Here is a 54,203-nt window from a genome sequence, read left to right as displayed (position 1 = left end):
AACGGCGAAAACTTCGTGCTGACCGCGCGAGGCGCGCAACTGCTGAGCATGCTCGACAGCAGCATCCCCGGCAACGAGCACCCGCGTGAAGTGCTCGACGAAGCCGGCGAAGCGGCGTTGACGCCCGAGGTGTTCGACCGCCTGGCTGCCAAGGCCAATCTTAGTAAAACCAGCTAACCAGTCATCGCGCAAATAAAAACGCCGCGCCCTGTAAAGGGCGCGGCGTTTTGCTGATCCTGCGACAAGGCATCAAGCCTGGCGGATCAATCCTCGCGGTAGCGACGCAGTTTCAGCGCCTTGCCAGCAACGCGGGTATCTTTCAGCTTGCCCAGCAGACGGTCCAGACCGTCTTCCGGCAGCTCGACCAGGCTGAAGGTCTCGCGGATCTGGATACGACCGATCGCTTCGCGAGCCAGACCACCTTCGTTGAGGATGGCGCCCAGCAGGTTCTTCGCAGCGATACCGTCGCGAGTACCCAGCGCAGTGCGGCAGCGCACGCGACCTTCGGTCAGCGGTACCGGCGCACGGCGCTCGCGGTATTCGCCGCGCTCACCACCACGCTCGCCATCACGTTCACGACGCTCACGCGGAGCACCGCCAGCGCCCGGCACCAGCGGCTGCTCGCGCTCGACGGTAGCCAGATCCAGCGCCTGACCATTGGTGGCCTTCTTCAGCAGCGCAGCGGCCAAAGCGCGCGGGCTGCAACCGATGTCGGCAGTCAGACGGTCGAGCAGGTCGCCATGACTGGCTTCGGCATCGGCCACCAGCGGCGCCAGGCTGCTGGTCAGTTTCTTGATACGGGCGTCGAGCACTTGCTGGGCGTTCGGCAGCTTGACCTCACCGACCTTCTGCCCGGTGACACGCTCGATCACCTGCAGCATGCGACGCTCACGCGGGGTCACCAGCAGCAGCGCACGACCATCGCGACCGGCGCGGCCGGTACGGCCGATACGGTGCACGTAGGACTCCGGGTCGTACGGCATGTCGACGTTGAACACGTGGGTGATGCGCGGCACGTCGATACCACGAGCAGCAACGTCAGTCGCGACGACGATGTCCAGACGGCCATCCTTGAGCGACTCGATCACGCGCTCACGCTGGTTCTGCGCGATGTCGCCGTTCAGCGCAGCGGCCTTGAAGCCTTTGGCTTCCAGGGCAGCAGCCAAATCCAGAGTGGCCTGCTTGGTGCGTACGAAAGCGATCAGCGCGTCAAAATCTTCGACTTCCAGCAGACGAAGCACGGCGTTGGTCTTCTGATCGGCATGGATCATCAGGTGCGCCTGCTCGATACGCGAGACGGTCTGGGTCTTGGCAGCGATCTTGACGTGTTGCGGCTCGCGCAGGTGCTTTTCGGCGATGGCGCGGATCGAATGCGGCAACGTGGCGGAGAACAGCACGCTCTGGCGGCTTTCCGGCATGGCTTCGAAGATCACTTCGAGGTCATCCATGAAGCCCAGCTTGAGCATTTCGTCCGCTTCGTCGAGTACCAGATGCTGAATGGTCGACAGCACTTTCTCGTCACGACGCAGGTGGTCGACAAGGCGACCCGGCGTGGCAACGATGACCTGAGCGCCCTGGCGAATGGCCTTGAGCTGCGGGCCCATGGGCGCGCCGCCGTATACGGCAACGACGTTCAGGCCAGGCATCTGCTTGGAGTAGGTTTCGAAGGCGGTAGCAACCTGCAGGGCCAGCTCACGAGTCGGTGCCAGGATCAGCACCTGCGGCTCGCGCTTGGCCGGGTCGATCTTCGACAGCAGCGGCAGCGCGAAGGCTGCGGTTTTACCGGTACCGGTCTGCGCCTGACCGATCATGTCGTGGCCGGCGAGAATCACCGGAATGGCCTGCGACTGGATTGGGGACGGCTCTTCGTAACCAACGGCGGTCAGAGCGGCGAGAATATTGGGGTGAAGTCCGAGCGCGGCGAAGCCGCCGATTTCCTGGGTCATGGGTCTGCCTCAAGTGCATCCGCAAAGACCCATGTTCCAAAGCTGCGCATGCCGTGTAAGACCTTGTGGGTCACCCTGGCAGCCTGGTCGGCGGGGATTTGCGAAAACGTGATGAAAGTGAATCGTCAAGGATAGTCCGCTGGGGACTGGCTGCCGGGTTTAATTTCCCGGGCGAGTTGCGCTACCTGAACGTGGCCAGAAAATTGGCCGGCGCGCATCATACCGGAAATTCCTGACCAAGGTGCTGTTTTTTATCCTTACATGTCACCCTGCAGGGGCTTTTCTAGAGCTTTTCGCAGTTTTTACGCCGGGCGGCGTATCACGTAGCCGGGCGCAAGGCCGCGATCAGCGGCTGCAGCGAATAACCCAGACGCGGTGCCAGCTCGCCGGCACGCATCTGCAGGCGTCCCAGGTCGAGCCTCTGCTCGAGGTCGGCCGGGATCAGCAGCACCACGTTGCCCTCCTTCACCGGGCACTCCCAATAATGGCGATGGTAGAGGCCGCGCAGCAGTGCCGCGCCAAGCGGCTTGCCGTCGTTGCCTGCCCATTGATTGATGATCAGCCAGCCACCCGGGTTGAGTTTTTCGCGGCAGCGCTCGAGAAAGCGCCAGGCCAGATGCCCGGCGCCCGGCCCCTGGTCGGTGTACAGGTCGAGAAAGATCAGATCGGCGGTTTCCGCGCTGTCGAGCAGCTCGGTGGCATCACCGATGCGAATGGTCAGCCGTGGGTCGTCGTCGAGACCGAGAAACTCCATGGCCAGGCGCGGCACGTCCGGTCGTAGCTCGATGGCCTCGACATCCTCCAGCGGCAGGAACTTCAGGCAGGCCTGGGTCAGGTTGCCGGCACCCAGCCCCAGGAACAGCGCGGTTTCCGGCTCATCGTGGCACAGCGCGCCCAGCAGCATGGCGCGGGTGTAGTCGTACTCCAGCCAGCTCGGATCGCCCTGGAACACGCAGCTCTGCTCGATGGCATCGCCGAACTCGAGAAAGCGATAGGCGCCAATCTGCACCACACGGATCACCCCGAAGGCATCGCGCACTTCGGCCAGCAGAACCTCGTCCTGCAGTTGCAACTCGTCGTCCGGCGGCAACCCTGGCATCGAAACCTCCCCACAGTGACATCCCGTACCACAACAACCGGGCTAAAGGCGCCGATTGTCATTGAAGCAGCTGCCCCCGGTCACGCAATAATTCCAACACTTGCGCTGCACTCATAACAATAACGAGGTTCGCCATGTACGCCATCATAGGTGCCGGCCCCATGGGCCTGTGCACGGCACGGCAATTGAAAAAGTACGGCATCGATTTCGTCGGCTTCGTGCTGCACAGCGACGTTGGCGGGCTGTGGGATATCGATAACCCGCAAAGCAGCATGTACCAATCGGCGCACCTGATCTCCTCCAAGGGCACCACCGAATTTCGTGAATTCCCCATGCGCGCCGAGGTGGCGCCCTACCCGCACCACAGCGAAATGCGCCGCAATTTTCACGACTACGCCAGACAGTTTCGTCTCTACGAGCATTACCAGTTCGACACCCGTGTGCTGCAGGTGCAGCGCGAGCAAGATGGCTGGAAGCTGATCAGCGAGCGCAACGGCGAGCAGGGCGAATGGCAGCAGATCAACCGCCACCTGCTGCTTGGCACCCTGTTGCCCGGCACGCTCATTGGCACGTCACTCGGCTATTGGCTGCTGCCTTATCTGGACACCCAGGCGCTGAAGGTCGGCTTCGGTGCGCTGATCATCTGGTTCGCCGGCCGCGAACTATGGCGCCTGCGCCGGGCGACCGCACTACCGCAACGCCCGGCCTGGCTGACCCGTTGCATTACCCTGGCTGCCGGCCTCAGTCATGGCCTGTTCGCCTCGGGTGGCCCGCTGCTGGTCTAAGGCCTGGCCGGCTCCCAACTGGACAAGACGCGGCTGCGCGCCACCTTGGTCACTGTCTGGTTCACCCTCAACAGCCTGCTCACCCCGCCTTTCTTCTCGAAGGCCGCCTGCTGCCGGCGCTGCCTCAGGTGCTCACCTACGCCCCGCTTCTGCTGCTCGGCGTGTGGCTGGGCGAACGCCTGCATCGACGCTTCGACGCTTCGACGAGCGTCATTTCCGCCTCGCCATCTACATCCTGCTGTTGGTCACCGGCATCCTGCTGCTGGCGCCCTGGAGACTGCCATGAGCTACGACATCATCATCATCATCATCATCATCATCATCATCATCATCATCATCATCATCAACAGCGGCCTGTACTTTGATGGCACCGGCGCGCCGGGGGCAATCCGCCATATCGGTATCCGTGACGGCAAGGTCGAGGCACTCAGCCTCAGCCCACTGGACGAGGCCAGTTGCCCTGAGGTGATCGATGCCAAGGGCCAGTGGCTTACCCCCGGCTTCCTGGATATCCACTCTCACTACGATGCCGAGGTGATCGCCGCCCCCGCACTGAAGGAGTCGGTGCGCCACGGCGTCACCAGTGTGACCATCGGCTCCTGCTCCATCAGCAAGGTGCTGGCTGATGCCGAGGACTGCTCCGACCTGTTCACCCGCGTCGAGGCGGTGCCGCGCGAGTACGTGCTGCCGATTGGCGCGACGCCGCCGGCTATCGCGCCTTCTACGACCAGTTGCCGCTGGGGCCGAACGTCAATTCCTTCCTCGGCCATTCCGAACTGCGTGTGGCAGTGATCTGCCTGGAGCGCGCCACCAGCCGGGTGACTCCGAGCGACGCCGAACTTACGCGCATGGAGCAACTGCTCGAAGAAGCGCTGGACGCTGGCTGTATCGGCCTGTCGGTGATAACCACGCGGCTGGACAAGATGGACGGCGACCGCGCCTGGTCCAGCCCGCTGCCGTCGACCTTCGCCAGCTGGAAGGAATTCTCTCGCCTGTTCGCCGTGCTGCGGCGGCGCGGCGCCGTGCTGCAGGGCGCGCCAAACGCGGTGACCAAGGTCAACGGCCGCATCGCCTATCGTCGCGGCCTGGAATACCCGGATGACCTGAGCAAGGCGCAGCGCTATGGACGCTTCCTGCCAGCGCGTGATGTGTCGCCACGCACGCTACCTGAGCGGGCATTCGAACCGGCACCGGCGTCATGAGCCAATACACGTAGGGGCCGCGGGGCTTATCGGTTACCATGCGCCTCCGCCTGATCAACCGCTAGAGACGCAGCATGTCCAACGCCTGGAGCCCCGAAAGCTGGAGGGCCAAGCCCATCCAGCAGCAGCCTGAATACCCTGATGCCGCGCACCTGACCCGCGTCGAGCAAACTCTGGCCGGCTACCCGCCACTGGTGTTCGCTGGCGAGGCGCGCGAGCTACGCCGCCAGTTCGCCGAAGTTACCCAGGGCCGCGCGTTCCTGCTGCAGGGCGGCGACTGCGCCGAGAGCTTCGCCGAGTTTTCCGCCGCGAAAATCCGCGACACCTTCAAGGTGCTGCTGCAGATGGCCATCGTCATGACCTTCGCCGCCGGCTGCCCGGTGGTCAAGGTCGGTCGCATGGCTGGCCAGTTCGCCAAGCCGCGCTCGTCCGGCAGCGAAACCATCGATGGCGTCACCCTGCCCGCTTACCGCGGCGACATCGTCAACGGCATCGGTTTCGACGTCGCCAGTCGCGTACCCGATCCGGAACGCCTTATACAGGCCTACCACCAGGCCACCGCCAGCCTCAACCTGCTGCGCGCCTTCGCCCAGGGCGGCTTCGCCGACCTGCACCAGGTGCACCAGTGGAACCTCGACTTCATCGCCAACTCGGCGCTGGCCGAGAAATACCACCAGCTCGCCGGTCGCATCGACGAAACCCTGGCCTTCATGCGCGCCGTGGGCATGGACAGCGCGCCGCAACTGCGCGAAACCAGCTTCTTCACCGCCCACGAAGCGTTGCTGCTGAACTACGAAGAAGCCTTCGTCCGTCGCGACAGTCTCACCGGCCGCTGGTACGACTGCTCCGCGCACATGCTGTGGATCGGCGACCGTACCCGTCAGTTGGACGGCGCCCACGTCGAGTTCATGCGCGGCATCGAGAACCCCATCGGCGTCAAGGTCGGCCCGAGCATGGACCCGGACGAGCTGATCCGCCTGATCGACACCCTCAACCCGGACAACGATCCGGGTCGCCTCAACCTGATCGTGCGCATGGGCGCGGACAAGGTCGAAGCACACTTCCCGCGCCTGCTACGCAAGGTCAAGGAAGAGGGTCGCCAGGTGCTATGGAGCTGCGACCCCATGCACGGCAACACCATCAAGGCCAGCAGTGGCTACAAAACCCGCGATTTCGCGCAGATTCTCAGCGAAGTCCGGCAGTTCTTCGCTGTGCACCAGGCCGAAGGCACCTACGCCGGTGGCATCCATATCGAGATGACCGGGCAGAACGTCACCGAGTGCATCGGCGGCTCACGCCCGATCACTGAGGACGGCTTGTCCGACCGCTACCACACGCACTGCGACCCGCGCATGAATGCCGATCAGTCCCTGGAACTGGCCTTCATGATCGCCGAAACGCTGAAGCAGGTACGCCGCTGACCCTCAGCGCCCTGGCCACTGGCCAGGGCGCGAACCGGCTCGCACATCTTCTGTGCGCTATCCGGCATAATGCCGCCCCAACGCGAGCACCGTGCAGGTGCCAAAGATGCTACCCAGCCGGAAAGGACTCGCGGCCAACACCCCCCAACAAGGACGATGAACCATACAACTGCGCACCACCCTCTCCGCTCTCGCCCTGTCCAGCGCCGCTCTGCTGACTGGCTGCCAGAACATGCCCCCCGACGCCATGCTGCAATCGGGCCTGATGGCCGTGCAGGCCGCGACTCTCAGCGACGCCGAAGCACGCAGCATGGCCGACCAGGCCTGCGCCGAAATGGATGCCGAAGCCACTATCGCTGGCCCGAACAGCCCATACAGCAAGCGTTTGGACAAGATCGCCAACAACCTCGGCCATCAGATCAACGGCACGCCGATCACTTACAGGGTGTACCAGGCCGACGAGGTCAACGCCTGGGCCATGGCCAACGGTTGCGTACGTGTCTACAGCGGCCTGATGACCGACAACGAAGTGGAAGGCGTGCTCGGCCACGAGATTGGCCACGTCGCCCTTGGCCACAGCAAAAAGGCCATGCAGAGCGCCTACGCCACCACCGCCGCACGCAATGCTGCAGCCGCTTCGGGCAATGCCTCCGTCGCCGCCCTGTCCGCCTCGCAGCTCGGCGCCCTGGGTGAGCAGCTGGTCAACGCGCAGTTCTCACAAAGCCAGGAAAACGCCGCCGACAACTTCTCCTTCGACCTGCTGACCCAGCGCAACATCCCGCACGACGGCCTGGTCACCGCGTTCGAGAAGCTGGCCAAGCTGGGCGGCGGCGAAAGCAGCATGTTCTCCTCGCACCCGGGCTCCAGCGACCGCGCCGCCAACATGCGCACACGCCTGGCGGCCAAGTAAAGATCAGGTTCAGGGGCTGCAGTGCAGCCCCCTGTCTCATTGGAAGATTGCCATTTCGATACTGCGTAAAGGCCTCCTGCCGCTTACTCTGCTGCTGCCGCTCGGCGCCTGGGGTGACTACGACAAGCAGTACCAGGCCTGCCTGGACGCCAGTGGGATGATCAACAACGCCAGCGTCGCCGGCTGCGCCGAAGGTGTATCGGAAACGGTGAAGAAGGAGATGAACCGCGTCTACCAGCAGCTATTCCTCAAGCTGCAGGAAAGTCAGCCAGCGGACGCCGAACAGCTGGAAACGGCGCAGAAGGCCTGGTTGATCTACCGCAACGGCCAGTGCGACCTGCAGGGCAAGCACGTCGGCTCGCCGATGTACTACACCTGCCCGATGGAGCTGAATATCCAGCGCGTCGAGGAACTGAAGTTCCTGCTGGAAAACGGCGGCTAATCGAGCAAGTTCCGCAGATTGACGCTCGGCGCCAGCCACACCTCTTCCAGGCCCAGCCAATGCGCCAGCGCGCGCAGCGAATCACCCAGCGCCAGACGCGCCTCCTCACTCAACACTGCCTCCTCCAGATGCACTGCATGCACGGCCAGGCGCCCGGCCGCGCGCTCGCTGCGCAGATCCACCCGCGCCAGCAGGCGTTCATGGTGCAGAAACGGCAGCACGTAGTAGCCATACACGCGCTTGGCCTGCGGAGTGTAGATCTCCAGCCGATAGCGGAAGCCGAACAACCGCTCGGTGCGCTCGCGTTCCCAGATCAGAGAATCGAACGGCGACAGCAACGCTCTATGGCGAATACGCCGGGGAATGCGCGGCTCGCCCCTGCAATAGGCCGCCTGCCGCCACCCCTGCACTGTGACCGGCAACAGCTCGCCCGCCTCCACCAGTTCAGCGATACGGCGCTTGCTGTCACTGACGTCCAACCGGTAGTAGTCGCGCAAATCGCGCTCGGTCGCCACACCCAGGGCATCGGCCGAACGCAGCAAGAGGCGGCGCTGCGCTTCGGCCTCATCCAGGTCCGGGTGGTTCAACACCTCCACGGGAATGACCCGCTCCGGCAGGTCGTACAGCCGCTCGAAGCCACGCCGCCCAGCCACAGTCACCTCGCCTGCGGCGAACAGCCATTCCAGCGCCGTCTTTTCCGCGCTCCAGTCCCACCAGGGGCCGGCCTTCTCGGTATGCGAGGACAGGCTGCCGGCGCCCAGTGCACCGCGCTCGCGCACGGCCTGAAGCACGCTATCCAAAACGTCGCGACGCTCGACCCCGAACTTCGCCAACTCGCGGTAGATGCCCTGCCCATCTGCCGCTCGGCGCATACGCCAGCGCAGCAGCGGGTAAAGCTCAAGCGGCAACAATGACGCCTCATGCCCCCAGTACTCGAACAGACACCTGCGCCGGGCCCGGCCCCAGGCCAGTTCATCGAGGTGCTCGGCCTGGTAATGACCGAGGCGGGAAAAAACCGGCAAGTAGTGGGAGCGCACCAGGGCAATGACCGAATCGATCTGCAACACGCCCAAACGCTCGATCTGCGCCTGCAGGTGCTTGTGGCCAACGGCGCCGCGTGGCGTACGGCCGAAACCCTGGGCAGCCAGGGCCAGACGGCGCGCTTCAGCGAGAGAAAGAGAAAGGGTCATGGCGACTCAGCCTATCAGGCTGGCGCCGCGAACGCATGACGGAAGGTAAAGGCCTGCGCCGTCGCGCCATGCTCGCGCAGATGAGCCAGGCGTTCGGCAGCCTCGGTCACGCTTGGCCGATGCCCCGCCGGCACCCACCACAGCACCTGATGCGCCTGCTCGACGCGTTCGAACCATTCGCGACGGCGCTTGAGCATCTCGGTATGCGCCGATTTGTAGACGTAGTCACTGAGCGACTGCACATCCTCCCAAACCGACATGTTCACCAACACCTCGTCACCGAACGGACGAATCGCCGTGGCATCGCCCGCCTCGTCCTGCAAACGCCAGACATAGCCGGGCGAACCCTCTGCCAGCGCATTGATACGCTCCAGATTGGCGACGAAGTCAGCCATATCCGGAGACTCCAGCGGCGCCTTCATCCAGGCGATGTTCAGTTGAGCCAAGTGATAAGCGGGCAATTTCAGCCTCCTTGCGTCAGGGTTGTTGCGGCAGGCCACGCCAACCGGCCAGGCGACGGCGCAACCAGGCCTCGCTACTGACCAGGGTGATGCCCGACAGCACCAGCGCCGCGCCGATGATGAAGTTCAGAGTCAGCGGTTCGTCCAGCACCAGCACGCCGAAGGTGACGCCAAACAGCGGGGTCATGAAGGAGAAAACTGCCATGTTCGAAGCCAGGTAGCGGCGCAGCAGCCAGAACCAGGTCAGGTAGGTGAAGAACGACACCACCACACCCTGCAGCAGAATGCTGGCGAGGGCCACAGGCGTCCAACGCAGTTGGGACAGGTCCACCACCATCAGCGCATAGGCCAGCAACAGTACGAACGCCACCGCCAACTGATAGAACAGGGTCAACCCGGCCGGCGCTTCGGACAGGCGCGAACCCCGCACGACGACCGTGGTTGCACCCCAGGCCATGCCGGCGCAAAGCCCCAGCGCATCGCCCAGCAGCATACCGGCATCGACCTCAGCCCAATTGCCACCGACACCAAATGCCATCACTACCCCGCCGAAACACAAGGTGATACCCAGCCACTGCAGGCGTCGCAAGCGCTCGCTGGGCAACAGAAAGTGCAGCCCAAGCGCCGAGAAGATCGGCGCGGTATAAAGAAATACCGCCATATGCGAAGCCGTGGTGTAGCGCAGGCCAAGGGCGATGAAGAAGAACTCCAGTGCGAACAACACGCCCGCCAGCAGTCCAGCCAGCCACGTCGAGCTGACCCATTCGCGCCATCCGCGCTGCCACAGCAAGAGCAAGCCGACCAGCACGGCGGCGATGCCGGAGCGCAAGGCCACCTGCAGCATGGGCGCGATATCGTCCGCGGCCAGCTTGATCGCCACCTGCTGACTGCCCCAGATGGCGCATAACAACATCATCAGCTGGAACAGGAAAAAATCAGAACCCTTGCGCACCGCGGTCATTCAACAACTCCTGTCATGTACTACTCACTTTTTCAACGGGTCATCCCAGAACGGCCGCTCGGCCTCCTGCAACACATCAGCTCGGGACAGTCCCAGGTCCTTCAATGCAGCATCATTCAGTTGCGCCAGCTGTGCCCGCTCGCGAGCCAGTTGACGCCAGCGCCGCAGCATACGCCATACACCGCCCAGCGACGGCAACCGTTCGAAGTGGATGGCCTGAGCCAACGCATAACCTTTCTGACCTTTCATCTTTTCGCCCTCCCTGTGGGGTTGGCGTCAGTGTCGGGCTCAGCTTAAGATCAATCCAACGAATGTTTCTTATGGCATCCATCTCGAGGATTGATGAATGGCCTTCCACCCCAGTATTGATACCGAATTGCTGCGCAGCTTCGTTGCCATCGCCGACACCGGCGGTTTCACCCGCGCCGCAGAAACGGTCAATCGCACCCAGTCAGCGGTGAGCATGCAGATGAAGCGGCTGGAGGAAGACGTGGTGCAGCGCCCGTTGTTCGAGCGCGACGGCCGTCAGGTGCGGCTGACGCCAGAGGGCCAGGTGCTGCTGGGTTATGCGCGGCGCATCCTCAAGCTGCATGGCGAGGTACTCAACACCCTGCGCGAACCGCATATGGTGGGTGCCGTGCGCATCGGTACGCCGGACGACTACGTGATGCGCTTTCTGCCGGAGATTCTCTCGCGCTTCGCTCAGGCCTATCCGCTGGTGCAAGTAGAGGTGCATTGCGAGCCGTCGGGACAACTGCTGCTGCGCCAGGATCTGGACCTGACCATCGTCACCCGTCAACCCGGCAAGGAGATCGGCCAACTACTGCGCCAGGAGCGCTTTGCCTGGGCCGTGGCCCAGGGCTTCTGCCCGCACGAGCAGAATCCCATGCCGCTGGCCATGTTCAATGCCGACTGCTTCTGCCGCGAATGGGCCTGCAACGCGCTGGACACGATGGGGCGCCCCTACCGCATCGCCTATACCAGCCCGAGCCTGTCGGCGATCTTCGCCGTGGTACGCGCAGGCCTGGCCGTTACCGCACAGCTGCAGAGCCTGATCACCTCCGACCTGCGCATGCTCGGCGAGGCCGAAGGCCTGCCGCTGCTGCCACTGACCAGCATCGTGCTGCTACGCAATGAAAGTAGCCAATCCCCCGTAACCGAATGCCTGGCCGATCACATCGTCGAAGGTTTTCGCTTATAGGCTGCCGCTCGATTCCAGCGCCAACATCAGCGCACAGAGCAGCAGGAAACCGCAGAACAGGGTGCGCAGCAGGCGCTCTGGCAGCGAATGCGCCAGGCGCACTCCCCAACTGATGCTGAGCAGGCCACCGACGGCCAACGGCACGCCCATCCACCAGTTGACTTGGTGGTGCGCGGCGTAGGTGAGTAGGGTCACCCCAGTACTGGGTAGTGCCAACGACAGCGAAAGTCCCTGCGCCACCACCTGCGTGGTGCCGAACACACTGGTCAACACCGGTGTCGCCACCACGGCGCCACCCACCCCGAACAGACCGCCCATGGCACCGGACACGCCGCCCAGCACACCCAGCCATCCCCAGGGATGACGTAGCTCAGCGCTGGCTGGCACCTGAGCCATCAGCATACGCACCAGGTTGTAGGCCGCCAGAGCTAGCAGGAAGCCGACGAAGGCCCAGCGCATGGTGCGCGAATCCACCTCCACCGCATACAGTGAGGCCAGCCAGGCGCAGAAGAAACTGGTAACGCCGAGCAGCAGGGCATAGCGCAGATCGATGCGATTGCGTTGATGGTAACGCCAGATCGCCAGCATCACGTTCGGCACTACCATGACCAGTGCAGTCCCTTGAGCAAGCTGCTGATCCAGCCCGAAGACAATGCCCAGCACCGGAATGGCGATCAACCCACCACCGATGCCGAACAAGCCGCCCAATGTTCCCAGACCCAGACCCAGCAATAGATTCAGCAACAGGTCGAACAGATTCATGACACCTCCAGATAGAGGACGCATGTTAGTCAGTCACGGCTAGCGCGGAAACGCACAGCAACGCACAATGGCTTTGCTTAATACGCACAAGCAGGCTGCCATGAACCCCGATACCCTGACCGACCAACTGGAACTCTTTCTCGACGTGCTGGAGACCGGTAGCTTCTCCGCAGCCGCCAGACGTCACCCGCTCACACCCTCGGCCGTGGCACGCCGCATCGATGCCCTGGAGCGCGCCATGGGCAGCAGTCTGTTCAGTCGCACGACCCATGCAGTACGCGTCACACCGGCGGGTCTGGCGTTCGCTGAGCGCGCTAGGCGCATCCTCGCCGAGTTGCACCTGGCGCGCGCCGAAGCGGTCTCCTTGAGCAGCGCACCCGAAGGCATGATCCGTATCGATGCCCCTTCGCCTTTCGGCAGGCGTCACCTGGCCCCGGCGATTGCAGAGTTCCTGCGCGCCAACCCCGGCCTGGACGTTCAACTGCGGCTGATCGACAGCTTCATCGACCTGCAGGGCGAGCACCTGGGCGAGGTGGATATCGTCGTGCGCATCGGCCCGCTACCGGACAGCCGACTGGTCGCCACGCCCCTGGCATCAATGACCCGCATCGTCTGCGCCAGCCCGGACTACCTGCGTCGACGCGGCATCCCACGCAGCCCACTGGAGCTGGAGCAACACGACGGCCTCGACTGGGACAGCCTCGCCCCACCCTACGCGTGGCGCTTCGAAGTCGACGGCAAATTGCAGCTGTGCAAACCCAAGCGTTTGCGTCAGACCAGCAACAATGCCGAGACCTTGCTGTTCAGCGCCCTCGCTGGCCTTGGCGTGGCACACCTGCCCACCTGGATGAGCAGCGATCACCTGCAGCGCGGCGAGCTGATCCCGCTGTTCTGCGAACAGGGCTTGCCGCCCGTCGAGCCGGTGAGCATCTACGCCCTGCGCCTGGAGCGCGAAGCCAGCCCACGGACACGGCTGCTGCTGAGTTTCCTGAAGCAGCGCTTCGGCTTTCCACCACCCTGGGACCAGGCGCTAAAGGCCAGCCTGGCCATGCCGCAGCAGTAAGGCCTGTGTGGGAGCGGCTTCAGCCGCGATAGCGCCCTGAAAATCAGGCACAAAAAACCCGGCACCTAGGCCGGGTTTCTCGTGCAGCTTACGCTCAGGCCGGAGCCTGGGTGCGGCCCTTGTAGGAGCCGTCACGGGTATCGATCTCGATCCAGTCGTCGATGTCGACGAACTCGGCAACCTTGATCTCGGTACCGTTGCGCAGCTTGGCAGGCTTCATCACCTTACCGGAGGTGTCGCCACGAGCAGCGTTCTCGGTGTAGACAACCTGACGCACGATGGTGGTCGGCAGGTCAACGGAGATCACTTTGCCTTCGAAGAACACGGCTTCGCAGACGTCGCTCATGCCTTCTTCGATGAACGGCAGAACGCTTTCCAGATCTTCGGAGCGCAGCTCGTAAGAGTTGTATTCCGGGTCCATGAACACGTAGTCCTCACCGCTGATGTAGGACAGGTTCACTTCCTTGCGCTCGAGAATCACCGGCTCCATCTTGTCGTCGGCTTTGTAGACGGTCTCGGTCTTGGAACCGTTGAGCAGGTTCTTCAGCTTCATCTTGACGATGGCGCTGTTACGACCGGACTTGGTGAACTCGGCCTTCTGGATCAGCCACGGCTGGCCATCGATCAGGGCCACGCTGTTGACTCTCATTTCTTGTGCAGTTTTCATGCGGATATCCGAAATATGCGGGAGGTACAGAAATCTAGGCCGCGTATGATAGCCAATTTAAGTAAAACTGTTCCAGCGCCGTGGCAAGATCCGACCGAGCGGCCTGCTGATCGCACCACTGCTCGGCGTGTCGCTGCAGTGCCGGCCATGCCGCGAGAAGCGCAGGCCAGGCTGTTTCCATTCCATCGCCGGTGTTCCACGCACGCCAGAATTCAGCCTGAGCGGCGGCAGCTTCCGGCATCAGATCGGCGTCGTAGATCGCCAGAAACGCCTCAAGTTTGTCCCAGTGTGCCCCCTCCTCTTGCGGGTAAATGTGCCAGAGCAGCGGTCGACCGGCCCATTGCGCGCGGATGAAGGAGTCCTCACCGCGCACCGCATTCAAATCGCAGCACCACAACAGGCGGTCGTAGTCGCCCTGAGCCACGAAAGGCAGTACATGGATCAGCAGATTACCGCGCCTGCTGTGATCACCCGGCGACAACGGCCCTTCACCCAGCCAGGTCTGCAAATCGGCAAGAATCTTGCCCTGCGGCACCAGTAACTGCGTCGGCTGCGGATCGGCTGCCAGTGCATCCAGCCATCCTGCCAGGCCTGCGTTCTCATAGGCGAATAGAGAAATCAGCCGCGCCCCGGGCTTACGCACCACCCCGAGTGACTGCAGGAACGCCTGCTGCGCCTGCGCATCAGCCTGAAAGGCACGCCGCCGCGTCAGCAAATCGGCTTCGCGCAGCAAACCGCCCGTGTCCTCCACGAATCCAGGGAAGAAAAAGAACTTCTGCAAGCCTCCAGGTTGCGGCGATGGCAGGCCATGGCAGCCTGCGACCCAGTCCTCGGCACTGAGATACTCAAGATTCAGCCACAAACGGCGCTTACCGCTGAGAGTCATCGCCTCGATATAAGACGCAGGCAACTGACAGGCGAAGGCCTCGACCACCACTTGCGCGGGCTCAACCGCAGGGAACGGCTCTACCCACTGGCGCACCTCGACACCACTCCAATGCTGACATTGAGCATCAAGGCTGGCCTCGGGGCACAAGCGTACGAACGCCCCCAGCTCGTCGACCCACAGACGCACCGCATGCCCCTGCTCGGCCGCCAGTTGCCGGGCCAGCCGCCAAGTCACGCCGATATCACCGTAGTTGTCGACCACGCTGCAGAAGATGTCCCACCTGGCCACACTGCGCCCCTTCGGAAAATGATCGCCATTCTAACCGGCGAACAAGAAAAAGCCCGCCAGAGGCGGGCCAAGGGGAGCGCTGGAGCGAGCGCGGGGTAAAACAGAGAATCAGGCCAGCAGCGAATCGCCCTCACGACGAATAGCGCTGCTGAGCATCCAGACCGCCTGGCAAGCCAGCGCAGCCTCGCGGGAAGCGAAGGGACCGGCTTTCGGTTGGCCATCCACCATCACCAGCCAGCACGCCATGTGACCGTCGGAGCGGAGCTCAGCCGGCACCGCACTACCAACCAGGGAAACCACATCAATACGGGACATCATGACCTCCAATCCAACTCAAACTCTGTTGGGCTCAACATTAGGCCGATGCAGCGCTAGACAGAAATCAGTGCTCTCGATAGTGACCATGGATATTGCCAATGGCAGCAGCGCAGGCGCCGACACAGGCTGTGCCGTGCACCTGACAGGCAAGAGTGGCTACGCAAAGAACGAAGCCCTCAAGGCTGTAAAACCTTGAGGGCTCAGAAGCACGTCTAGATGCATGCGGGAACATACGGGCACAAAAAAACCGGCTAAAGAGGCCGGTTTACTTGGGTTTCAGGTCCACTAGGGAACATCTGAAATCATGTCAATGGTGCCGAAGCCGGACTCGAAGAACACCACTCAAGCGCCCAGGAAATCTGGTAGTTCCAGATCAATAATTCCTTCCATATACCCAAACGTATACCTAAAACCAAAGGTACCGGCCGGTCAGTTCCTGCTATCCCGGGCGCATCTCGTAGTGGCAGAATGCCGCGAAGATCCTGACAAGGAGGTCGCCATGCGCGCCATCCCGCTCGCCCTACTCGCTCTCGCCGCAACTGCTGCCGTGACTGGCTGCGCCACCAAGAAAGACTTCTACGCCATGGGCGGTAGTCGCGCGGATGGTACGGTAGACATGGCCTACGACTTCGCCCCATTCGAGAAGCCGGTCGTCAACAGGAGCCAAGCCCAGAGCATCGCCAAGGCGAAGTGCCAGGTCTGGGGCTATCAGGATGCCGAGTCGTTTGGCGGCCAGCAGCAGAACTGCCATCAGTTCAACGGCTATGGCTCCTGCGTTGCCGGCCAGATCGTGATCAAGTACCAGTGCATCGGCGACGGTGCTCAGAACGCCCCTGCCAGCTCATTCGCGCCCACAGCGGCCCCATCCGCCACCCCTCCGGGTGCCCTCTCCCGCGACCAATGGAAACAGCAGCAACTCCAGAAGCTCGGCCAGGAAACCGGCCTGTCCTACGAGGAATACCAGCGCCGATATCGCCAGATAATGGGGCAGTAATCTGGTCAGTTCTCGATGCGGTGAGGTGCTCCAGTGCTGCACCTTAAGGCTGAGCATCGATCCAATCGCGAACAAACATTAATAGGAGTAATGCTTTGAGTAACGGAAGCCTCTCGAGCTTGTACGAAGTCAGTATGCCTCTGGCTTTCTACTACGACACAAAATACCCCGTTCCGATACCCGTAATCGTCAAGGCACTGTCATCTCTAGATAGGCTTTCCGTTGCCCTCCCAGCATTCTTCTCGTCGCTAAGCGGTGTAGAGATAGACAGCTGTGAGATCAAGGTTTCCAAGATAGAAAGTGGTAGCCTTAAGGAGATTTTTGAGCTCGGTCTTAAATTTCTGACCGCTCAAGAGAAGAAGAAATTCGAAACTTGGCTGAAGACGACAAAAATGGGTTCAGTGACTCGAATAGCAGGGGCTGGGGCTTTTGCGGCAGCGGCTGTGCTTGTGGTTGTATCCAGTGGGCTGACACTGGTGAACCAGTTTTCAGGAACGAATGCCCCATCCATTACGGCTAATAACAGTAATGTCATAGTGGCAGGCGGTGACGTGTTCAATGCCACGCAAAAACAGATAGACGATGCCGTTGCGGCAGGAATGAAAGCGGATAAGAAGAAGATCGCCGCCGCTTCGATAGATTTTGTTAAACCAGCAGCAGGAGCGAATGGCGGTGCCATTTATGCTGGTGAGAAGGCAGTCGCAGCGACAGTTACGATATCGCAAGCCGCGGCAACAGACTCTCCAGAGAGGGTTGATTTCAGCGCAGGAGATCTCGAAGTGAATTACTCCAATGTTGACGTCGACATCAGGAAGCTCAATAGAGACTCAGATACTGGCTGGATCGCCGTCATCCCATCTATCGCCACGAAGAAGAAGCTTGCGCTTTCATTTGACCCTAGCGTAGACATGACGAAGGCGAAGCGTGACCAACATATCAAAGCCGACTTAACCGTTACTTACACACAAGACCCAAACAAGGGCTCAATGGTGCCGAAAGGTGTGCTTGTGACAAAGATTTACTGAGTACCGTTCAGCCCCGTCCTCGCGGGGCTTTCCGTTTCAGGTGCAATCGTTTGCACTGGCCCCAGCTAAAATCGACCTGCTGCTAGGGTATTCAAGCTGTCTACTCACTTCGGACCGGTTGGCTTTCCAGCCATCTCGCTACCTCAAATTTTTAAATTCGAATTTTGACGGCGCGAAAATTTGGCTCCCCCCGTCGTTCGGGCATCCAATGGCCGCGAGGTTTTACCCCGCCCTCCCCATTTGTGCTCGCAGGGCGCGCCGACGCGCTCACTGAAAAGGTTGCAGCCAGGCCGGCAGAGCATGCAGCTTGTGAGATGGCAACTTGCAATCGCGCCTCTGTGCCTCTATGAGTAGCAGCTCAACAACTCAGTAAGGAACCAGCTATGTCTCAATCAACAATCACCGCGAGCGTTCTTCATTCTTCAATCTCTGGTGGCGTTGACGATGCTGCGCGTCGTCGCGCCTATGCTGTGGCCGCAGCCCTGGAGGTGATCGCGGCCAAAGCTTCTGGTGCTGACGCCACCAGTCTGAAGGTGGAGTTCTCGAACCTGTCGACATACGCCGACCAGATCCAGGCCGCACTCGCCAAGCAGTGAGCAATCCTGGGGCGCCGAACCACCTCGCGCACCTTCCTTCACCCTCTCCCCTCAAAGTGAGGAAATCCCACTGTACAGTGGGATTTTCGGGGCAGACCTGGTTACGCAGACGATGGCGCAGATCAGCGCCATCCTGATTGATGAGATTGCCTGCGTTGCAGGAGATCATCCGCGCTGTTCTCCCTAGCGAAAACAAGAAGACCCCGCGCCAGTGTCGCTGGGCGGGGTCTGTACATACCCGGAAAAACGGGAGTGTTAGCGCAATCGAGTACTCCCGAACTTCATCCGTGCGCGCTTCAGCTCTTGCCCTAGGCTCGGCGATGGCTGCACATAGGTCTGCAGTACCTGATCGCCCAAAGCGATATCCAGTCTGCCAAAGCTCTTGAAGGCCGGTTCTGCTGCACCTGCAAGCGTGGAGGCTTCGACCAATCCCCCATCCGCAAACCGAGAAATTGGCATTCCGCGGTTGAGGAGATCGAGGAAGCCTTGGCCCAGCCGGCTCACCGCCGCGGCGCGGATAACGTACTCGCCATTCGACAGCAGGGCCGGGATGCTGTCGCTGGTGCCGGAGCCTGGGCCGCGCACCATCCCCCCGGTGGCGAACTTGTCCACCTGGGCGGGCTGTTGCGCTCCGGCGGCTCCAACTACTGGGGTAACCGGGATGACCAACTGCGCGGCGAACTGTTGCGCCAGCGCGGCGATCTGCTGCTGCGCCTGGCTCGATGCCTCCTGATCGACCTGAAGGTCAACGCTCAACGGCGGCAAGTTGGTGAAGCTGTTCTCGCCGTCCTGGCGAATGCCCTGGGGCAGCACGTCCACGGGAACAGGCGGCAGGTTGGTGAAGCTATTCGGCCCATCCTGTCGTATCCCCGTTGGCACCACCTCAACCTCGACCGGCGGCAGATTGGTGAAGCTGTTGTGGCCATCCTGCCGGATCGGCGCAGCGCTGGGCGGCGGAGTTGCTGCCCTGGGAGTGCCGGCGCGATTGCTTTCCGACGTCGCGGCCACGGCTGACGAGGCTACGGTTTCGCCCGCGGCCAGCTTGCTCAACGCCTCGATGTCCGCGCGAGCCTTGGCCAGAGCCTTCTCGTCCATCTGCACGCTGATCACGGTGGTGCTGATGCTGTCGAGCAGTTCCTTCAGGTCTATAGCCTTCTGCTGAACCTCATCGAAACTGTTCTTCGCCTTGTCGACGCTGATCTGATCGGCCTGGTCTTCGATGGCCTGCAGGCTCTTGATGAAGCCGGCAAAACCGTAGGTGTTCGCGCCCGCGTCGGCCAACTGCTGCAGCATCTCCAGGGCGGCCTGGGCGTTCGCCTTGGCGCCCTCGACGTCGCCGGCGCGCAGCGCTTGATTCGCTGCGTTCCTGAGCGACATGACGCCGATCAGCGAGGCCTCCGGGCCTGCGCCAGCATTGACCTTGGCCAGCGCGTCGCTGTAGCGCTTCTGGGTGTCCAGTTGCGCCTTTTTCGCTGCCTCCAGCTCCGTGGCTGCAGCCTTCTCGGCCCCCACCATGGCCTTGAGAGCTGCCTCTGCATTGCTGACGGCTTCGGTCTGCTTTGCCTTCAGTTGGTTGACGCTCTCGGTGTAGTCGGCAACGCGCTGCTGTTCGATCTTCTTGAGGTCGTCGGCCGCCGACTCCTGCTCAGCGACGCCGGCGCTCTTCTTGGTGAAACCGAAGGTCAGAAAACCCAGCGCTGCATCGGTCAACTCTGGCCGGCTGAGCAGCCGGAAATACTCCAGAAACTTGTCGAGCCAGCCGGGCGCTTGCGCCTGGTTGGCTTGCTTCACCACCCCTGACATCCTGTCGACGCTAGCCGTGAAAGTGTCGATCACGCCGGTGGCGTTGATGGCTTCGGCTGCCACCCCGGTCACCTGGTTGGCCAGCCCCTGGCCAGCGCCGCTGAGGTCGCGGAGCGAGCTGTTGAAGCGGCGAATGCTCTCCGTGGTTTCTTCGTCCAGAATACGCCCCAGCCGCTCGGCCTCATCGCCCAGGGCGCGCGCCGCGGCACCGTTTTGTGACAGCAGCGGGAGCAGCAGCGCGGCATCGTTGGCGATCGCCTCCAGATAGAAGGTCATCTCGCTCTGGCTGAGATTGGCCTTCTCCAGTGAGTTGACGTAGAGCTGCAGGGCATCGGGGCCAGACAGGTTCCGGAAGTTCTCCGCAGTGACGCCTACCTTCGGCGCGATGTTCTCGAAGAAGTCGGCCATCGGGCCGCCACCGGTCTGCAGAAAGTCCCCGACCTTGTCCTGCACATCCTTGAAGATGTCGCCCAGTTTGTCCTGCTCGAACCCTACCGACTTCGCGGCATAGGCCCATCGCTGGAATTGAGCGGCCGACGCCCCCGAAAGGCTAGCCAACCTCGACATCTGCTCTACTGCTGCAGCGGTATTCTTGAGGAAGTTGGCCATTACCCCAACAGAGAACGCGCCCGCCAGAGCGGAGCCGGCGGCCTTGGCTTTCCCGCTCAGGCTGGTCAGTGAGTTATCGACCTCATTGAACGCCTTGCGAGTTCTGTTCTGGCCCTCAACGATCAGTTGCGTTTTAACCTTGCTCATCCGCCGAACCCCTTCAGGATCTTCTTGAAATCTGCAGCTTTTGCATGGGCTGCCCGTGCGGCTATAAGGCTCACCCGGGCGCGCTCCATGCCTTCACGCTCAATGGCCCCGAGAAACAGCTGAAGCTGATCCAAGGTGTATCGACCAACGGCATCGGGTGGATGACCAGCCTGGATCAGCTTTTGGGCGAGGTCGCCCCAGCCAACAGCGCCGTCGCGTTGACCAGGGCTTGCTCGAAAAAACGCGAGTTCAACGCAATAACGTGCAGCATGAGTTCAACACCAACCGTGACGGGAAGCCGTGCGATACGCCATTTCGTGAGGTTGGTGCAATTGGCCAGCACGGCCTGAACAACTTCCGCACGCTTTGACCAGCTATAGATCTGCGACAAGTCGCCCTTGGCCAGGAGCGCAAGCAGTTCAGCCGAGGCGGTACCGAACTCATCGAAGGAACGGAACTCAACCGGGCGGATAGAGACCCAGCGGCGTCCGACCTTGATGCGGGTTGCTGCTGGAAAAAGGATCTGTAGCTCGTTCATATGGGAAACTCCTGAATTTCATTTTTCGCGGGTATGGAAATTTGGCTCCCCCCGTCGTTCGAGGCTGCCAAGATCGTGAGGTTTTGCCCTGCCCCCTGTCAGAAGCTGGGATCCAGGATCGGAGGATCGTTGCGCAGGCTTTCCAGCACACCCGCGGGGCTCAGCCCCTTCTCCTGTAGTTCATCAATCCGTTGATTGAGCAACGCCCGGGCACCTGCTCGATACATCAAGACGCGGCACTTCCTGAGAAGTTGGATGGTGTCCTCGATGTTGGTGTGATCGGCATCTGCTGCGACTACGCCCACCGGGGCAGTGACGGCTTCATTGGTCTCATTCATGATTCGTTTCCGCTTAAATCTGGAGATGGCCCGCCGACGGCAGGCCATGAGTGGGGTTAGCCGCCAGTGGAGTTGAGTTCGACCAGCAGGTTCGCGGTGGGGGCATACACAGCCAGGCCGGCACGCAGCTCTGCCAGGATCGTCACCAGGTTGCGGCGGAAGTTGCTGCCGTCGTGGCGGCTGGCTTCTACGGTCACCTCCTGGCGATCGAGAAGGGCGAGCGTTGCGGTATCCAGCACTAGGGCTTGACCATCAGGCATCGCAACAGTCACCACAACCGGCACACCCCACAGGCTGGGCGGAGAAGGGTCGCGTGGACTGCCCAGGACATACTGGCCGTTGCCGGTCTCCGCTCGCTCACTGGCGATCTGGAACCAGTCCGCCGGATTCATGATCACTGCGCTCGGCGCCCAGCCGCGCGCCTTCAGGCTGGTAATGGCTTCGCCGATGCGGTCGGCTGCATGTGGCATGGTGGAGACGAGCGGCAGCGCCTGGCTGATCAGCCCCTCGATCTCTCCCGGGCCGCCGGCGCCAGCAATCAGCTCGCGCTCGAGCTTTTGGCGTACGCCAGTGCTCATCAGCATGCCGATCTGGTTTTCCAGTTCGCTGTTGTCGTCCAGCACCTGCTTACTGGCAGGAAGCCAAGCGGCAATGGTCGCAATTTCCGCGCGCTTCAAGGCGGTTGGCAATTCGCCTTCGGCCTTCTCATCGCCCTCTTTCTCCTGATAGTCAGCGCCACTCAGGAAGTCATCCAGGTGGACATACTCATAGGTCGAGCTCTCCACCGGAAGGATTGGCAGAACATCCAGCAGGGTCAGAGCCGGAGTCGGCACACCGACAATGCCAGGAGCACGCTGTGGCGCAGTGGGAAAGGAGTTGCTATCGGTATTGCCGCGACCTGGGTTGGTGAGCGCTGCTTTCACGCCTTCTTGCTGAGTGATGCGGCCGCTGGTTTTTTGCCCTGCCTTGACTGCGGCAATGCCTTCAGAGCCAGCGACGTGCGCAGCGATGACACTGTTGGTTTCGGCGGATCCGCGGGTAGCGGAAGCGAAGCCGCTACCGACCGCTTTTTGCTCCAGTTCCAGCAGGCGCGCCTGCAGCTCAAGCTGCTTCTCGCCATAATTTTTCAGACCTTCCTGATGGTTAGCCAGGGTGTCGTTGTGGGCTTTCATAACGGCGGCCATTTGGCCAATGTCGTTATCCATTTCGGTCATTTCCTCGGTGATAGTGGCAAGTACGCGGGAATCGGTGGGCGATGGGCCGTTACCGGCGGCGGCTTGAGCGCGCAGGCGTTCCCAGCGTGATTCGTTTTTCTGTGCCATCGGATTGGCTCCGGTGTTTGTGCATGGGGAGAAGAAGGAAGAGCCACCGACAGCGCCCGGCATGTCGGTGACCCACCAGCGCGAAGCGTGGTGTAAGCAGGTAGCGCCCGGCGTACCTGGCTATGGGGATAACCCTACGAACCACTGGCTCGCAGGTCAGCGTCTAACTTGGTCGTTATCCGACGGTTTTGGTGACGAACAGACAGATATCGTCGACTTTGTAGAAGCGCCTGTTACCTCTGCGGACGAAAGGTATTGGCGCCTGCCCAGCAGCAGCCAACCGGCGGAGATAGCTCTGGGCGTAGCCAAGCAAGTCAGCTACAGCAGGCTCTGGAACCAGCCCACCGAGAAGTGGCGTCACCCCCATGCGCTGGAGAGCAGACAGTACCTCTTCTTTGAGGGGATCAGTCACGGGGCACCTCCACATCCGGCCAGCGCCAGCGCGCTGCATCCAGCGCCTCGGCATGGGTGATTGGCTCGGTGATCATCACGCACAGGGGGTTCCCGCCCCGTGTGATCTGCCAATGGGATCGGCGCTCCTGGCCGTCGTTGGCGGCCAGTTCAGCGAGTAGCTCCAGGCGGTGGGCCTTGATGTATTTGCGCACGTCATCGGTGAGGCGGCTGGCAGGGGAAACCACCAGATGCTTGCCGGAGACCTTGGCCGAAAAGCCCTTTTCGGTGAGGTAGTCGATAGCGGCCATCACAGTGCCTCCGCATCCGATTCATCGAAGGCTGGCGGCACTGGGTGGCTGCTCAGGGGAGGAGGCTCATTTGCCCATTCGTGCCCTTTTTCCTCATTCGTGCCCTCTCCTGAGAGTGGGCACGAATGGGTTTCGGAGGGCACGAATGGAGATTTGGGCACGAATGCAGGCAGCGACCAGTAGGAGATAATCTCCTTGCCGAAGCCCTCGCGGACGATTTCGACGGCCAGTTTCTCCCGTGCAGATCGCACCTGTTTGGCCGAAAAGCCATTATTGGCCATCGTCCGCTTCGCCTCTTTCCCGTCGATCCGGCCGGCGCTCAGAACCCGGCGTAGCACCTCGGTCGGATCGTCCTCGTCGGGATCGTTATCGAGGCTGAGTTGTTCAACGTCCGCCAGGATCTCCCGGGCACTGCCGTCGATCACGTCACCCCAGGTTGCACGCACGGTCGCGATTCCGCCGTCGATGGTGGTCGGCTCGATCATGTAGGTGCAGCCGCCGTCGTCGGCACTGATGTTCGACTTGGCTCGCGCCAGCACCCGGTCTTCCTCTCCCTCACGCTTGGCACTGACCAGCACCATGCGCGCCAGGGCGGTGAATGCCTGGCTGCCCAGCACGCGCTCGGCGGGGCTGCTGGCCTGGCTGCCCTTGGAAAAGTGCGAAATGCCCACCACGGCGGCGCCATGCTGCTCCGCCAGGTTCACCAGAGGCTGCAGCGACCGGCGAACGTCGTTGGCGCGGTGCATGTCGCCGCTCACCGCTGCCACGATGGGATCGATCATGATCAGGCCGGCGCCGCCGATGCGCTCCATCTCCCGCGCCAGCAGGTCGCAATCACGTGAAGGGTCGAACGGCTCCTGCTCGCCCAGGTCGTTGATACGGCCCTGCATGATGAATACGCGGCTCAAGTCAGCGGCGGCGGCGATCAAGCGAGGGATGATGGTGTGCTCGGCAGAGTCCTCGCTGGAGAAGATCACCGCGTTCTGCTTCTCGCTGCAGTGAGTACCGTCCGGCCAGCGGCCACCGCTGGTCATGGTGGCGATCAGGCCCAGAGTAAGGGTGGTTTTTCCATCACCGCCGGCACCGGCCAGGATGGTGAGCATTCCCCTGGGCAACCACTGTGGCCAAAGCCACTGCGCTGCCTTCGGGGTGATGGTCGCGGCCGACACAAGGTTGGCACGCCAGGCTGACGCGCATGCAGGCTTGGGCAGAGTACTGACACCTTCCCACTCCTTGGCAAATCGATCACCGCCGCTCATGCAGTCACCCCCAGGCGCTGCTTGGCCAGCTCGAAGCGGGCCTGATCCTCGATGCTCAGTCGGCATCCGGTCTGCTGCATAGAGAGGCCGATCTGATAGACGGTACGCTCATGCTCGACAGCGGCCCGGCTCGGCCCTCGGCGCGCCGGCTTGTCGCCGGGGAACAGGTCGCGCAGCTCCAGACCGATCGCCGTGAGAATGTCGCGGGTGGTGCAGCCGGCCCAGCAGTGCATCAGCACCTTGCCGTCCTCGGCCTCGCGGATGCTTAGGCTAGGGTCCCTGTCATCGTGGGCAGGGCAGCAGGCTTTCCAGCGTCCGGAGCCTGCCGCTTTGACCTTATCCAGGCGGCCCAGCACTTTCTCCAGGCAAGCCGATCCCATCAGCGCATGGGCGCCGTTTTGAATAGTCATGGTGGTTACTCCCCGGCCTGAGCTTTCAGCAGCAGGTCTTCGCCATCGTCAATACCTTCCCAGGCCGCATCGAGAGCGGCCTTAGCCTGGGTGACGAGAATCAGAACCGCGGCGCTCTGATTGCAGTCCATGCCGCCATCATCCGCAGCTGAAGTCAGCAGCTGCTTGACGGTGTAGAGAAGGCACGACGCTGTTTCCAGCGCAGAGTCGACCGGAACACCGGCATTTACCGAGAACATCGGGTGCTCTTTGGTATCACCAGCGAATGCGTGGAAACGGTTTTGGATCGTCGTAGCCTGCTTGGCGGTCTTTTGGTTGCGAGTTTTCATTACAGGCCCCTCCCTTCCGCTGCGATCCTCTCCAACTTTTCACTCCGATCCCAAAGCACTTGGGATAGCAGTTCAAGCCCGCTCAAAAGGCAGCCCTTCGTAAAGTCGCTCAGCGGCTCACAGTCGTCACCGGATGCCCTGCTTATCAAATCAGCCTGCAAGACCTGGGCGATGCCGCAAACGGCCTGGCCGGCTTTGTCGATAGCCTTGCTGATGGATTCAATTTCGCCTTTCAGGGACGCATTCAGGGGCGCCTTGACTTGCGCAGCCTCGATAGCTTCAGCAATGACGGATTGATTGGTAACTGCGTTCATTTCACACCCCCTACGGACTCCAAGGCGCGAGCGCGCTGCATGGCTTCGTTGTAGCGAGCCAGGCGGACAGACAGGGAGGAATTGCCACGCAAAGCAGCGAAGGCACGAGCCTTCCACGCAGCGGCATGGGATGCGGACGGATTGAGGGCGTGTTTCATGGGCGGAGCTCCTAGAGTTAAGGAGCCGTCACCGCTCGCGGCCAAGCGAGGAATGGTGACAGCTGTACGCAGGTTGGCCGACCGGGACTCTAGGCACCCGGCACACCCGAAGGTGTCCCACGCACAGCCGCCATAACACGATGCTGTGGGCACAAAAAAAGCGCCTGCAATCGGATGGTGGGCGCTTGTGCGCCTAGAGGTTCTCGACCGGCCAAGGTCGGTCACAGGATTTACTGCGACACGCAAACCATAGCCCTGAGCGAGAGGAAGTGCAAGCGGTATCATGCTGCGTCCCTCCCGGCCAGCTTGGCTTCCTGATACGCGGCGATTTCCCGGGCCGCGAAGTAAGACCGGGCCGAGCGAGCATGGCCATCCTTGATGGGCTTCGGGAAGTTGGAGTCGCTGGCCATCAGCTTGTACAGCCCGGAGCGTGACTTGCGCAGCAGGCTGCAGACTTCGCTGAAGCTCAGCATCTGCTCTACACCAGAGGCCTGGTGTGTTGAGTTTTGATAGTTGGGGTTTTGCATCGGCGTGTCCTCAGTTGCTTGCCGATGCCTAAACTATGCGCGAGCTAAAACGCAGAAAACCCGGTCCACTAGCGGACCGGGTAATTCAGTTGCCTTCTTGGAATGCCTCAATCGACTTACGACTTAGCCAATCGTCATAGACCGTGCGCTGATCAACCCCCGCCTCTGCAGCCACAGCATATGCAAAAGCCTTTTTGTCTCCTCGCTTATGAGGTACGCCAGCCAACCACTCCTCAATCGCCTTGGCCTTGGCTGCATTCGTCTCAGCATGACTGGCAGCACCTCCGGCAGCGCGTTTCTGCCTTTCCTGTTTCCGGCCTTGGAGGCCACCCCACACCGCAAGCAGAGCGTTAGCATCACCGATAGACTTGGCAAGTGTGTAAGCAAGGTTCATGGCTTCTTCGATAGGCTGTTTTGTAGCCAAAGCGTCGGAGCAGAGCTGTGCCACGGCTACTACACGGCGAGCATGAATGGAGATATTGCCGGGCCACCCAAGCCGCTCTATTTCGAGAGTGTCCATCAGCGGCCGAAACTGCTCAATCAACTGCGCCAGGCTTTCCTCAGTGAGGCATTGCAGATGATGAAACTGCGGCACACTGAGCCTTGTGGGGCTGCCATGACGTTTACTCATGCCCTGAACAGCTCCAGCACATTGCCGGCCTCGGCGGCCGGATGGGCGAAGTCGTAGGGGGTGACGTGCTGTTTCCGGTTGGCATCGAGATAGTCTGCCCACCACTGCACCATCAGCCGGCGCTCTTCCAGGTGCTCCGCTTTGTGAATGTAGGCAGCGCGCACGCTGTTGCGCTCCTGGTGACTCATTTGCCGTTCAACGGCCTCCCGACTCCACAAACCCGACTCAACCAGCGCAGAGCAAGCCATAGCGCGGAAGCCATGGCCACAGACCTCGGCCTTGGTGTCGTAGCCCATGCGGCGCAGTGCAGCGTTTACGGTGTTCTCGCTCATTGGCTTGTGGTGGTAGTGGTCACCTGGGAACAGCAGCTCATAGCGCCCGGACAGCTGATCGACCTGGGCCAGCAGATCCAGGGCCTGGCGGCTCAGGGGCACAAGGTGCGGCGTGCGCATCTTGGCGCCGCGGCTGGAGTGCTTCACGCCATCGATAGCCTCACGCTCGGCCGGGATCGTCCACAGGCTGTTGTGTGAGTCGACCTCTTGGCGGCGAGCAAAGCGCAGCTCGCTGGAGCGGATGAAGACCAGCAGTGTGAGCCCTACGGCCAGCCGGGTCAGCGGGCGCCCCTTGTAGTCGTCGATACGCTGCAGCAGCTCGGGCAAGCGTTCCAGGGGCAATGCGGGCCTGTGCGCCGCCTTACGCGTGGCAGTGACGCCCTGTAGGTCACGAGCTGGGTTGCTGTCGATGTGCCCATGCTGAACGGCGTAGCGCATGATGCCGTCGATGTACTGACGCAGCCGACCGGCCAGCTCGAGGTGGTCATTCTTCTCGGCGGACTTGAGGGGCTGGATTAGGTCACGCACCTTCAGGTCAGCGACAGAGCGATCACCCAGTACCGGGAACAGGTGTTGTTCCAGACGGGTCAGCACCTTGGCGGCGTGATCCTTCGACCACTTGCGGGCGCCTGCTGCGTGCCACTCCAGGCCAACAGCCTTGAAGGTATTGGTGGTTGCAGCGACTGCCGCTGCCCTCACCTGCCTGGCGTTCTCGATGGGGTCTATGCCATTAGCCAATAGCTCCAGCGCCTCAGCACGACGCACCCGGGCAGCCTTTAGGCTCAGGGCAGGATAGCTGCCAAAGGTGGCCAGCCCGCCCTTCCCGCTCGGCCTGGTGAACTTGAAGCGCCAGACCTTGCTGCCGTTGGCCTTGACCAGCAGGAACAGGCCCTGGCCATCGAACAGGGTGTAATCCTTCTCGCGCGGCTTGGCGGCCTCGCACTTGGCGTCAGAGAGCGGAGTTACGGTGCGTGCCATGGGTATACGATCCTCAATCGAACCGACGTATACCCAAACGTATACCTAAAATAGGTATATGTACAGACGCATGCGGGAACATACGGGCACAAAAAAACCGGCTACAGAGGCCGGTTTTCCTGGGTTTCAGAGTCATATGGGAACATCTGAAATCATGTCATTGGTGCCCGAAGCCGGACTCGAACCGGCACGCCATTACTGGCGAGAGATTTTAAGTCTCCTGCGTCTACCGATTTCGCCATTCGGGCGGTAGCGCTGTGCGAAGGACCGGACTATATACAGCCCTCCCTGTCCTCGCAAGGTATGCCAAAGCACATCAGGGATAATGAAAAAGGCCTCGTAAATCATGGATCTACGAGGCCTTTTAAATTGGAGGCTGAGGTCGGAATCGAACCGGCGTTCACGGATTTGCAATCGAACGAGTCACAGGCGCTCTACTCGACCTAAAAATCCGACCTACCAATCAAAAATCCACCCCAATCTCCACCCAATCTCCACCTTTTAGGCAAAACCGGTGATAAATCGCTTCGTAGACCGACATCCTACCGCAAGCGGTTCTACATGCAAAACAAAAAAGCCCCAAGTAAATCAATCACTTGGGGCTTTTTTATGTATGGAGGCTGAGGTCGGAATCGAACCGGCGTTCACGGATTTGCAATCCGGTGCATAACCACTCTGCAACTCAGCCATGAAGCAAACGAGCCGCCTTGGCGACTCGTGTAAAACTGGAGCGGGAAACGGGTTTCCCCGTCGATCCCTATCCTATTGATTCAACAGAGGTTTTTGGTACACCGCTCTGCTTGACGGACTGGATTATGTACTACCCTTGCTGTCTTGGCAAGCGCTTTCTCACGACACCGCTTCAAGTGCTTGTTTTTTGGTCATATCGTCTCTTCATCTTACCCGATCATTGCCTGCATGCCCCTGGGCAGCAGCAACCATGCGGTGACTGATGCCGAACAAGAAGCACCGCCCCAGCCTGCATCTACCACTCCGCGTCCCTGCTCCAGCCAAGAAGAGCTTGTAGGTGCTGCCTCAGGTCATGGTGCCAGGCGAAGCAACCTTCATAGTGGCAATGTTGCCTGGTTTGTCCCGCCATGGACGTTCTTTCACTGACAAGGACACTGCAATTCAGCAGAAGCCCGAGCAGCACAAAAATAACGCAATCCAACCCTAAAGAATTCTCATTTGTAGCCGTTAACCCGTAGGGAACTTATACAAAAATTTTATCAGCCTGCATTGAATAAGAATCCACGAGAAGACGTTTCAACGCAGGCAAGATAAAGCAGAATTGCCGCATGGAATCGCACAACGAAGTGCTGCAATACCGGACGGGCGAACACAAACCCTGCACGGATACATTGTTCAATACCACTGAAGGAGATCGTATATGAAGATCAAACAAACCATGCTGTCGGCTGCTCTTGCCGCTGCGACGATGTGTGCCGCTGGCGCTGCATTTGCTGGCCCGCCAGTGACCGTAACATTCAAAAACCTCAGCACTCAAGAGGCCACCTACAAGGTCGTCACCAATAATGAGGTGAGTACCAACACCAATGCAAGCCCTAAGCCAAAAACGACAGTGCAGCCTCAAGGTGCTGACACATACGTTGTGCAAAATATCATCAGCCCCGATGCCAACGCAGCAACCGTGCGCTATACCATAGGCAGTAAGACCTGCGTCTTCGGTACAACCTTCGTAAATCAAATCTCGGGCGGCGCTCTGCTACCTGGCGGCCCAACTAAAATTCCGAAATGGAACAAAACTGCAACCGCTAGCGGTGGGGCAGTCTGCACCGCCACCATCAAATCGCAGAATTTGTCAAACTACTCGTGGACGGTTGAATTCACGATGAAGTAACTGACAACGGGCGACCCGGCATATGTAACTGGTCGCCCCTCTTTCTGAAAGCGCAATGCAGATTACAATTCCTACGGGACGCTATATGAATAGCATTAATCAACTTGGCACAACCACGCCTCAACAAACTCAAGTAAGCGAACGCAGTTTTGTTAATAAAACTGGGGAAACAACATACTCTCAGACCTCTGAGATAATCAACACTCCCAACAGTGCAACAATGCAGGTTTCATCGCTATCACGCCTGCTTAATGATGCCGCCGTTCGAGCCGAAACACGAGACGCCATCACCAATCGTGACGGACTTGCAGCTATTGCCCAATCGACCGCTCATGAGCTTTATGGTGAAAGCTATACACGCAACAAAGCTATTCATGATGCAGAAGTCCCGAACTCCGACGACTCACAACGACTTGCACAAGCAAAACAGGCAACTGCCTTTACCAACGGCCAAGGCAGCAATCCATTCAAAGGTATGTCACGCGACCAACTTGCACTAATCGCTTACGACGACAGCGGCGCCTTCACTGTCAACGAGCGCCGTGCGGCTTTATCAGAAGCGGATGATCAGGAATATCAGTGGCGCGTAAAGGTTGTTGCCAAAATGATGGATGACTACAACCGTACAGGCAAAATATCTGCAGAGACCCACCAGGAAGTTCTTGACCACTATAAATCTCTACCCGCCATTGAAGAGTCCCAACTTCCCAAAGGCTATGACATGCAGTTGCAGGGCTGGATACAGGAGGCTAAAAGCACAGAGTCATCACAACATAAAGATGAACTTGAATCCTTGCTGGAACAACTAACAAAACGACTAACAAATAACCAGAAATCATAAGCCCAGAAACATCATCGTCTGCTGCGACAGCACAGGCAAGGGGACGGCAAAATCATCTGGAGAGAGGATGCAGAGAGTTCACGACACCGATTTGATTCGCCTGGAAAATATTACGCATGCTTATGCTACGGGCGCGTCCAGTCAGGCGGTTTTGTATGATGTGTCGTTTTCTGTCCCCACAGGCCAAAGTTGCGCCATCGTTGGTGCGTCTGGCTCAGGGAAAAGCACGCTGCTCAACCTCATCGGGCTGCTGGATGAACCGACTTCGGGGCGTGTTCTGCTCGCGGGCGAAGACATGACCAACGCCGATGCCGAATCACGCGCCATCGCGCGTAATCGGATCATTGGCTTCGTATTCCAGAGTTTCAACCTGCTGCCACGGCTCGATGCGCTCGACAATGTGGCACTCCCGCTGCTCTATCGCGGCATCCCCCAGCCGCAAGCCCGCCAGGCTGCCCTGACGCAACTGGAGCGCGTCGGCCTGAGCAACCGCAGCCACCATCGACCCGCCGATATGTCGGGCGGCCAGCGCCAGCGTGTCGCGATAGCCCGCGCCCTTGTCGGCGAACCCTCGCTGCTGCTGGCTGACGAACCCACCGGCAACCTCGACAGCCAGACGGCGCAGGACATCATCGGGCTGCTGCTGTCTTTGAACCGCGAACGCGGCACGACCCTGGTTGTGGTGACGCACGATACCGGGATTGCCGATCGCATGGCTCGTTGCATTCAAGTCCGCGATGGCCGGATCGAGGAAGCGGGACATGCCTAGACGTGCTGCCATCACACTGACCTCATCGCATGGCTACGGCCCCTCATGGCTGCACCTGGTGCGCGAACCCGTGGAGAATCTGCGCCAGCTCGGTCGCCGTGCCGTTCTGGCGCTGCTGGGGATCGCCGTGGGCTGCATGGCCGTCGTTGCCCTGCTGAACATCGGGCACAACGCCGAACGTGAAGCCATGAACGTCTTCAAGGGGATGGGCAGCGATCTGCTTGTGGCAAACGTGCAGATCCCCGGCAGCGGCCGCAGCGAGGCGTTACCGAACGTCGCCACACTGGATACCGCCGCGTTGCGCCAGGCCATCCCCGACATTACAGCGGCAGCTCCTCTCATCCTGACCAGTAGTGACGCCCGGCTTAAAGGCCATGCTCTGAGTACAACAATACTGGGCAGCAATGCCGACCTGCCCGGCGTGCTGGATCTCCAACTGGCGCAGGGGCGTTTCCTGAGCCAGTTCGATACGCACAGTACCCATGCGGTGCTGGGTGCGAATGTCGCAGCGGCGTGGGAAAACGCAGGCATCCATGCCCAGCCCGGCGACCGCATTCAGATCGGCGGTTATCTGTTTCAGGTGATCGGCATCCTGCAACCCGCAGGCCAGAACCCATTGCTTCCCGCCCCGCCGGACGACGCCATTTTGCTGCCACTGGAAGGCATGCGACGCATCATCCCCAGTCCGCAGATCACCAGCGTACTGGCCCGCAACCCCAACGGCGCAACGCTGGTGCAAACCTCCCCCGCCCTGCAGCAATGGGTGGAAGGCAGGATGCCCGGCTATGAGGTCAACGTGCAAATTCCCCGACTGTTGCTTGAGGGCATGGCGAAACAGTCACGCCTGTTTTCCTGGCTGCTGGCAGGACTGGGCAGTATCGCCCTGCTGGTCGGCGGCATCGGCGTCATGAATGTCATGGTGATGAACGTCGCCGAGCGCCGCCGTGAGATAGGCGTGCGTATGGCGCTCGGCGCTCGCCCCAGGGACATTGCCAGGCTCTTCCTGCTGGAAGCGGTTGTACTGGCCGCCACCGGGGCACTGGCTGGCGCGGCTGTTGGCCTGATCATGGCCTGGGCCTTCGTTCACTACTCGGGCTGGTCTGACTTCTCATTCTCGGCGGCGGCATTGCCGCTCGGTATTGGCAGCGCCATCGCAACCGGCCTGTTTTTCGGGCTGTCGCCTGCGATGGCGGCTGCGCGCCTCACCCCGGTACAGGCGTTGCGTGATGCGTAAAGTGTCTATCCTCATCGCACTCATGCTGATGGCCCCTGTCGTTGCGCAGGCGAGGACAGATGGGGCGCTGCGCCCATCCCAGGCGACCCGCCAGGGTCAGCCATCATCGACGACGGCCAGCATTTCACTCAATGCCGAGACCATCGAGTTGACCCTGAGCGACGCGATCTATCTGGGGCTGCGCGACAACCGCGCCATCCGCAGCGCCTATCTCGATCGCATTGCCCAGAAATTCGACCTGCGCGTGGCGGAAGACCGCTTCACACCCAAACTGGTGCTCAGCGGCGGCTATCTTTCCAGCCGGAATCAGGATGACCGTTACCGGGAAAGCACCGTAACCCCCACAACCACATTGCTGACGCCCTATGGCACCCGCGTAAGCCTGGGCTGGACGTACCGCCATACGCAGGCCGACCAGGCCGGGCTGTCACGCAATGACGGGGCCAACATTTCTCTGATCCAGCCGTTGTTACGCGGCGCAGGCAAGGATATTGCGACAGCACCGGTGCGCCTGGCGCGGCTATCCGAGCAGGCCAACCGGCTCAACCTGAAATCCACTGTCTCGCAGACCATCACGCAAGTGATTGCGTCCTACCGCACCCTGCTGCAGGCACAGGAGCAGTTGAAGATTTCCAGGGAATCGTTGCAACGCGCCCGTCAGTTGCTTGAAGTCAACCGCGCCATGATCGCTGCCGGACGCATGGCCGAGTTTGAAATCGTGCAGACAGAGGCCGAAGTCGCCTCACAGGAACTGGCCTATGAAGAGGCCCGCAATCAGACGGATACCGCACGGCTTGCCCTGTTGCAGCTACTCGCCCTGAATCTGAATACGCCGATAGTCGCCACCGAGGCACTGCAGGCGCGGCGCGTGGACGTCAATGCCGCTGAGGCGCTCCGGCAAGCCGAAGCCTTGCAACCCGCCTGGCTCTCTCAACTCATCTACAGCGAACAGGCCACCATCAATCTTGCCGTAGCGCGTAATGACCGCCTGTGGGACGTTTCTCTGGTGGGCGGCGCCAGCCAGATACGCGACCGCAATACCCTGAGCGGTTCCGCACGAACCTGGGAAAACTATGTCGGCATCCAGGTCGAAATCCCCATTGGCGACCTCAGCACGCGCCAGGCCGAGGTACAGGCCCAGGTCAACGTGCGCAATCAGGAAATCCAGCTGGCCGAAGCCCGCCAGCAACTGGAGCGCGACGTGGCGAATGCGGTGCGCGATATTGGCACCCGCTGGCGACAGTACGAAATCGCCCAGCGTGCGCTCGACCTTTCACGCCGCAAGCTGGAAATTGAACGGGAAAAGCTCACCGTGGGCCGCTCCAGCAACTTTCAGGTGCTGAGTTTCGAGAACGACCTGCGCAATGCCGAGAACGCCCGCCTGAACGCATTGATCAGCTACCTGAACGCGCAGGCCGAACTCGATCAGACGCTGGGCACCACACTGGAAAGCTGGGACATATCGCTGAATGATTAAAAATCGCTTGATAGACCCACTGATCGCACACGTCCGCCGCCACCCCATGCGTTCGGCGTTACTCGTGTTGCTGACAGCCGCGACTTCCGCCGCCTTCTGGCAATCCGACAACGCCAGCATCCCCCAGCAACCACAAGCGCAATGGGTGCAGGTACAGCCCCAGTTGGTGGAACAGCAGCTGGGCCTGGTGGGCCGCATCCAGGCTGCCCGGCAGGAAACCCTGTCCGCGCCGTTTGAAGGCGTCATTCGGGACGTGCTGGTGCAGGAAGGTCAAACCGTTGAGGCGGGCCAGACACTGCTGCGGCTTGACCCGGCGCAAATCGAAATCCAGTTGCGGCAGGCACAGGCCGAACTGCTCAAGGCACAACGGGAAGCCCATCAACTGCGCAACTGGGACGGCAGCCCCGAAGTGTCACGCGCCCGACGCGCCGTGCAGACCGCTCGTTCAACGTTGGAAGCCACGCAGGCCAACCTGCGAGACACGCGGGCGTTGTTCGAGCGTGGGATCGTGGCCCGCATGGAAGTTGATACGCTGGCGCAGCAGGTACGCACCCAGCAGCAAGACCTGCTTGCCGCCCGGGACGAACTGCGTACCGCCGAGTCTCGCGGCCAGGGCGAAGAACGCAAGATTGCCGAGATGGAGCTGACCAACGCACAAGCCCGCTATCAGGCCGTGACGGCGCAAAGCGAACGGCGCGTGCTTAGAGCGCCATTTCCTGGCGTGGTGGCGCGTCCATCGGTGCCCGAGGGCGGAAAAGCGCTTATCGCGCAGGCTGGCGTACAGGTCACGCAAGGCACGCCACTGCTGACCGTAATCGGGCTGGATCGCATCCAGGTACTCACCCGCGTAGAGGAAACCGACCTGCATCAGCTACGCGAGGGCATGCCCGTGCAAATCACGGGCGATGGCTTCGCCGGGATAACGCTGACAGGCCGTATTGCCGCCATCGCGGTACAGGGCAACGCGGCGGATGCCCCCGGCGCAGCCGCCCACTACGACATTGTGATTGCCGTCGATACGCCGCAGACCGAAGCCGCGCAGGTCAGGCTGGGTATGAGCGCCCGGCTGGCGGTCAGCCTCTACCGCAACGAGCAGGGCATCGTGGTGCCGCCACAGGCATTGACGACGGACAGTGACGGTTCAACTTATGTCATGTTCCGCGCCACCGCAGATACAGCGCCATCGAAGATTCCGGTTGTACCAGGACGGGCAATCACTGAGGGCATTGAAGTACAAGGGTTGCAGGCAGGGTATGTTCTGGTGCCCTGAACGTGGGCGACGGCAAAAAATCACGCAAAAATTGCAGAAAAAACAGTCAAGAAAAGCTAAAGAATTCTCATTTCCTGCCGTTATAGAAGTTACCCTTCACCAGCTTTCCGTGCCGAACGAGGGCGAAGGGGATTCAGCTATTTCATCCACAAGGAGTATCGTATGAAAAAACTGTTCTTCTCGCTATTCGCGGCATTGTTGCTGAGTACCAGCAACATGGCGGCTGCTGCATGCGCTTATATGAACATCACCAGCAGCGGGGCAAGCCTTTCTGCAGGTGATTCTCAGAACGTGTATGAGTTCAGCATCTCGTGCATTGGCTCGGTGACGTTCAAGTTTGAAGACCTTTCCGGCAACAACCCGACGAGCAGGATCGCCCATATCATTGAGCGACGTTCTGGTTCGTCGTGGTCTCTCGTGTCTTCGACCACCAGTAATGGAGCAAGAACTGTTAATCGGAGCTTCGTACCCAGTGCTACCGGCCAATACCGTTATCGCATCGAGAACGTAGGTACATCTCAAGTACGTAACTGGCGTATGGAAGGTCGTATGCCACTGTTCACAATCCCTGGCACTTGATTGATTTAATAAAGCTGAACTGGGGAGCCATCGTCTGCTCCCCAGTTCTATCAAAATCGCGTCATGGCAACTCAAAGGGAGAATCATAGACCATGCCATCAATTAACCCGTTATCAAATGCACTGGGCAATTTATCACTCAACGCGAACCGTTCACTGCTTGATCCCAAACAGTATGAGGGATTTACCGTAAAAGTAGGGAAAGAAACCAGCCAAAACGGGGTATTGGGTGGCGTTCTAAGTCAGGATGATTATGATAAATTTAAAGAGATAGTAAAAGATATCAATGTTAAAGATGCCAGCCGCAATGATATGCTCACTCTTTACAGAGGGCTTATCGACGCAAAACTTCTGACTTACGAACAAGTCAATTTCGGATATATATCTGGCTCAGTAGAATTTGGCCCTGATGGCAAGGGGATAAATCAAGACGCAAAATACAATCAATGGGATTTTCAGCAAAAACAACTTCCCACATATGCCGGAAGTGAATTTAACGGGAGTCGTGGTGGCGCAATCAATTCCATGAAGCTCATCGCTGCTGTTGCAAATGCTTCACCAGTTACCGGGGCTACTGTAGCGAAAGAAACCTATTCTCCGCAAGATCGCAACTATTCAAGCGGTAATTCATCAAGCTACCAAGTCAATTTCTCTGAGCTGGCACAGCGCCTATCTCGTGGTGAAAGCATTGAAGAACTGAATGTTCCTAAAGATGTGGACATTGCTGAACTGATCAAGCAACTTGAACAAATGGCCCAAGCGCAACGTTCGGCAAAAGCCGTAGAGCCACAGGACTCAAGGGCAGTCTCACAAGGGTGACGGACGCATGAGCATCATCACATCGTCAACCGGCATCATGTCCGTACAGCCTGCGCAGACCATCACAACGGGCAGTGCGCAGTCTCCCCTTGGAAATACTCAGCCAGATGACGCAGGCTCTGTAAAAATTTCAATGGCTGGCCTTATGATGGCTGGGCAAGCCAACAAGAAAACATCAGGGAAATACGACGACATTGAAAATAGCGGCCTCCCCGATGAAGTGCAGCGCATTCTGAAAATGATCCGCGACCTTAAAGAAAAGCTCAAGGCTGAACAGGAAAAACTCCAACAGATCATGAACGATGCCAGCCTTAGCGACGAAACGCGACAGGTGAAAGTTGCGCAGAGCCAGGCAATGATCAATGCGCTATCTGGAGCGTTGGCAGATGCAAATCAAATGCTGGCAAAAGTTACCAAAGACCTTAACTTAAGCAAAGAAGATTTAGTGAAGGTGGCAGCGCTTGCAATGAAGTAATGATGCCCATTTCGATACGCCGAAGACCGAAGCCGCGCAGGTCAGGCTGGATATGAGCGTCCGGCTGGCGGTCATCCTCTACCGCAACGAGCAGGGCATCGTGGTTCCGCCCCAGGTTTTGGCGACGGACAATAACGGTTCAACTTATGTCATGTTCCGCGCCACAGCAGGCGCAACGCCAGCGAATGTTCCTGCCGTGCCTGGACAGGCGATCACCCAGGGCGTTGAGGTGCAAGGGTTGCAGGCAGGGTATGTTCTGGCGCCATGAGCACGACGAAAACTTACGCAAAAAAATGCAGAAAAAACAGCCAGGAAAGCTAAAGAATTCTCATTTACCGCCGTTAATTTAGATGTTCTTCCGCTGCCGGGGAGACCTGGCAGGTCAGGTACTTGCCTGAATGCTGAGGGACAAGCGCTGTAGAGATTATCAACCTTAAAAGGACATTTTATGAAACTCGCTAAACTGTTCGGAGCAGCCGCTCTCTTCGCGTCGATGGTCGCAACCGCCCACGCGGCCAATACTACTGTCACCGTTAAGGTGAAAAACTCCACCACCACCGAAGCAGCATACACTTACGAGTACTTCTCAGGTAGCGTCTCGCCGACGCCAGGCTCGATCCTGCCGTCCAATACAACAACTTTCTACCTGACCAGCGTTGCAGATACGGTTTCTGGCATGCGCTTCGTCTACGCTTCCGGCAACAAGAAATGCCGTTTTGCGGCATCGCACCAGGTCAACCCAAGCACCAAAGTACCGAGCTGGACCAAGACCGGCACCAGCATTGGCACCACTCGCGCCACCTGTAATGCCAACATCACTGCGGCCCAAGCTGGGCTTCCGTACAACTATACAGTCGAATTTGAAATCAAGTAATTCGGCATTTCTCTAGGCTCTCTGGCCGGGGATAGCTATGCTGTTATCTCCGGCTTTTGGAGTATTGCTATGAATATCACGATCAAATCCTATCAGGCGAGCATTCCCGCACAAGTGCCTGCCCAGGAAATACCGCGTTCGGACAACACTACAAAGTCCATCGCTGAAAACACCAACTCGAGCACTGCCGCAACCGTCTCAATATCCAGCTCCGCACAAGCCCGCTATATCCAGAGCAGCGCAACCGAGCGCCAAGCTGCCATGTCGCAAGGTGAATTAAAGCAGCTACACTCAAGTACATGGTCTGATATATACAATTTCAGCCAACTTCTCGGCAGCAAAAATTACAATAAAGATGATTTGCTACCACAAACAGATGATCCCGCACGATTGGAACTGGGAAAAAAATCTCTGGAATACGCCATTTCCCTTCATCAATCCCCCCCGGGGAATGCTTCTAACCCTTTTGCTGGAATGGCCCGAAATGATCTGAGTGCCGTGGTCTATGATGACTCCGGAACATACACCATGGCCGAGCGATATGCTGCCTCAGCAGAACTCCGCATGCAGGACGAGGCATATTTCTCCAGCCTGTCAGCCAAACTAACAAATGGTGGCGATAATCGTGATTTTTTCAAAAGCATTCTGGACTACTTCGATGATCTGCCTCCGGTAGAAAAGGCAGCCTACCCGGATGGTTACAGGGACAGCATCGACAGTCTGTATCAAGAACAGCTGGATCAATGGGGACCGCTCGCCCTAATCAAACAAGCAACCGAGGAAGACACCGAGAAACTCTCTGAAAGCATCTTCAAAGAAGGTCAGTCATCGCAGGAAATGCTGCAAGCCGTCCTGGAGAAAGCGATTGGGCTTTCTAAGGCACAATAAACCATGAACATCTCGATCAAATCTTATCAGACGAGCATTCCCGCAAAAGCGCCTGCTCAGGAAGGCTTGCGATCGGAGAACACTACAAAGTCCACTACTGAAAACACCAACTCAAGCACTGCCGCAACCGTTTCAATATCCAGTTCCGCTCAGGCACGCTATATTCAAAGCAGTGCTATCGAGCGACAGACATCCATGTCACAAAGCGAGTTGAAGAGCCTATATGCAAAAGGACAGAAGGATATTTATAATTTCGGACACCTTATTGCAGGCGGGAGCTATAACAAAGACGACTTACTTCCAAAAACAGACGATCCCGCTCGATTGACTTTAGGCCAGAAGTCTCTGGATTGGGCCATCGGGCTATCCCAATCCCCGCCCAAGCATCTTTCCAATCCGTTCGCAGGCATGGCTCGAAATGATTTGAGCGCCATTGTCTATGATGATTCGGGAACTTACACAGAAGCAGAACGATATGCCGCTTATGGGGAACTTAGCAAGCAGGATGAAGCATATTTCTCCAGCCTGTCAGCCAAACTAACAAATGGTGGCGATAACCGTGATTTTTTTCAAAAGCATTCTGGACTACTTCGATGATCTGCCTCCGGTAGAAAAGGCGGCCTACCCGGATGGTCACAGGGACAGCATCGATAGCCTGTACCAAGAACAACTAGACCAATGGGGACCGCTCGCCCTAATCAAACAAGCAACCGAGGAAGACACCGAGAAACTCTCTGAAAGCATCTTCAAAGAAGGTCAGTCATCGCAGGAAATGCTGCAAGCCGTCCTGGAGAAAGCGATTGGACTTTCTAAGGCACAATGATAACCGGATAAGCAAAACAGGCTTTTATCGTCCAACCGAGCAACGTGCGCATCCATAACGCTTGTCCCTCTGCTTGGAAGCCGGAGAACGTTATCCCCATGCACAATCCACCTCACCCAGGCGAAGCACTACGCCTTGACGTACTTCCAGCGCTGGGCATCAACGCCGATGCCCTGGCTACCCACCTGGGATTCAGCCCCCGCCATCTGCGTGCCGTACTGAATGGCCGCTTGCCTGTCCGTGCCGAACTCGCGCACCGACTGGAACTGGCTGGACTGGGCAGCGCTCGCCAGTATCTTGCCGAGCAACAAGCCTGGTCGTTGTGGCAAGCCAGGCAACGGCCTCACCCTCCCATTATCCGACTGTACCCCTGACTTTTGTTATTGGCCTGAATGTGTGAGTCAAGCGGTTGTAACCGCGTGAATGCTGCTTTGCCTGTTCATGCCCGAGTGCATCGGAAAGGCCCCGCCGTCGCGCACCGAACGTCAGCGGCCACAGTCTGACGGCGGTATGAAATAGGGTTGTGCCGCAGAACCTATTGTTGCCTGACATGAAAACAGAACTCCAGTGAGATGCAGGGCATCGGGCGAACCCGCCTGCCATTCTGGAGAACTGACATGACGCACCCTCACAGCAACGCCTCTGCAGGCGAGACCTTACTTGGCACTCCTACCGCCCTGATGCTCGACACCCGCCTGACGCCCCTTGAACGCAATGGCTGGCAGGTGCTTCGGATGCTGCGTGCCGCTGACGGCCTCAGTCCGCTGGCGAATCTTGGACAACTGCGCCGCTACCTCACCTCGATCCCGCTGGGCCAGCGTGCTGGCTACGAGACCGCCTGGCGCGTACTGGTGGTGCTGCGCTTGACCGGCTGGATCAGCCTGATCGGCCAACACCGCGACCCACTGACCGGCCATGTATTGAGTGAGCTGTACCAGGTACACGACCACCCTCTCAGGTTTGCCCAGGCCTGCGAACTTGATGCCAGCCTGCCGGATTTGCTACACGAATCAGAACGCCACGAAAACAATCAGGTATCACGGGTAGCCAGCCACATCCAGGCCACGATGACGGATGAAAAGCCCGGCCCTGTCGCTGACGACGATCATAACGATCCGCCGCCACCGGCATCGACGGCGACCGGGCAGCCTCAACCTGCGGATACCGACGCCCCGGAAGAACCAGCCAACGCATCCGCCAATCCAATGGCCGTTCTGCCACAGAACCATCGCGCCCGGCAGACCATTCAGGATTCTGCGCCTACGTATAGTTTGTATAAGTATAAAAAAAGTACGTACTGCGCGGGCGAAAACGAAAAATCCAGTTCCGTGCAGTTGCCACCCTGCCTGATCGGCGTCAAGCCCAGGCAGCAACAGGATATTCAGGCGGCGCTGCGTCAGTTGCCTGAGCAACAGCGTCAGGATGTCCTCGATGAATTGCAGGCCCGCAGTCAGAGCGGCGTGGTACGCAATGCCATCGCCTATTTCTTCGGGTTGATCAAGCGGGTACTGGCCGGAGAATTCCGTTTTTGGGCGGGTCGCAGGCTGCGTCAGCCTGCCAGCCCTCCCGCCCCGGCAAAGCCCGCCGTGGTCGCCACTCAGCCGACTGCACCACCGTCCCCCGCGTTCAAGCCCGCAGCCCCGGAAGTCGTCAGGGCACACCTCGCCAACATTCGCAGCATGCTGGGCAAGCCCACGGATGCCAGTGAGCTTGCCGCCCGGCTCATGCAGGACAAAGGGTGGCAGCCTGATCCAGCATGAGCAGGCGCAAACCCTGGCGCTGCCTGACCAGGCAGGGCGGCCTGATGGCCTGACGGGTCGGGCAGCCGACAAGGCCGCAGGCCGCGTCAGTGGCACAGCCATCGGGAACAGGCCCCGCGCCGCGACTAACCGAGCAAGACGGCGGTCACATGAACGCTCATTGCCTGCGCCAGATCGGGCAACGTACGGCTGCCGGGTCGTCACTGCACACCGCAGTGACGACACGGCGAACTGCAGCAACAATACGGGCTGGCGCAGCATCGCATTGTCTCTGTCGCACATGATGATGGCCGGGCGATACTGTCCCGGCAGTGACCTACCGGCAGGTACAACGCCGGACATGCTGGCGCAGTTTCCATGCGCCGTCATTGCGCGGGCCGTACCCATCCGGCCACCCCAAAGGCACCGGCTTCTGCAAGTGCCTGTCCGCAAGGATGAAGCCACCCCAGGTGCGCCAGGCTCGTTCGCGCGCCGCCCTGCAACAGGGTGAGCCACCGTTCTCATCAAGCCATCCGGCGTCGTCCCATCCGCCGCAGCGTCCTGCTGCCTGTTTGTCCCATGCCCGCTGTCGTCATCAGCCGGGAGCTGTCCCTTATCCCATCCACAGGAGGTTTATCCATGCACTACGCACCATGACTGGCTGCCCGGTCTTCCCACAGGAAGCAAGGCGGACGCCTCATACCGAGGCAACGGGTGTGCTGAGCACCCAGACCCTTCGCCCTTCGGGGATCTCGCCATAGCGAGTTGGCAATAACACTAACCGATCAAGTTCTCAGCATGACGCTACACCCAGGACACAGGAGGCAGGCGGTGGATGATTTGACCTGGACGCTGAAACAGCTGTGCCGACGCAACCGTGACGGCAGCTTCGCCACACAGGCCGACCGGCAGCGCTCCCTGACGCTGATGGCCCGCCAGTTGCGTGACGCGGGGTTCAACCAGATGCAGGCTCGCTCGCTCAAGGGCAAGCACGTCGATGCGCTGCTCAACCAGTGGCAGGCACAGGGGCTGTCGACCGGCACCCTGAAAAACCGCCTGAGCCATCTGCGCTGGTGGGCCGAGAAGATCGGCAAAGGGGGGCTTCTGCCTGCCGACAACCGCCAGCTCGGCATTCCTGAGCGCCAGTACAGCACCAACCAGAGTAAGGCACAGACCCTGGACGAGCGCCTGGAGGCCATCCGCGATGCGCATGTGCAGATGAGCCTGCGCCTACAGGCCGCCTTCGGGCTGCGCCGCCAGGAGTGCATCAAGTTCCAGCCGGCCTGGGCAGACCGGGGCGACCACATAGCGCTAAAAGGATCATGGACGAAGGGCGGTAAACCACGCAGTGTGCCCATCACCACGCCGCAGCAACGGACGGTGCTCGATGCGGCCCGGACGCTGGCGGGCGCCGGTTCGCTGATCCCGGCGCACAAGTCCTATATCCAGCAGCAGCACGTGTATGACGGCCAGTGCAAGGCGGCAGGACTGAGCAATATGCACGGCCTACGTCATCAGTATGCCCAGGCAAGATATGAGGCACTGACCGGCTGGCAGGCGCCGGCTGCGGGCGGGCCGACGGCGCGCGACCTGACCCCGGCCCAGCGCCAGGTCGATGCGCAGGCTCGCCAGATTATCAGCCATGAACTCGGCCATGAACGGCCCCAGATCGTCACGCTGTATGTGGGGCGCTAGTCGCCGGCTAGCCTCGTCGCATCCACAGTTCATACGCCTGGCCCGAGAGCATGAAGTAGGCCGCACCGAGCAGCATGATCAGCAGCACGACACCGCTGATACGAGCGGAAAACCGGGTGTACCGGGCCAGGGCAAACCAGAGCGAGGACAGCGTGCCGCTGGCCCGCTGGTTCATCAGGGCGAGGTAATGTAGCGATCGGAGTGCCGCAGCAAGCGTTGCGCCGATCCCCATCACGACCCCGAAGAGCTGAGACAGTATCCAGATCCGGTGCTCGTCCTCCAGTACATCAAAATAGTAATCAATGATCCCGTAGCGGAAAGCCGCCTCACGGGCGCCGGCAATAATGCCTGCTTGCGCCAGTTCGGTCAGGTAGATGGAGGCGCCCACGGCAACCAGGGGCGTGAAGATGTACCAGCCCCATTCCGCGCTGTTGTATTGCCCCCGGATGGCAGAGGCCAAACCAGCTGCCAGGATAAACGCCGTGCAGGAAAACACCCCACTCAGCCAATAGTGCAGGATGTCACTGGCGTAACGGCTATATCCCCAGATGACAACGGCCACGACCAGAAATAGTGCGCCAAGGTAAGCCCACACGTCGTCCGAAGAAGAGGATGTTCCCCGGCCTTGATTCACCACGACCGTTTGCCTGAAGGTGATAACGGTCTGCTGCACTGTGACAGGTGCCGCAGGCGAAGGGGTGTTGTTGAATCCGCCAAATAGCAGCCCCAATATGGCGCCCACAAGTGGGGAAATAACGGCACTTTGTACAAGTGGGTTATTGACCCAGGTAACAAACGCGTCCAATCAATGCTCCTTTACATGTTATACCGACCCGAAAGAAAAGCCGCCTGAAGAGCAACGCTGCCATTAAATGACAACTCACTCCGAAGACGGCTTGCTTATCGGGCCTGCTGCAATTCTCTGTATTTTTATACAGATTAAATCGCAAAGCGAGCATTACACCTTGAACTGCGCCACCATGCCATTGAGTTTCACCGCAAGGCATGACAGATCCTGGGCGGCAATGCGGTGAGGGTGAATGCCGCATTGTTTGTCGAAGAACACGGCGGTTTGTCATGAACTGCCCGGAGCGTTCCTTTGCTCCGGAGAAACTGTCATGCCCTCGCCGTTCTCACCCACCAAGCCTGATCGGCCATTGCGTCGCTTGCTCATCATCATGGCGCTGCTGGTCGCCAGCCTGTTCGTCCTGGCCTTCGTGGTCGCCTTTGCCGGCATCCATTTACTGGGCGGTATCGAGAACTGGCAACAGTGGCTCGACGATCACGCCGGGCACTTCTTTGTCTGGCGCCTGTGCCTGTACGCCGCCGTCCTTGCCGTCTGGCCCTGGGTACGTCGGCGCCGCCTGGCGCGCGATCCGCAATCACACCGGCAATTGCGCCGGGTCGAGGTGCTGGGCGTGCTCGCCATCGTCCTGTCCGAAGCCAGCAACTGGCTGCGACTGCACTAAGGCTGGTGACGAGCCATGACATTGCTGACAACCGATTATCTGGAGTATTACCTGACGCTCGTCGCCTGGATCGTGCACAACGGCATCTGGGCCATCGTGGTGACCAGCGGAGTGATCGCGCTGCCGTTCCTGGCCATCATCCTCGGCGAGTGGCTGAACGTGCGAACCGAGGGTGCCGACGAGGGCAACAAGGGCATCCTGTCGTCTCAACGCATCGAGAACCGTATCTGGGTCGCCATCGTCGTGGTGATGTTCGCCTGCGTGCCGACCATCGACGTAGATCTGGCGACTATCAAGTTCGATACCAGTCGTTCGGCCCAGTGCCAGGTGAACGTGCCGCTGCCCACCGATACCGGCTGGAGCCAGTCCTTCACGACCCTCAACAACCAGAGCGCGAAGGTTCCGGTGTGGTGGGTATTCATGCACGCATTGTCGCGGGCGGTGACCGGCGCCTCAGTGGCCGCAATTCCCTGTGGTACTGACCTGCGGCAAATGCGCATGGAGATCAACGCCACCCGCATCGCCGACCCGGTTCTCGCGCAGGAAGTGGCCGACTTCACCCACGACTGCTACGGCCCGGCACGCGCCAAACTGTTCATGAGCCGCCCCGATCTCGACGACAACCAGATGCACGACGTGACCTGGATTGGCTCGCGCTTCTTCACCGACACTGCAGGCTATTACGACACCTATCGCGCCCAGACCCCACGCGACGGCTGGACCTACGACAGTGACCGGGACGCTGGCCTGGCCCAGGTGCCAAGCGGTGCCGGCTACCCCACCTGCAGCCAGTGGTGGAACGATGCCGGCAACGGCCTGCGAGCCCGCCTGCTGCAGCAGGTTGAGCCCGGCCTGCTCAGCCGGATTGCGGGCTGGGCCGGTTTTCTGAGCCGCACCGAAGTAGATGACTCGGTGGTGCGTGCCATTGCCGCCCCGGGTCGACAGAAAATGAATCTGGGCAACGTCTACGCCGATTACGGCGGACAAATTGAGAAGACGCTGCCGAACATCGTCACCCGCGCCGCCGGCGATGTGGGGATGGCGGTGGGCAGCCTGGCCTATTTCCCGGCGATGGACGTGGTGCGCCAGGCGTTGCCGATGGTGATGTCGCTGCTCAAGATGGCGCTGATCATCAGCACGCCACTGCTGTTCACCCTGGCCACCTACGATATCCGCGCCTTCGTCACGATCAGTTGCGTCTACTTCGCGCTGTACTTCGTCGATTTCTGGTTCGAGCTGGCCCGCTGGGTCGACTCGACCATCCTCGATGCCCTGTATGGCTGGGGCATGGGATTCAACCGGCCGCACATGAACTTCAACATCATGATGGGGCTGGATAACACCTTCGGCGACATGCTGCTGAATTTCGTCATGGGCACCATGTTCATTGTGCTGCCGACGTTTTGGGTTGCCGCATTGGGCTGGGTGGGCGTACGCGCAGGTGGAGCCTTGAAAGGACTGAATGACGGAACCAGCGGTGCCGGGCAGGCCGGCGCGAAGGGGGCCTCAGCAATGTCTGGCGGTACGCTGAAATAGCCCGCATCTAGTCCTTGTCGTATCGGGGATCGTAGTAGCTGGGATCTGGCGGGTCGTTGTAGAGATTCGGGTCGTAGCCCGGATTCTTCATGTGCTCGTCAGGGTCTGGAATTACCCAGTCCTGATCATGATCGGCACCAGTGCTACGGCCTGCATGCGCCAACAACGCAGCGCCCAGGAACACCAGGGCCACCCAGAACGCAAGGTACAGCAGCACCAGCACGGCGACGATCCTGAATGCCCAGGGCAGGATACGAGCAAGCGTCCGCGGCACGCCATGCCCGGTCAGCCAGGCCACAAAACGGGCCTCCTGGCGCAGGAACGCCCGGTAGCCGCTCCCCAGCCACTGGCCCAGTTTCCAGGCAGTGCGCGGCCTCTGTGTGTCGTGCTGCGGCATGATGGATACCTCGCTGGCTCAGCAACCTTGCCCTGGGCCTTTGCTGCCTCTGCCTTCAAAGGGAAACGGCAAAGGGCCTCAAGGGGTTGCGACAAGGGAAGAGGCTCAAGGGTCAAAGGCCCTATCCGAAAAGGCCAAAAGGCACAAAAGCCTTCCTCCCGCATGGAGCCGGCACAACCGGTGCAGCTCCTTCACCGGGCCGGCTGTCTCCGGCCATCAATAGTGATAACGGCAGGCGGCAATCAGCAGCGCCTCGTCCGTCACCGAATACACAAACCGGTGCTCGGCGGTGATCCGCCTCGACCAGAAGCCCGCCAGGTTGTGGCGAAGCGGCTCCGGCTTGCCCTTGCCCTCGAAAGGGGTGCGGCGGGTCTCCTTGATCAGCTCGTTGAGCTTCTTGACCATACGCTTATCCGCCTCTTGCCAGTACAGATAATCGTCCCAGGCTTGCTCAGACCAGATCAGCTTCACTCGGCGATATCCCGCTCGACACCCTGGCCACGCTTGAGGCTGTCAATCGAATCCATCAGGCGGCGCGCGTTGGCCGGCGAGCGCAGCAGGTAAGCCGTTTCCTCCAGCGCGTTGTACTCCTCCAGCGACATCAGCACGCACGCCTCGCCGTTCTGGCGGGTAATGAGGGTAGGCACGCGATCCTCGACGGTCTGCACCATGGTGGCCGACAGGTTCTGCCGGGCTTCGGTATAGCTGATAGTGCGCATGGCAACCTCTCTTTCATATGTACAGCTCATTGTACATCAAGCGAAATCCGATTACCAGATTTCCATGCCACTGGCAAGCCACCCCGAAGCCCCTGCATCAGCCCACGATATGACGCTGCAGCACGCCGTCCACCGGCTGCGGCAAACGCCCCTGCGCCAGCAGACGCAGATAGCTTTCGATCCCCGCCATGCTGTGCGGCGCCGCCTGCGGGAGCACAGGCTGAGCGATCGGCTCGCCACGCTCGCAGGCATCGAGCCGGTCGGCCCAGTCCTGCATCATCATCCGGCGCTGCTCCACATAGTCCGCATGGTTGTAGGCCGCGCGGATCTTGTTGGGGTCGGCATGTGACAACTGCACCTCGATCCATTCCTTCGGGTAGCCCAGTTCATTGAGCGCCGTGGAGATCGTCGCACGGATACCATGCCCGGTCAGCAGGTCGGCATAACCCATGCGATGCAGTGCGCCATTGAGCGTGTTTTCACTGATGCGTTCCTTGAGGCGGCTGCGATGCGACAGCAGGTAGTGCTGCGCGGGGCGACGGGCGTGCTCGTCGAGCAGCACACGCACGATGTCGATGGCCTGCTGGGGCAGCGGCACGATGTAGGGCGGAATGGTTTTGCCTTCTCGGCGCAGCTTGACCTGTAACTGCTTGACGATAACGGGCGGGATGATCCACAGCCCACGCTCCAGGTCGAACTGCTCGGGCACCGCCTGGCGCAGCTCCCCAGTACGCACGCCGGTCAGCAGCAACAGGCGCAGGCCCATCCTGGTGACTTCCTGGCCGCCATAATTGCGCAAGGTCTGCAGGAAGGCCGGCAGCTCGTCCATGCGCAGAAACGGGTTGTGCGATACGGGCGGTTTGGGTGCGGCCACGATATCGAGGTCGCTGGCCGGGTTGTAGCGCAGACCCTTTTCGACCATCGCATAGCGGAACAACTGATTGAACCAGATGCGCACCTTCTCGGCGGTAGTGAACGCCTTGCGCCGCTCAATGCGACGCAGTACATCCAGCAGGTGCGGATTGTCGATATCGAAGATGGACAGCTTGCCCAGCCAGGGCAGCACGTCCTTGGCAAAAATGCGGTCGATCTGCGACAAGGTGCTCTGGCGGCCGGTTTTCAGGCTCAGCGCCTTGAAGTCGCGCCAGGCCTTGAAGACAGATGCAAAGGTGTTCAGGGGGGCGGCCAGCTCCGCCGCTTTGACCTGCAGACGGTGAACACGCGGATCAACGCCACGGGCAACCTGCGCTCGCAGGTCGTCGCGCTGCTCGCGCGCCTCCTTGAGGGACATTTCCGGGTAACTGCCAACGGCAACGCGCTGTTGCTTGCCCAGCCAAGTGAAGCGGAAGTGCCACTTCTTGGCCCCTCGGGCGGTGACGAACAGCACCAGGCCGTCCGTATCGTTGAGGGTGTAGTCTTTGCCGGTGGTCTTGGCCTGCCGGACGACGGCATCGGTTAACGCCATGGGTACGCCTCCTTCTCGGGTTGAGGAGAGGTGTACCGTGCTCAGGGGCAGTGACTCAGCAAACAATCCGCACCAGCAACCGCCCGGATTTCATGTACTGTTTCGTGTACTGATCGGGCGTGGTTGACAGTGGAATTGAGTAGCTTTCGCTAGACATTCCCCAGGGCTGAAACCCTGTTGAATCAAGAACCTATAGACTTTGGTGGACGTCTATAGATGAAGAATTGGAGCGGGAAACGAGACTCGAACTCGCGACCCCGACCTTGGCAAGGTCGTGCTCTACCAACTGAGCTATTCCCGCTTGTCTTGTCGACGGGCGCCATTCTATAGAATCGAATCGCGCCGTCAACCCTTTGATTCAAAAATACTTATTTCTTATCAGAGGTGGTGCTGAGGTGCGGCCAGGCGGCCAACAGGTACTGCAGCATCGACCACAATGTCAGCACGGCTGCGACCACCAGAAGGATGTATCCGAGCACAACCCAGAAGGTGAAGACCGGCGGATTGCCCAACAGAATGACCAACGCGAGCATCTGCGCTGCGGTTTTCCATTTAGCGAGATTGGATACCGCAACGTGTGCACGCGCACCGAGTTCGGCCATCCACTCACGCAGTGCAGACACGACGATCTCGCGGCCGATGATGGTTGCCGCGGCCAGGGTCAGCCAGAGATTGGCGTGCTCGGCAACCAGCAGCACCAATGCCACCGCCACCATCAATTTGTCCGCTACCGGATCGAGAAAAGCACCGAAGGGCGTGCCCTGCTCCCAGCGACGGGCCAGATAACCATCAAGCCAGTCGGTCACGGCAGCAATCGCGAAGACGCCGCTGGCAGCCCAATAGCTCCAGGAGAACGGTAGATAGAACAACAGGATGAAGACCGGGATCAGCGCGACCCGGAGCACGGTAAGCAAGTTGGGGATGTTCATCGGCACAACTAGGCTGCGAGGTGAGCGGGCATTCTACTCGCTGTGCAGAGTGTCATAAATCAACTCGGCGAGCTTTTTACTGATTCCGGGCGCTTTGGCGATTTCTTCGGCGCTGGCGCGGGACAATTCCTGCAGCCCGCCAAAGTGATTGAGCAGCTCGCGCCGCCGCTTGGGGCCAATCCCTGCTACTTCCTCCAGCGTCGAGGTACGCCGTGTTTTGCCACGGCGCGCACGGTGTCCGGTGATTGCGAAACGGTGCGACTCGTCACGGATCTGCTGGATCAGGTGCAGCGCCGGCGAATTGCCAGGCAAGGTGAACTCATGCTCGGCATCGTTCAGGTAGAGCACTTCCAGACCTGGTTTGCGCGTCGTGCCCTTGGCCACGCCAAGCAGGATCAGATCCGGTACGGCCAGTTCCTGTAGCACCTCGCGCGCCATGGCCAGCTGCCCCTTGCCACCGTCCACCAGCAGCACATCGGGCAACTTGCCTTCGCCATCCTTGATCTTGCTGAAGCGCCGGGTCAGCGCCTGGTGCATCGCGGCGTAGTCGTCGCCTGCAGTGACGCCCTCGATATTGAAACGGCGATAGTCAGATTTCAGCGGGCCTTCGGGGCCGAATACCACGCAGGAGGCGACCGTCGCCTCACCACTGGAATGGCTGATATCGAAGCATTCCATGCGCTGCGGAGGTTCGTCCATTTCCAGCACGGTAGCCAGCGCCTCGAAGCGTTCGGCCAAATGCTGCCGGTTGGCCAGGCGGGCGGCCAGCGCCTGCTCGGCATTGGTCACAGCCAGTTGCTGCCAGCGGGCCCGCGTGCCGCGCACGCGCAAACTGATGCTGAGGCTGCGACCGCGCAGAGACTCGATGGCTTCGATCAGCGTGGCGAAATCCTCGTGCTGCACGTTGACGATCAGCTCGCTGGGCAGGTCGCGCTCGGCATTGCCCAGGTAATACTGGGCGAGGAAGGCCATCAGCACGTCGCCGCCCTCCTCTTCGATCGCCACCTGCGGGAAGAAATTCTTGCTGCCCAGAACTCGACCGCCACGCACGCTGATCAGGTGCACACAGGCGCCACCGGGGGTGAGCATCACTGCGACCACGTCGACGTCGCCAGTACCGCCTTCCATGCTTTGCTGGTCCTGCACGCGGCGCAGCATGGAAATCTGGTCACGCAGTTCGGCGGCTCGCTCGAACTCCAGGGCCATCGAAGCCTTTTCCATGCTGACAGAGAGCTCTTCGCTCAGCGCATTGCTACGGCCATCGAGAAACATCACCGAGTGGCGCACATCCTCGGCGTATTCCTCCGGGCTGACCAAGCCGACACAGGGGCCTTTGCAACGCTTGATCTGGTACTGCAGACAGGGGCGCGTGCGGTTTCTGTAGTAACTGTCCTCGCACTGTCGAACCAGGAAGGTCTTCTGCAGCAGGCTCAGGCTCTCGCGAATGGCCAATGCGCTGGGATAAGGGCCGAAATAGCGTCCCTTGGCCTTCTTCGCGCCCCGGTGAATGCCAAGGCGCGGAAAGTCGCCGTCGGAAAGAAATACGTAGGGATAGGATTTATCGTCGCGCAGCAGAATGTTGTACGGCGGCCGCCATTCCTTGATCAGGGTCTGCTCCAGCAGCAGTGCCTCGGTCTCATTGGCGGTGATGGTGGTTTCAATCTGCGCGATCCGCGCCACCAGAGCGGCGGTCTTGGGCGCCTGGCCGGTCTTGCGGAAATAACTGGAGAGACGCTTCTTGAGGTTCTTCGCCTTGCCGACGTAAAGCAGGCGGGCCTCGCTATCGAACATGCGATAGACGCCGGGGCGCCCACTGCAGGTCGCCAGGAAGGCACTCGAATCGAACGGAACGGACATTATCAGCTGACGGCGTCGACCATGCCGTGGCGAACCGCGAGCAGAGCCAGCTCGACATCGCTGGTAATGGAGAGCTTTTCGAAGATGCGGTAACGGTAGGTGTTGACCGTCTTCGGCGACAGGCACAGCTTGTCCGAGATGTTCTGCACCTTGTGGCAGTTGGCGATCATCAGGGCGATCTGGATCTCGCGCTCGGACAGCAGATCGAATGGCGAGCCACTGTTTTGCGGCTGGAAGGACTTCAGCGCCAGTTGCTGGGCGATTTGCGGATCGATATAGCGCTGGCCGGCGAATACCAAGCGAATGGCCTGCACCATCTCATCCAGCGCGGCACCCTTGGTCAGGTATCCGGCAGCGCCGGCCTGCAGCAAACGTGTCGGGAACGGATCTTCCTCGCACACGGTAACGGCGACCACCTTGATATCAGGGTGACTGCGCATCAGCTTGCGAGTGGCTTCCAGGCCGCCGATGCCAGGCATCTTGACGTCCATCAGGACAACATCGGGCTTGAGTTCGCGAACCTTTAGCAGGGCTTCTTCGCCAGTGCAGGCTTGCCCTACCACTTGCAGTCCGTCGATATCGGCCAGCATACGGGTGATGCCCGTGCGAACCAGATCGTGATCGTCGACAACCAGGACCCTAATCAATCGCCACCTCGTTGCACCTTGTCAGCCACCGCGCAACGACGGTGAGATTGAACTTGCAGGTCACCTTAACAAAAAGCCAGGGCCTGACCTAGCTTGGCGCACGAGAGTCAAAAAGCAAGCGCCAAATTAGGATCAGCAATTGCGTCGTAGCAATCTGGAGATTTGGCGGAAGCGGTGAGATTCGAACTCACGGATAGTTGCCCATCGACGGTTTTCAAGACCGTTGCCTTAAACCGCTCGGCCACGCTTCCGGATACTGAGTGCAGAGGCCAAGACTTTCACCTCCGCAGTAGTGCGGGCGGCAATCTTACCGGAACGCAACACACTGTCAAACTCTAAGTCTTGGCAGGCAACCCTGCTCTGTTATGATCCAGAGCATTCGTATTTGAAAGCCTCGTACTACAGGAGCGTCGCCATGCAAGAGCGAGATTACGCACTCAACCATTCTCAGGTTGAGCAACAGGAAGTCAGCAGCGTTCTGCGCAACACCTATGGTCTACTGGCTATCACTCTGGCCTTCAGCGGCCTGGTTGCCTTCATCTCGCAGCGCGCCAACGTTCCTTATCCGAACATTTTCGTCGTGCTGATTGGCTTCTACGGCCTGTTCTTCCTCACCGCCAAGCTGCGCAACTCTTCGTGGGGCCTGCTTTCCACCCTCGCGCTGACCGGCTTCATGGGTTACACCCTGGGACCTATCCTGAACCGCTACCTCGGTACGGCGAACGGCGCTGAAATCATCAGCTCTGCTTTTACCATGACTGCGCTGGTGTTCTTCGGTCTGTCTGCCTACGTGCTGACCACTCGCAAGGACATGAGCTTCCTCAGCGGCTTCATCACCGCCGGTTTCTTCGTTCTGCTGGGCGCCATTGTTGCCAGCTTCTTCTTCCAGATCAGCGGCCTGCAACTGGCAATCAGCGCTGGCTTCGTGCTGTTCTCCTCGGTGTGCATCCTGTTCCAGACCAGCGCCATCATCCATGGCGGTGAGCGTAACTACATCATGGCCACCATCAGCCTGTACGTCTCGATCTACAACCTGTTCATCAGCCTGCTGCAGATCTTCGGCATCATGGGCGGCGACGACTGATAGCGTTGCGTCTCCCCGGAAGCCCGCTTCGCAGACTGTGTGAAAACGTTCTGAACTGAACCGGTTCAATACAAACGCCTCGATTGATTCGGGGCGTTTGTGTTTTTACTGGTGCAATGATGCAAAGTGCAGCGCTCAGGT

The 54,203-nt window shown here is 60.0% G+C and carries 63 protein-coding genes, 4 tRNA genes and 2 pseudogenes (1 of these 69 running past the window's edge); 33 read left to right on the top strand and 36 right to left on the bottom strand.

The features are described 5' to 3' along the window. Positions 1-177: the 3' end of a transcriptional regulator gene (locus ACNFCJ_RS16260; RefSeq protein ID WP_416772417.1), read on the top strand. The gene continues 225 nt to the left of window position 1, outside the view; only the last 177 of its 402 coding nucleotides appear in the window; its start codon lies beyond the left edge, outside the window; it ends in the stop codon at positions 175-177. 86 nt (positions 178-263) lie between these two features. Here the strand turns inward: ACNFCJ_RS16260 and ACNFCJ_RS16255 are convergent, their stop codons facing one another. Both ACNFCJ_RS16255 and ACNFCJ_RS16250 read right to left on the bottom strand, forming a co-directional pair. Further along, a complete protein-coding gene (locus ACNFCJ_RS16255; RefSeq protein ID WP_416772415.1) occupies positions 264-1,946 on the bottom strand; it encodes a DEAD/DEAH box helicase in 1,683 nt (560 codons plus the stop codon). 319 nt (positions 1,947-2,265) lie between these two features. Next, positions 2,266-3,045, bottom strand: a complete 780-nt coding sequence (locus tag ACNFCJ_RS16250) for a spermidine synthase (RefSeq protein WP_125835071.1) — start codon at positions 3,043-3,045, stop codon at positions 2,266-2,268. Between the two features lie 134 nt (positions 3,046-3,179). On the opposite strand from ACNFCJ_RS16250, the pseudogene ACNFCJ_RS16245 reads away from it, so the two are divergent. The 7 genes and pseudogenes from ACNFCJ_RS16245 to ACNFCJ_RS16215 all read left to right on the top strand — a co-directional run. Next, positions 3,180-3,623: pseudogene (locus ACNFCJ_RS16245) on the top strand (NAD(P)/FAD-dependent oxidoreductase); the annotation flags it as partial. Further along, positions 3,609-3,830, top strand: a complete 222-nt coding sequence (locus ACNFCJ_RS16240; RefSeq protein WP_416772461.1) for a hypothetical protein — start codon at positions 3,609-3,611, stop codon at positions 3,828-3,830. The pseudogene ACNFCJ_RS16245 and the gene ACNFCJ_RS16240, both read left to right, overlap by 15 nt. A 282-nt stretch (positions 3,831-4,112) precedes the next feature. Continuing rightward, a complete protein-coding gene (locus ACNFCJ_RS16235) occupies positions 4,113-4,622 on the top strand; it encodes a hypothetical protein (RefSeq protein ID WP_416772413.1) in 510 nt (169 codons plus the stop codon). Then, positions 4,613-5,032, top strand: coding sequence for a hypothetical protein (locus ACNFCJ_RS16230; protein ID WP_416772412.1), 420 nt, complete (start codon positions 4,613-4,615; stop codon positions 5,030-5,032). Before ACNFCJ_RS16235 ends, ACNFCJ_RS16230 begins: the two co-directional genes overlap by 10 nt. Before the next feature lie 74 nt (positions 5,033-5,106). After that, positions 5,107-6,453 carry a class II 3-deoxy-7-phosphoheptulonate synthase gene (locus ACNFCJ_RS16225; RefSeq protein ID WP_416772410.1) on the top strand — a complete coding sequence of 449 codons (1,347 nt, stop codon included), beginning with the start codon at positions 5,107-5,109 and terminating at the stop codon, positions 6,451-6,453. Between the two features lie 163 nt (positions 6,454-6,616). Further along, positions 6,617-7,363, top strand: a complete 747-nt coding sequence (locus ACNFCJ_RS16220) for a M48 family metalloprotease (RefSeq protein WP_416772459.1) — start codon at positions 6,617-6,619, stop codon at positions 7,361-7,363. 16 nt (positions 7,364-7,379) lie between these two features. Continuing rightward, positions 7,380-7,805, top strand: a complete 426-nt coding sequence (locus ACNFCJ_RS16215; protein ID WP_416772457.1) for a lysozyme inhibitor LprI family protein — start codon at positions 7,380-7,382, stop codon at positions 7,803-7,805. On the opposite strand, the gene ACNFCJ_RS16210 is transcribed toward ACNFCJ_RS16215, so the two are convergent. Genes ACNFCJ_RS16210 through ACNFCJ_RS16195 form a run of 4 tightly spaced genes read right to left on the bottom strand, consistent with a single transcriptional unit; the run spans position 7,802 to position 10,666 of the window. Continuing rightward, the gene (locus ACNFCJ_RS16210) at positions 7,802-8,995 is read right to left on the bottom strand and encodes a winged helix-turn-helix domain-containing protein (protein WP_416772408.1); all 1,194 of its coding nucleotides are present in this window, start codon (positions 8,993-8,995) and stop codon (positions 7,802-7,804) included. The genes ACNFCJ_RS16215 and ACNFCJ_RS16210 overlap by 4 nt on opposite strands. Positions 8,996-9,009: 14 nt before the next feature. Further along, positions 9,010-9,456, bottom strand: coding sequence for a DUF3291 domain-containing protein (locus ACNFCJ_RS16205; protein ID WP_416772406.1), 447 nt, complete (start codon positions 9,454-9,456; stop codon positions 9,010-9,012). 16 nt (positions 9,457-9,472) lie between these two features. Next, entirely contained in the window at positions 9,473-10,417 is a 945-nt protein-coding gene (locus ACNFCJ_RS16200) for a DMT family transporter (protein ID WP_416772405.1), read from the bottom strand. A 24-nt stretch (positions 10,418-10,441) separates the two neighbouring features. Next, on the bottom strand, positions 10,442-10,666 hold the full coding sequence (locus ACNFCJ_RS16195; protein ID WP_099524006.1) for a DUF1127 domain-containing protein: 225 nt from the start codon (positions 10,664-10,666) through the stop codon (positions 10,442-10,444). 97 nt (positions 10,667-10,763) lie between these two features. Between ACNFCJ_RS16195 and ACNFCJ_RS16190 the strand changes: the two genes are divergently transcribed. Further along, positions 10,764-11,618 (top strand): LysR family transcriptional regulator, encoded by an 855-nt coding sequence (locus tag ACNFCJ_RS16190; protein WP_106732237.1) that lies wholly within the window; start codon positions 10,764-10,766, stop codon positions 11,616-11,618. Here the strand turns inward: ACNFCJ_RS16190 and ACNFCJ_RS16185 are convergent. Then, entirely contained in the window at positions 11,613-12,380 is a 768-nt protein-coding gene (locus ACNFCJ_RS16185; RefSeq protein WP_416772404.1) for a sulfite exporter TauE/SafE family protein, read from the bottom strand. The two genes, ACNFCJ_RS16190 and ACNFCJ_RS16185, sit on opposite strands and share 6 nt — an antisense overlap. A gap of 100 nt (positions 12,381-12,480) precedes the next feature. On the opposite strand from ACNFCJ_RS16185, the gene ACNFCJ_RS16180 reads away from it, so the two are divergent. After that, entirely contained in the window at positions 12,481-13,443 is a 963-nt protein-coding gene (locus tag ACNFCJ_RS16180; RefSeq protein ID WP_416772403.1) for a LysR family transcriptional regulator, read from the top strand. Between the two features lie 94 nt (positions 13,444-13,537). Here ACNFCJ_RS16180 and efp read toward each other — a convergent pair whose 3' ends face one another. From efp to ACNFCJ_RS16165, 3 genes are all read right to left on the bottom strand, one after another. Then, complete coding sequence (efp, locus tag ACNFCJ_RS16175; RefSeq protein WP_003460252.1) at positions 13,538-14,110, bottom strand: elongation factor P; 573 nt, start codon at positions 14,108-14,110, stop codon at positions 13,538-13,540. A 34-nt stretch (positions 14,111-14,144) separates the two neighbouring features. Next, the gene (gene earP, locus ACNFCJ_RS16170; RefSeq protein WP_416772401.1) at positions 14,145-15,287 is read right to left on the bottom strand and encodes an elongation factor P maturation arginine rhamnosyltransferase EarP; all 1,143 of its coding nucleotides are present in this window, start codon (positions 15,285-15,287) and stop codon (positions 14,145-14,147) included. 108 nt (positions 15,288-15,395) lie between these two features. Continuing rightward, complete coding sequence (locus tag ACNFCJ_RS16165) at positions 15,396-15,602, bottom strand: hypothetical protein (protein ID WP_099523996.1); 207 nt, start codon at positions 15,600-15,602, stop codon at positions 15,396-15,398. Positions 15,603-16,104: 502 nt separating this feature from the next. Between ACNFCJ_RS16165 and yecR the strand changes: the two genes are divergently transcribed. From yecR to ACNFCJ_RS16150, 3 genes are all read left to right on the top strand, one after another. Continuing rightward, positions 16,105-16,599 carry a YecR family lipoprotein gene (gene yecR / locus ACNFCJ_RS16160; RefSeq protein WP_296235827.1) on the top strand — a complete coding sequence of 165 codons (495 nt, stop codon included), beginning with the start codon at positions 16,105-16,107 and terminating at the stop codon, positions 16,597-16,599. Between the two features lie 134 nt (positions 16,600-16,733). Continuing rightward, on the top strand, positions 16,734-17,624 hold the full coding sequence (locus tag ACNFCJ_RS16155; RefSeq protein ID WP_296235825.1) for a hypothetical protein: 891 nt from the start codon (positions 16,734-16,736) through the stop codon (positions 17,622-17,624). 383 nt (positions 17,625-18,007) lie between these two features. Further along, positions 18,008-18,220 carry a hypothetical protein gene (locus tag ACNFCJ_RS16150; RefSeq protein WP_416772400.1) on the top strand — a complete coding sequence of 71 codons (213 nt, stop codon included), beginning with the start codon at positions 18,008-18,010 and terminating at the stop codon, positions 18,218-18,220. A gap of 255 nt (positions 18,221-18,475) precedes the next feature. On the opposite strand, the gene ACNFCJ_RS16145 is transcribed toward ACNFCJ_RS16150, so the two are convergent. The 16 genes from ACNFCJ_RS16145 to ACNFCJ_RS16070 form a co-directional block, all read right to left on the bottom strand. Further along, complete coding sequence (locus ACNFCJ_RS16145) at positions 18,476-20,779, bottom strand: hypothetical protein (protein WP_416772399.1); 2,304 nt, start codon at positions 20,777-20,779, stop codon at positions 18,476-18,478. Between the two features lie 175 nt (positions 20,780-20,954). Further along, entirely contained in the window at positions 20,955-21,317 is a 363-nt protein-coding gene (locus ACNFCJ_RS16140) for a hypothetical protein (RefSeq protein ID WP_296235819.1), read from the bottom strand. A gap of 98 nt (positions 21,318-21,415) precedes the next feature. Next, complete coding sequence (locus ACNFCJ_RS16135) at positions 21,416-21,655, bottom strand: hypothetical protein (protein WP_416772397.1); 240 nt, start codon at positions 21,653-21,655, stop codon at positions 21,416-21,418. 56 nt (positions 21,656-21,711) lie between these two features. After that, positions 21,712-23,040 (bottom strand): phage major capsid protein, encoded by a 1,329-nt coding sequence (locus ACNFCJ_RS16130; RefSeq protein WP_416772395.1) that lies wholly within the window; start codon positions 23,038-23,040, stop codon positions 21,712-21,714. A 112-nt stretch (positions 23,041-23,152) separates the two neighbouring features. Further along, complete coding sequence (locus ACNFCJ_RS16125; protein WP_416772394.1) at positions 23,153-23,389, bottom strand: helix-turn-helix transcriptional regulator; 237 nt, start codon at positions 23,387-23,389, stop codon at positions 23,153-23,155. Further along, positions 23,382-23,678 carry a hypothetical protein gene (locus ACNFCJ_RS16120; RefSeq protein ID WP_416772392.1) on the bottom strand — a complete coding sequence of 99 codons (297 nt, stop codon included), beginning with the start codon at positions 23,676-23,678 and terminating at the stop codon, positions 23,382-23,384. The genes ACNFCJ_RS16125 and ACNFCJ_RS16120 overlap by 8 nt, the downstream gene beginning before the upstream one ends. Continuing rightward, positions 23,678-24,937, bottom strand: coding sequence for an AAA family ATPase (locus ACNFCJ_RS16115; protein WP_416772391.1), 1,260 nt, complete (start codon positions 24,935-24,937; stop codon positions 23,678-23,680). Before ACNFCJ_RS16115 ends, ACNFCJ_RS16120 begins: the two co-directional genes overlap by 1 nt. Next, positions 24,934-25,347, bottom strand: coding sequence for a virulence-associated protein E (locus tag ACNFCJ_RS16110; RefSeq protein WP_416772390.1), 414 nt, complete (start codon positions 25,345-25,347; stop codon positions 24,934-24,936). The genes ACNFCJ_RS16115 and ACNFCJ_RS16110 overlap by 4 nt, the downstream gene beginning before the upstream one ends. Before the next feature lie 5 nt (positions 25,348-25,352). Then, positions 25,353-25,676, bottom strand: coding sequence for a DUF3077 domain-containing protein (locus tag ACNFCJ_RS16105; protein WP_416772388.1), 324 nt, complete (start codon positions 25,674-25,676; stop codon positions 25,353-25,355). Further along, positions 25,676-25,990 carry a hypothetical protein gene (locus ACNFCJ_RS16100; protein ID WP_416772386.1) on the bottom strand — a complete coding sequence of 105 codons (315 nt, stop codon included), beginning with the start codon at positions 25,988-25,990 and terminating at the stop codon, positions 25,676-25,678. The genes ACNFCJ_RS16105 and ACNFCJ_RS16100 overlap by 1 nt, the downstream gene beginning before the upstream one ends. Then, positions 25,987-26,148: a hypothetical protein gene (locus tag ACNFCJ_RS16095; protein ID WP_296235803.1), complete on the bottom strand. Its 162-nt coding sequence runs from the start codon at positions 26,146-26,148 to the stop codon at positions 25,987-25,989. Before ACNFCJ_RS16095 ends, ACNFCJ_RS16100 begins: the two co-directional genes overlap by 4 nt. A 281-nt stretch (positions 26,149-26,429) precedes the next feature. After that, positions 26,430-26,675, bottom strand: a complete 246-nt coding sequence (locus tag ACNFCJ_RS16090) for a helix-turn-helix transcriptional regulator (RefSeq protein ID WP_296235801.1) — start codon at positions 26,673-26,675, stop codon at positions 26,430-26,432. Positions 26,676-26,760: 85 nt separating this feature from the next. Then, complete coding sequence (locus tag ACNFCJ_RS16085; RefSeq protein WP_296235799.1) at positions 26,761-27,306, bottom strand: hypothetical protein; 546 nt, start codon at positions 27,304-27,306, stop codon at positions 26,761-26,763. Next, positions 27,303-28,616 carry a tyrosine-type recombinase/integrase gene (locus tag ACNFCJ_RS16080; RefSeq protein ID WP_416772384.1) on the bottom strand — a complete coding sequence of 438 codons (1,314 nt, stop codon included), beginning with the start codon at positions 28,614-28,616 and terminating at the stop codon, positions 27,303-27,305. The genes ACNFCJ_RS16085 and ACNFCJ_RS16080 overlap by 4 nt, the downstream gene beginning before the upstream one ends. A gap of 161 nt (positions 28,617-28,777) precedes the next feature. Further along, positions 28,778-28,864: transfer RNA gene (locus ACNFCJ_RS16075), tRNA-Leu, on the bottom strand. A gap of 366 nt (positions 28,865-29,230) precedes the next feature. Next, positions 29,231-29,304 (bottom strand) — tRNA-Cys (locus tag ACNFCJ_RS16070). Between the two features lie 702 nt (positions 29,305-30,006). Between ACNFCJ_RS16070 and ACNFCJ_RS16065 the strand changes: the two genes are divergently transcribed. The 17 genes from ACNFCJ_RS16065 to ACNFCJ_RS15985 all read left to right on the top strand — a co-directional run bounded on the left by ACNFCJ_RS16065 (position 30,007) and on the right by ACNFCJ_RS15985 (position 43,959). Next, positions 30,007-30,477: a hypothetical protein gene (locus tag ACNFCJ_RS16065; protein WP_094267742.1), complete on the top strand. Its 471-nt coding sequence runs from the start codon at positions 30,007-30,009 to the stop codon at positions 30,475-30,477. Between the two features lie 85 nt (positions 30,478-30,562). After that, complete coding sequence (locus ACNFCJ_RS16060; RefSeq protein ID WP_094267741.1) at positions 30,563-31,318, top strand: hypothetical protein; 756 nt, start codon at positions 30,563-30,565, stop codon at positions 31,316-31,318. A 67-nt stretch (positions 31,319-31,385) separates the two neighbouring features. Continuing rightward, positions 31,386-32,087 carry an ABC transporter ATP-binding protein gene (locus ACNFCJ_RS16055; RefSeq protein WP_094267740.1) on the top strand — a complete coding sequence of 234 codons (702 nt, stop codon included), beginning with the start codon at positions 31,386-31,388 and terminating at the stop codon, positions 32,085-32,087. A 70-nt stretch (positions 32,088-32,157) separates the two neighbouring features. After that, complete coding sequence (locus ACNFCJ_RS16050; RefSeq protein WP_336470054.1) at positions 32,158-33,321, top strand: ABC transporter permease; 1,164 nt, start codon at positions 32,158-32,160, stop codon at positions 33,319-33,321. After that, positions 33,314-34,798: a TolC family protein gene (locus ACNFCJ_RS16045; protein WP_094267738.1), complete on the top strand. Its 1,485-nt coding sequence runs from the start codon at positions 33,314-33,316 to the stop codon at positions 34,796-34,798. The genes ACNFCJ_RS16050 and ACNFCJ_RS16045 overlap by 8 nt, the downstream gene beginning before the upstream one ends. Further along, positions 34,791-36,068, top strand: coding sequence for an efflux RND transporter periplasmic adaptor subunit (locus tag ACNFCJ_RS16040; RefSeq protein ID WP_094267737.1), 1,278 nt, complete (start codon positions 34,791-34,793; stop codon positions 36,066-36,068). Before ACNFCJ_RS16045 ends, ACNFCJ_RS16040 begins: the two co-directional genes overlap by 8 nt. A 162-nt stretch (positions 36,069-36,230) precedes the next feature. After that, entirely contained in the window at positions 36,231-36,647 is a 417-nt protein-coding gene (locus ACNFCJ_RS16035; RefSeq protein ID WP_102053791.1) for a hypothetical protein, read from the top strand. A gap of 92 nt (positions 36,648-36,739) precedes the next feature. Beyond that, positions 36,740-37,465: a hypothetical protein gene (locus ACNFCJ_RS16030; RefSeq protein WP_102053792.1), complete on the top strand. Its 726-nt coding sequence runs from the start codon at positions 36,740-36,742 to the stop codon at positions 37,463-37,465. Positions 37,466-37,472: 7 nt separating this feature from the next. Beyond that, positions 37,473-37,940 carry a hypothetical protein gene (locus ACNFCJ_RS16025; protein ID WP_079890275.1) on the top strand — a complete coding sequence of 156 codons (468 nt, stop codon included), beginning with the start codon at positions 37,473-37,475 and terminating at the stop codon, positions 37,938-37,940. 52 nt (positions 37,941-37,992) lie between these two features. Continuing rightward, positions 37,993-38,208 carry a hypothetical protein gene (locus ACNFCJ_RS16020; RefSeq protein ID WP_075123232.1) on the top strand — a complete coding sequence of 72 codons (216 nt, stop codon included), beginning with the start codon at positions 37,993-37,995 and terminating at the stop codon, positions 38,206-38,208. A 180-nt stretch (positions 38,209-38,388) separates the two neighbouring features. Further along, positions 38,389-38,814, top strand: coding sequence for a hypothetical protein (locus ACNFCJ_RS16015; RefSeq protein ID WP_075123233.1), 426 nt, complete (start codon positions 38,389-38,391; stop codon positions 38,812-38,814). 69 nt (positions 38,815-38,883) lie between these two features. Next, positions 38,884-39,702 carry a hypothetical protein gene (locus tag ACNFCJ_RS16010; protein ID WP_197731400.1) on the top strand — a complete coding sequence of 273 codons (819 nt, stop codon included), beginning with the start codon at positions 38,884-38,886 and terminating at the stop codon, positions 39,700-39,702. Between the two features lie 3 nt (positions 39,703-39,705). Beyond that, positions 39,706-40,299, top strand: coding sequence for a hypothetical protein (locus ACNFCJ_RS16005; RefSeq protein ID WP_176978485.1), 594 nt, complete (start codon positions 39,706-39,708; stop codon positions 40,297-40,299). Beyond that, entirely contained in the window at positions 40,262-40,525 is a 264-nt protein-coding gene (locus ACNFCJ_RS16000) for a hypothetical protein (protein ID WP_197731401.1), read from the top strand. The genes ACNFCJ_RS16005 and ACNFCJ_RS16000 overlap by 38 nt, the downstream gene beginning before the upstream one ends. Positions 40,526-40,617: 92 nt before the next feature. Next, entirely contained in the window at positions 40,618-40,899 is a 282-nt protein-coding gene (locus ACNFCJ_RS15995; RefSeq protein ID WP_094267963.1) for a HigA family addiction module antitoxin, read from the top strand. A gap of 243 nt (positions 40,900-41,142) precedes the next feature. After that, positions 41,143-42,285 (top strand): STY4528 family pathogenicity island replication protein, encoded by a 1,143-nt coding sequence (locus ACNFCJ_RS15990; protein WP_094267735.1) that lies wholly within the window; start codon positions 41,143-41,145, stop codon positions 42,283-42,285. 810 nt (positions 42,286-43,095) lie between these two features. After that, positions 43,096-43,959, top strand: a complete 864-nt coding sequence (locus ACNFCJ_RS15985; RefSeq protein ID WP_094267734.1) for a phage integrase N-terminal domain-containing protein — start codon at positions 43,096-43,098, stop codon at positions 43,957-43,959. Positions 43,960-43,966: 7 nt separating this feature from the next. On the opposite strand, the gene ACNFCJ_RS15980 is transcribed toward ACNFCJ_RS15985, so the two are convergent. Continuing rightward, positions 43,967-44,764, bottom strand: a complete 798-nt coding sequence (locus tag ACNFCJ_RS15980) for a hypothetical protein (protein WP_102053793.1) — start codon at positions 44,762-44,764, stop codon at positions 43,967-43,969. Positions 44,765-45,077: 313 nt separating this feature from the next. Here ACNFCJ_RS15980 and ACNFCJ_RS15975 point away from each other — a divergent pair, with 313 nt between their 5' ends. Both ACNFCJ_RS15975 and ACNFCJ_RS15970 read left to right on the top strand, forming a co-directional pair. Next, on the top strand, positions 45,078-45,428 hold the full coding sequence (locus ACNFCJ_RS15975) for a hypothetical protein (protein WP_094267732.1): 351 nt from the start codon (positions 45,078-45,080) through the stop codon (positions 45,426-45,428). Positions 45,429-45,443: 15 nt separating this feature from the next. After that, positions 45,444-46,964: a conjugal transfer protein TraG N-terminal domain-containing protein gene (locus ACNFCJ_RS15970; protein ID WP_102053794.1), complete on the top strand. Its 1,521-nt coding sequence runs from the start codon at positions 45,444-45,446 to the stop codon at positions 46,962-46,964. 7 nt (positions 46,965-46,971) lie between these two features. Here the strand turns inward: ACNFCJ_RS15970 and ACNFCJ_RS15965 are convergent, their stop codons facing one another. From ACNFCJ_RS15965 to ACNFCJ_RS15925, 9 genes and pseudogenes are all read right to left on the bottom strand, one after another. Next, complete coding sequence (locus ACNFCJ_RS15965; protein WP_094267730.1) at positions 46,972-47,361, bottom strand: DUF3742 family protein; 390 nt, start codon at positions 47,359-47,361, stop codon at positions 46,972-46,974. 216 nt (positions 47,362-47,577) lie between these two features. After that, on the bottom strand, positions 47,578-47,832 hold the full coding sequence (locus ACNFCJ_RS15960) for a Txe/YoeB family addiction module toxin (RefSeq protein WP_075117074.1): 255 nt from the start codon (positions 47,830-47,832) through the stop codon (positions 47,578-47,580). After that, positions 47,829-48,080 carry a YoeB-YefM toxin-antitoxin system antitoxin YefM gene (yefM, locus tag ACNFCJ_RS15955; RefSeq protein WP_075117073.1) on the bottom strand — a complete coding sequence of 84 codons (252 nt, stop codon included), beginning with the start codon at positions 48,078-48,080 and terminating at the stop codon, positions 47,829-47,831. The genes ACNFCJ_RS15960 and yefM overlap by 4 nt, the downstream gene beginning before the upstream one ends. 232 nt (positions 48,081-48,312) lie before the next feature. Further along, positions 48,313-49,545 (bottom strand): annotated as a pseudogene (locus tag ACNFCJ_RS15950) (tyrosine-type recombinase/integrase); the annotation flags it as partial. 225 nt (positions 49,546-49,770) lie between these two features. Further along, positions 49,771-49,846 (bottom strand) — tRNA-Gly (locus ACNFCJ_RS15945). Between the two features lie 67 nt (positions 49,847-49,913). After that, the gene (pgsA, locus tag ACNFCJ_RS15940; protein ID WP_177429606.1) at positions 49,914-50,474 is read right to left on the bottom strand and encodes a CDP-diacylglycerol--glycerol-3-phosphate 3-phosphatidyltransferase; all 561 of its coding nucleotides are present in this window, start codon (positions 50,472-50,474) and stop codon (positions 49,914-49,916) included. A gap of 33 nt (positions 50,475-50,507) precedes the next feature. Beyond that, complete coding sequence (gene uvrC / locus ACNFCJ_RS15935; protein WP_416772377.1) at positions 50,508-52,331, bottom strand: excinuclease ABC subunit UvrC; 1,824 nt, start codon at positions 52,329-52,331, stop codon at positions 50,508-50,510. Positions 52,332-52,333: 2 nt separating this feature from the next. After that, the gene (uvrY, locus tag ACNFCJ_RS15930) at positions 52,334-52,978 is read right to left on the bottom strand and encodes a UvrY/SirA/GacA family response regulator transcription factor (protein WP_099523985.1); all 645 of its coding nucleotides are present in this window, start codon (positions 52,976-52,978) and stop codon (positions 52,334-52,336) included. A 163-nt stretch (positions 52,979-53,141) separates the two neighbouring features. Then, positions 53,142-53,229: transfer RNA gene (locus ACNFCJ_RS15925), tRNA-Ser, on the bottom strand. Positions 53,230-53,393: 164 nt separating this feature from the next. Between ACNFCJ_RS15925 and ACNFCJ_RS15920 the strand changes: the two genes are divergently transcribed. Further along, the gene (locus ACNFCJ_RS15920; protein ID WP_106732229.1) at positions 53,394-54,062 is read left to right on the top strand and encodes a Bax inhibitor-1/YccA family protein; all 669 of its coding nucleotides are present in this window, start codon (positions 53,394-53,396) and stop codon (positions 54,060-54,062) included. The last annotated feature ends 141 nt before the right edge of the window (positions 54,063-54,203 follow it).

Origin of the sequence: Pseudomonas sp. NY15364 (genome assembly GCF_048068235.1) — a bacterium.
In the GTDB taxonomy this organism is placed as follows: domain Bacteria; phylum Pseudomonadota; class Gammaproteobacteria; order Pseudomonadales; family Pseudomonadaceae; genus Aquipseudomonas; species Aquipseudomonas mendocina_D.
The sequence above is the reverse complement of the archived record's forward strand: the minus strand, read 5'-3'. Positions and strand labels throughout refer to the sequence as shown.

What these genes read in the sequence shown, in the direction of transcription:
- ACNFCJ_RS16140 (WP_296235819.1), bottom strand. Translation starts at nt 21,317, where the DNA reads ATGAACGAGCTACAGATCCTTTTTCCAGCAGCAACCCGCATCAAGGTC.
- ACNFCJ_RS16150 (WP_416772400.1), top strand. Translation starts at nt 18,008, where the DNA reads ATGTCTCAATCAACAATCACCGCGAGCGTTCTTCATTCTTCAATCTCT.
- ACNFCJ_RS16025 (WP_079890275.1), top strand. Translation starts at nt 37,473, where the DNA reads ATGAGCATCATCACATCGTCAACCGGCATCATGTCCGTACAGCCTGCG.
- ACNFCJ_RS16165 (WP_099523996.1), bottom strand. Translation starts at nt 15,602, where the DNA reads ATGTCCCGTATTGATGTGGTTTCCCTGGTTGGTAGTGCGGTGCCGGCT.
- ACNFCJ_RS15990 (WP_094267735.1), top strand. Translation starts at nt 41,143, where the DNA reads ATGACGCACCCTCACAGCAACGCCTCTGCAGGCGAGACCTTACTTGGC.
- ACNFCJ_RS16080 (WP_416772384.1), bottom strand. Translation starts at nt 28,616, where the DNA reads ATGGCACGCACCGTAACTCCGCTCTCTGACGCCAAGTGCGAGGCCGCC.
- ACNFCJ_RS15975 (WP_094267732.1), top strand. Translation starts at nt 45,078, where the DNA reads ATGCCCTCGCCGTTCTCACCCACCAAGCCTGATCGGCCATTGCGTCGC.
- ACNFCJ_RS16085 (WP_296235799.1), bottom strand. Translation starts at nt 27,306, where the DNA reads ATGAGTAAACGTCATGGCAGCCCCACAAGGCTCAGTGTGCCGCAGTTT.
- ACNFCJ_RS16180 (WP_416772403.1), top strand. Translation starts at nt 12,481, where the DNA reads ATGAACCCCGATACCCTGACCGACCAACTGGAACTCTTTCTCGACGTG.
- yecR (WP_296235827.1), top strand. Translation starts at nt 16,105, where the DNA reads ATGCGCGCCATCCCGCTCGCCCTACTCGCTCTCGCCGCAACTGCTGCC.
- ACNFCJ_RS16185 (WP_416772404.1), bottom strand. Translation starts at nt 12,380, where the DNA reads ATGAATCTGTTCGACCTGTTGCTGAATCTATTGCTGGGTCTGGGTCTG.
- ACNFCJ_RS16060 (WP_094267741.1), top strand. Translation starts at nt 30,563, where the DNA reads ATGAATAGCATTAATCAACTTGGCACAACCACGCCTCAACAAACTCAA.
- ACNFCJ_RS16045 (WP_094267738.1), top strand. Translation starts at nt 33,314, where the DNA reads ATGCGTAAAGTGTCTATCCTCATCGCACTCATGCTGATGGCCCCTGTC.
- efp (WP_003460252.1), bottom strand. Translation starts at nt 14,110, where the DNA reads ATGAAAACTGCACAAGAAATGAGAGTCAACAGCGTGGCCCTGATCGAT.
- ACNFCJ_RS16120 (WP_416772392.1), bottom strand. Translation starts at nt 23,678, where the DNA reads ATGGCCGCTATCGACTACCTCACCGAAAAGGGCTTTTCGGCCAAGGTC.
- ACNFCJ_RS16115 (WP_416772391.1), bottom strand. Translation starts at nt 24,937, where the DNA reads ATGAGCGGCGGTGATCGATTTGCCAAGGAGTGGGAAGGTGTCAGTACT.
- ACNFCJ_RS16195 (WP_099524006.1), bottom strand. Translation starts at nt 10,666, where the DNA reads ATGAAAGGTCAGAAAGGTTATGCGTTGGCTCAGGCCATCCACTTCGAA.
- ACNFCJ_RS16015 (WP_075123233.1), top strand. Translation starts at nt 38,389, where the DNA reads ATGAAACTCGCTAAACTGTTCGGAGCAGCCGCTCTCTTCGCGTCGATG.
- ACNFCJ_RS16255 (WP_416772415.1), bottom strand. Translation starts at nt 1,946, where the DNA reads ATGACCCAGGAAATCGGCGGCTTCGCCGCGCTCGGACTTCACCCCAAT.
- ACNFCJ_RS16190 (WP_106732237.1), top strand. Translation starts at nt 10,764, where the DNA reads ATGGCCTTCCACCCCAGTATTGATACCGAATTGCTGCGCAGCTTCGTT.
- ACNFCJ_RS16225 (WP_416772410.1), top strand. Translation starts at nt 5,107, where the DNA reads ATGTCCAACGCCTGGAGCCCCGAAAGCTGGAGGGCCAAGCCCATCCAG.
- uvrC (WP_416772377.1), bottom strand. Translation starts at nt 52,331, where the DNA reads ATGTCCGTTCCGTTCGATTCGAGTGCCTTCCTGGCGACCTGCAGTGGG.
- ACNFCJ_RS16235 (WP_416772413.1), top strand. Translation starts at nt 4,113, where the DNA reads ATGAGCTACGACATCATCATCATCATCATCATCATCATCATCATCATC.
- ACNFCJ_RS16055 (WP_094267740.1), top strand. Translation starts at nt 31,386, where the DNA reads ATGCAGAGAGTTCACGACACCGATTTGATTCGCCTGGAAAATATTACG.
- ACNFCJ_RS16035 (WP_102053791.1), top strand. Translation starts at nt 36,231, where the DNA reads ATGAAAAAACTGTTCTTCTCGCTATTCGCGGCATTGTTGCTGAGTACC.
- ACNFCJ_RS16110 (WP_416772390.1), bottom strand. Translation starts at nt 25,347, where the DNA reads ATGACTATTCAAAACGGCGCCCATGCGCTGATGGGATCGGCTTGCCTG.
- yefM (WP_075117073.1), bottom strand. Translation starts at nt 48,080, where the DNA reads ATGCGCACTATCAGCTATACCGAAGCCCGGCAGAACCTGTCGGCCACC.
- ACNFCJ_RS16030 (WP_102053792.1), top strand. Translation starts at nt 36,740, where the DNA reads ATGCCATCAATTAACCCGTTATCAAATGCACTGGGCAATTTATCACTC.
- ACNFCJ_RS16100 (WP_416772386.1), bottom strand. Translation starts at nt 25,990, where the DNA reads ATGAACGCAGTTACCAATCAATCCGTCATTGCTGAAGCTATCGAGGCT.
- ACNFCJ_RS16010 (WP_197731400.1), top strand. Translation starts at nt 38,884, where the DNA reads ATGAATATCACGATCAAATCCTATCAGGCGAGCATTCCCGCACAAGTG.
- ACNFCJ_RS15920 (WP_106732229.1), top strand. Translation starts at nt 53,394, where the DNA reads ATGCAAGAGCGAGATTACGCACTCAACCATTCTCAGGTTGAGCAACAG.
- ACNFCJ_RS16130 (WP_416772395.1), bottom strand. Translation starts at nt 23,040, where the DNA reads ATGCCGGGCGCTGTCGGTGGCTCTTCCTTCTTCTCCCCATGCACAAAC.
- ACNFCJ_RS16250 (WP_125835071.1), bottom strand. Translation starts at nt 3,045, where the DNA reads ATGCCAGGGTTGCCGCCGGACGACGAGTTGCAACTGCAGGACGAGGTT.
- ACNFCJ_RS16095 (WP_296235803.1), bottom strand. Translation starts at nt 26,148, where the DNA reads ATGAAACACGCCCTCAATCCGTCCGCATCCCATGCCGCTGCGTGGAAG.
- ACNFCJ_RS16155 (WP_296235825.1), top strand. Translation starts at nt 16,734, where the DNA reads ATGCCTCTGGCTTTCTACTACGACACAAAATACCCCGTTCCGATACCC.
- ACNFCJ_RS16145 (WP_416772399.1), bottom strand. Translation starts at nt 20,779, where the DNA reads ATGAGCAAGGTTAAAACGCAACTGATCGTTGAGGGCCAGAACAGAACT.
- pgsA (WP_177429606.1), bottom strand. Translation starts at nt 50,474, where the DNA reads ATGAACATCCCCAACTTGCTTACCGTGCTCCGGGTCGCGCTGATCCCG.
- ACNFCJ_RS16090 (WP_296235801.1), bottom strand. Translation starts at nt 26,675, where the DNA reads ATGCAAAACCCCAACTATCAAAACTCAACACACCAGGCCTCTGGTGTA.
- ACNFCJ_RS15965 (WP_094267730.1), bottom strand. Translation starts at nt 47,361, where the DNA reads ATGCCGCAGCACGACACACAGAGGCCGCGCACTGCCTGGAAACTGGGC.
- ACNFCJ_RS16005 (WP_176978485.1), top strand. Translation starts at nt 39,706, where the DNA reads ATGAACATCTCGATCAAATCTTATCAGACGAGCATTCCCGCAAAAGCG.
- ACNFCJ_RS16065 (WP_094267742.1), top strand. Translation starts at nt 30,007, where the DNA reads ATGAAGATCAAACAAACCATGCTGTCGGCTGCTCTTGCCGCTGCGACG.
- ACNFCJ_RS16020 (WP_075123232.1), top strand. Translation starts at nt 37,993, where the DNA reads ATGAGCGTCCGGCTGGCGGTCATCCTCTACCGCAACGAGCAGGGCATC.
- ACNFCJ_RS16105 (WP_416772388.1), bottom strand. Translation starts at nt 25,676, where the DNA reads ATGAAAACTCGCAACCAAAAGACCGCCAAGCAGGCTACGACGATCCAA.
- ACNFCJ_RS16040 (WP_094267737.1), top strand. Translation starts at nt 34,791, where the DNA reads ATGATTAAAAATCGCTTGATAGACCCACTGATCGCACACGTCCGCCGC.
- ACNFCJ_RS16135 (WP_416772397.1), bottom strand. Translation starts at nt 21,655, where the DNA reads ATGAATGAGACCAATGAAGCCGTCACTGCCCCGGTGGGCGTAGTCGCA.
- ACNFCJ_RS16210 (WP_416772408.1), bottom strand. Translation starts at nt 8,995, where the DNA reads ATGACCCTTTCTCTTTCTCTCGCTGAAGCGCGCCGTCTGGCCCTGGCT.
- ACNFCJ_RS15970 (WP_102053794.1), top strand. Translation starts at nt 45,444, where the DNA reads ATGACATTGCTGACAACCGATTATCTGGAGTATTACCTGACGCTCGTC.
- ACNFCJ_RS16200 (WP_416772405.1), bottom strand. Translation starts at nt 10,417, where the DNA reads ATGACCGCGGTGCGCAAGGGTTCTGATTTTTTCCTGTTCCAGCTGATG.